The 57671-nt window shown below is 61.3% G+C and carries 29 protein-coding genes (2 of these 29 cut by a window edge); 21 read left to right on the forward strand and 8 right to left on the reverse strand.

Annotated elements, in window-relative coordinates:
• Positions 1-13397: the 3' portion of an autotransporter-associated beta strand repeat-containing protein gene (locus tag ACILSR_RS15475; RefSeq protein WP_395750690.1), read on the forward strand. It extends 4201 nt beyond the left edge of the window; only the last 13397 of its 17598 coding nucleotides appear in the window; the start codon falls outside the window, past its left edge; the stop codon is at positions 13395-13397.
• 509 nt (positions 13398-13906) lie between these two features.
• On the opposite strand, the gene hflC is transcribed toward ACILSR_RS15475, so the two are convergent.
• The 3 genes from hflC to ACILSR_RS15490 are packed head-to-tail and all read right to left on the reverse strand — an operon-like array spanning position 13907 to position 16957.
• Positions 13907-14959: a protease modulator HflC gene (hflC, locus tag ACILSR_RS15480; protein WP_395750691.1), complete on the reverse strand. Its 1053-nt coding sequence runs from the start codon at positions 14957-14959 to the stop codon at positions 13907-13909.
• Positions 14956-15951, reverse strand: coding sequence for an FtsH protease activity modulator HflK (gene hflK / locus ACILSR_RS15485; RefSeq protein WP_395750692.1), 996 nt, complete (start codon positions 15949-15951; stop codon positions 14956-14958). The genes hflC and hflK overlap by 4 nt, the downstream gene beginning before the upstream one ends.
• A gap of 37 nt (positions 15952-15988) precedes the next feature.
• The gene (locus ACILSR_RS15490; protein WP_395750693.1) at positions 15989-16957 is read right to left on the reverse strand and encodes an NAD-dependent epimerase/dehydratase family protein; all 969 of its coding nucleotides are present in this window, start codon (positions 16955-16957) and stop codon (positions 15989-15991) included.
• 56 nt (positions 16958-17013) lie between these two features.
• Here ACILSR_RS15490 and ACILSR_RS15495 point away from each other — a divergent pair, with 56 nt between their 5' ends.
• Positions 17014-17886 carry an NAD(P)-dependent oxidoreductase gene (locus ACILSR_RS15495; RefSeq protein WP_395750694.1) on the forward strand — a complete coding sequence of 291 codons (873 nt, stop codon included), beginning with the start codon at positions 17014-17016 and terminating at the stop codon, positions 17884-17886.
• Positions 17879-18712, forward strand: a complete 834-nt coding sequence (locus tag ACILSR_RS15500; protein ID WP_395750695.1) for an ATP-grasp domain-containing protein — start codon at positions 17879-17881, stop codon at positions 18710-18712. Before ACILSR_RS15495 ends, ACILSR_RS15500 begins: the two co-directional genes overlap by 8 nt.
• Positions 18713-18924: 212 nt before the next feature.
• On the opposite strand, the gene ACILSR_RS15505 is transcribed toward ACILSR_RS15500, so the two are convergent.
• On the reverse strand, positions 18925-19680 hold the full coding sequence (locus tag ACILSR_RS15505) for an SDR family NAD(P)-dependent oxidoreductase (RefSeq protein WP_395750696.1): 756 nt from the start codon (positions 19678-19680) through the stop codon (positions 18925-18927).
• Between the two features lie 145 nt (positions 19681-19825).
• Between ACILSR_RS15505 and ACILSR_RS15510 the strand changes: the two genes are divergently transcribed.
• The 5 genes from ACILSR_RS15510 to ACILSR_RS15530 all read left to right on the forward strand — a co-directional run bounded on the left by ACILSR_RS15510 (position 19826) and on the right by ACILSR_RS15530 (position 31497).
• Positions 19826-21190 (forward strand): DUF1501 domain-containing protein, encoded by a 1365-nt coding sequence (locus ACILSR_RS15510; RefSeq protein ID WP_395750697.1) that lies wholly within the window; start codon positions 19826-19828, stop codon positions 21188-21190.
• Between the two features lie 4 nt (positions 21191-21194).
• Positions 21195-23648, forward strand: a complete 2454-nt coding sequence (locus ACILSR_RS15515; protein ID WP_395750698.1) for a serine protease — start codon at positions 21195-21197, stop codon at positions 23646-23648.
• Positions 23649-23728: 80 nt separating this feature from the next.
• Positions 23729-25843 (forward strand): DUF1549 domain-containing protein, encoded by a 2115-nt coding sequence (locus ACILSR_RS15520; RefSeq protein WP_395750699.1) that lies wholly within the window; start codon positions 23729-23731, stop codon positions 25841-25843.
• Between the two features lie 3 nt (positions 25844-25846).
• Positions 25847-30109, forward strand: a complete 4263-nt coding sequence (locus tag ACILSR_RS15525; protein ID WP_395750700.1) for a hypothetical protein — start codon at positions 25847-25849, stop codon at positions 30107-30109.
• Between the two features lie 8 nt (positions 30110-30117).
• Positions 30118-31497, forward strand: coding sequence for a c-type cytochrome domain-containing protein (locus ACILSR_RS15530; protein ID WP_395750701.1), 1380 nt, complete (start codon positions 30118-30120; stop codon positions 31495-31497).
• On the opposite strand, the gene ACILSR_RS15535 is transcribed toward ACILSR_RS15530, so the two are convergent.
• Complete coding sequence (locus ACILSR_RS15535) at positions 31444-31806, reverse strand: hypothetical protein (RefSeq protein ID WP_395750702.1); 363 nt, start codon at positions 31804-31806, stop codon at positions 31444-31446. The genes ACILSR_RS15530 and ACILSR_RS15535 overlap by 54 nt on opposite strands.
• A gap of 181 nt (positions 31807-31987) precedes the next feature.
• Here ACILSR_RS15535 and ACILSR_RS15540 point away from each other — a divergent pair, with 181 nt between their 5' ends.
• Positions 31988-32629, forward strand: coding sequence for a DUF1080 domain-containing protein (locus tag ACILSR_RS15540; RefSeq protein WP_395750703.1), 642 nt, complete (start codon positions 31988-31990; stop codon positions 32627-32629).
• A 67-nt stretch (positions 32630-32696) separates the two neighbouring features.
• Positions 32697-33320 (forward strand): hypothetical protein, encoded by a 624-nt coding sequence (locus ACILSR_RS15545; protein WP_395750704.1) that lies wholly within the window; start codon positions 32697-32699, stop codon positions 33318-33320.
• A 23-nt stretch (positions 33321-33343) separates the two neighbouring features.
• Here the strand turns inward: ACILSR_RS15545 and ACILSR_RS15550 are convergent, their stop codons facing one another.
• From ACILSR_RS15550 to ACILSR_RS15560, 3 genes are all read right to left on the reverse strand, one after another.
• Complete coding sequence (locus ACILSR_RS15550) at positions 33344-35245, reverse strand: ABC-F family ATP-binding cassette domain-containing protein (protein ID WP_395750705.1); 1902 nt, start codon at positions 35243-35245, stop codon at positions 33344-33346.
• A gap of 371 nt (positions 35246-35616) precedes the next feature.
• Positions 35617-36933, reverse strand: coding sequence for a hypothetical protein (locus ACILSR_RS15555; RefSeq protein ID WP_395750706.1), 1317 nt, complete (start codon positions 36931-36933; stop codon positions 35617-35619).
• A 335-nt stretch (positions 36934-37268) separates the two neighbouring features.
• Positions 37269-38024, reverse strand: coding sequence for a glycerophosphodiester phosphodiesterase (locus ACILSR_RS15560; protein WP_395750707.1), 756 nt, complete (start codon positions 38022-38024; stop codon positions 37269-37271).
• 79 nt (positions 38025-38103) lie between these two features.
• On the opposite strand from ACILSR_RS15560, the gene ACILSR_RS15565 reads away from it, so the two are divergent.
• The 11 genes from ACILSR_RS15565 to ACILSR_RS15615 all read left to right on the forward strand — a co-directional run.
• Positions 38104-39489: an alkaline phosphatase family protein gene (locus tag ACILSR_RS15565; protein WP_395750708.1), complete on the forward strand. Its 1386-nt coding sequence runs from the start codon at positions 38104-38106 to the stop codon at positions 39487-39489.
• Between the two features lie 430 nt (positions 39490-39919).
• The gene (locus ACILSR_RS15570; RefSeq protein WP_395750709.1) at positions 39920-42070 is read left to right on the forward strand and encodes a hypothetical protein; all 2151 of its coding nucleotides are present in this window, start codon (positions 39920-39922) and stop codon (positions 42068-42070) included.
• Positions 42071-42642: 572 nt separating this feature from the next.
• Positions 42643-43479 (forward strand): IclR family transcriptional regulator, encoded by an 837-nt coding sequence (locus ACILSR_RS15575; protein ID WP_395750710.1) that lies wholly within the window; start codon positions 42643-42645, stop codon positions 43477-43479.
• The gene (locus tag ACILSR_RS15580) at positions 43476-45995 is read left to right on the forward strand and encodes a DUF1592 domain-containing protein (RefSeq protein ID WP_395750711.1); all 2520 of its coding nucleotides are present in this window, start codon (positions 43476-43478) and stop codon (positions 45993-45995) included. Before ACILSR_RS15575 ends, ACILSR_RS15580 begins: the two co-directional genes overlap by 4 nt.
• A 971-nt stretch (positions 45996-46966) precedes the next feature.
• Positions 46967-48265, forward strand: coding sequence for a DUF1552 domain-containing protein (locus ACILSR_RS15585; RefSeq protein ID WP_395750712.1), 1299 nt, complete (start codon positions 46967-46969; stop codon positions 48263-48265).
• A 61-nt stretch (positions 48266-48326) separates the two neighbouring features.
• On the forward strand, positions 48327-50213 hold the full coding sequence (locus ACILSR_RS15590; RefSeq protein WP_395750713.1) for a histidine kinase: 1887 nt from the start codon (positions 48327-48329) through the stop codon (positions 50211-50213).
• The gene (locus ACILSR_RS15595; RefSeq protein ID WP_395750714.1) at positions 50210-50842 is read left to right on the forward strand and encodes a response regulator; all 633 of its coding nucleotides are present in this window, start codon (positions 50210-50212) and stop codon (positions 50840-50842) included. Before ACILSR_RS15590 ends, ACILSR_RS15595 begins: the two co-directional genes overlap by 4 nt.
• A gap of 96 nt (positions 50843-50938) precedes the next feature.
• Entirely contained in the window at positions 50939-53305 is a 2367-nt protein-coding gene (locus ACILSR_RS15600; RefSeq protein WP_395750715.1) for a DUF1592 domain-containing protein, read from the forward strand.
• A 24-nt stretch (positions 53306-53329) separates the two neighbouring features.
• Positions 53330-54697 carry a DUF1552 domain-containing protein gene (locus ACILSR_RS15605; protein WP_395750716.1) on the forward strand — a complete coding sequence of 456 codons (1368 nt, stop codon included), beginning with the start codon at positions 53330-53332 and terminating at the stop codon, positions 54695-54697.
• A 4-nt stretch (positions 54698-54701) separates the two neighbouring features.
• Positions 54702-55964, forward strand: a complete 1263-nt coding sequence (locus tag ACILSR_RS15610; protein WP_395750717.1) for a hypothetical protein — start codon at positions 54702-54704, stop codon at positions 55962-55964.
• A 62-nt stretch (positions 55965-56026) separates the two neighbouring features.
• On the forward strand, positions 56027-57671 hold the 5' portion of the coding sequence (locus tag ACILSR_RS15615; protein ID WP_395750718.1) for a DUF1553 domain-containing protein. It continues 1298 nt past the right edge of the window; 1645 of the gene's 2943 nt are visible here — the first part of the coding sequence; the start codon lies at positions 56027-56029; its stop codon lies off the right edge, out of view.

A 57671-nucleotide genomic window follows, 5' to 3' on the forward strand; every position in this document is an offset into this window, starting at 1 on the left:
GAGCGAACACGGTCTCCTGGAACACTGCGCTGACCACCGGCGGCGGCGGCTTCGCGGCATCCTCTGACAAGCTGGTCGTCTCCATCGGCGGTCTGGCCACGCCCACAGCGTTGACCTGGAACAGCGGCGGATTCATGGGCACTGCGGCGACGACCACCGGGGCGCTGGTGCTGAACTCCATCACGGCGCTTGGGGAAGTGGAGTTCCGCAATGCCATCGATCTCGGCAGTGCGGTGCGCACCATTCTCGTGAATGACAACACCAGCACCTTCACTGATTTCGCCACCATCACCGGTGCCATTTCAGGCAGCGGCGGCATCAGCAAGACAGGCTCTGGTTTGCTGCAGCTCTTTGGAGCGAACATCTACACCGGAACGACGGCGGTGACGGCGGGGCAGCTTGTGGTGAACTCTCTGGGCAGCAGCACCAGTCCCGGGGCGAGCAGCGTGGGGGATTCATCCAACGCCAACACTCAGGGCAGCGCTCTGACGCTGGGCAATGCAGGAACGGGAGCGGGCATTCTCCAATACGTTGGTGCAGGAGAGACCAGCGACCGCATGATCCGCCTGAACACCACCACGGGCAGCACACAGATCCTCGCCGATGGGAGCGGCCCGCTCATTCTGACCAACGTTTTGAACGACATGGCAGCCGGGGCCAAGACTCTCTTTCTCCGCGGCGGCAGTGTGGAGGGAAACATGATCACCAGTGTGCTGGCAAATAATGGCGGCAACCTCGGCATCACTGCCGACCAGGGGGCCACCTGGATCCTCAGCGGCGACAACACCTACAGTGGCACCACCAACATCGTGGCGGGCGCGCTTGGAGCCGGAAGCGACACAGCCTTTGGCACAGGCACCATCGTCCTGCGCAACGGTGCGCTGTTTGCGTATGGCGCTCCACGGACGCTGACCAACACCGTGTCCGTCAACTCCACGACGACTGGGGGGACTTCCGCGTTCGTGGGAGACTATGACCTTACCATGACGGGTGTCTGGAATTACAGCAACACCACCACCGGCCACACCATCACCAATGGCATGACCGCCGGCTCCACCCTGACTCTGCAAAATGACATGGTGCTGAATGCGCTCACCGGCAATGTCAGCCTGGCCATCAACGGCACGGGCAACACCACCTTTAACGGAAACATCAGCACCACCACGGCCTTCAACGTCAGCATCAGCTACACGGGCGACGGCACCCTGACGCTGGGCGGTGTCAATCCCACCGCCGGCACCACCACGCTGAACAACAACAACGGAACCCTTCGTCTGGTGGGGGCTGGCAAACTGGCAACCGGTCCGCTGACCGTCAATGCGGGCACCTTGTCGATCGAGAGCCTGGACCAGTCGGTGGGGCTGCTGACCATGGGCAACGTGGCCAACACGAACGCCACCGTCAATGTGGCTTCGGGTCTGACGCTTTCCGTCACCGCCATCACCTTTGCTGGCACCACCACTCTGCCGTCCACCATCACAGGCGCAGGCACTCTGGATCTGGGCAGCGCCGGCATCACCGTGACGGTTGCGGACAACGCGACGCAGAGCGCGGACATGGTCTGGACGATCGCCCACCTCATCGGCAGCGGCACCTTTACCAAAACGGGGGCCGGTACTTTGGATCTCAGTGGGATCGCCAGCAACGACTTCAGCGGTTCTTATCAGGTCAATGCGGGATCGATCAGCGGATTGGATGCGCTGCCGAACAATCTCATTCTCAATGGAGGTGTCTATCAGGGATCAGGCACGTTCACGCGCGCGCTGGGCACGGGCAGCAATCAGGTGCAGTTTCTTTCGGGCGGCGGCGGCTTTGCTGCAGTGGGCGGAGATCTGACCGTGACCTTCACGGGCGCTCCGCCTCCGCTGGTGTGGGGCGGGACTCCCAGCTTCCTGCCGAGTGGAGCGACATTGCTCCTCGGCGCGACCGGTGCCACCGGCGTCACGGATTTCACGCACGACATTGATCTGAACAACGCGGCGCGCACGATCTCCGTGGTGGACAACACGGCGGTGACAACAGACTGGGCGGTGCTTTCGGGCGTGCTGAGCAATGGCGGCATCACCAAGACGGGCAACGGCACCCTGCTGCTCACCGGGGCCAGCAGCTTTACCGGGGCCATCACCCTTACGGCGGGCACGCTTCAGTTCAGCACCGTCAGCAGCAACGGCGGCGGCCCAAGCAATCTGGGCCAGGGGATCGACGGCATCTCTCTCGGCGGTGGCAGGCTGCAGTTCATCGGCAGCACCAGTCAGACCACCGACCGTGCGATGACCTTCACCAGCACCGGAATTCTCGATGCCTCCGGCACGGGCGGCGCAACCATCACCTACACGGGCGCCATCACCGCCGCAGGCAACAGCCTGAATCTCGAAGGCAGCGGCGAGGGATTCCTCAACGGCAAGGTCACCACGACCGGCACTTCGGCGGACCTCAACAAAAACGGCACCGGCACCTGGACGATCAATGTCGCGCCCACCATTGTCGATAATTTCGTCATCACCAGCGGCACCGTCATTCTGAACGCGGCTGACTCCTTCGACGGTGACGATCTCTTCATCCGCGAGGCCACTCTGAAGCTCGGCGTCAACGGTGCGCTGACCAATACCATGGATGACCTCAACATCTCCACGGAAACAGCCGGCGGCGGTGTCCTCGACATCAATGGCACCACCGGATCATCGTCCACGGACATCATTATTGGTACCAATCCTATCAATCAGGGAACGGTGGCAGCATTCTCCGGCAGCCTGGTGGACAGTGTGGGCGGTGGCTCCTTCTCTTCGGGCACGCTGACTCTGCGCAGCGGCCTGGTTTCCGCCAACCTGATCACCACAGGCGCGGTGACCTTGGGCAACGTCATCAGCAACGACGCCGGCGGGGTCAACACCACCAGCGGCATCATTTCGGGATCGCTGACGCTCAATACGGGCGGCAGCCTGAGCCTCATCAGCGGCACCATCACGGGAGACATCACCTTCGCCGCCGCGAACACCACCACGAAGACTTCGGCAAACACCGTGACCGTGTCTGGCAGCAACACCGTGACGGGCGGCGGCCTCACGACGATCTCCGCGGGCGTGCTCGTGCTGGACCACGGCACCCATGCGGGAGCCAAGATCAGCGATGGCGCGCTCACCATGAACGGCGGCACGCTGCAGATCCTCGGCAATGCCAGCACCGCGGTGACGGACCCCGTCGGGAACCTGACGCTGGGCACCACGAGTGATCCGGCGCCGGCGGTGGTGAAAATCGACACGGCAGGTGCGGCCACAACGCTGGGAGTGGGCACCATCACGCGTGCGGCAGGAGCCACGCTGCGATTCAATCCCTCCACTGCCAGCGGTCATCTCACGACCACCGCCACCAACACCGCGGGGACGATTCTTGGCGGCTGGGCCACCTATCAGCTCGGCACGGGTGCCGCACAGTTTGCCTCCGTCAGCGGCGGCGAGATCCTCGGCTTTTCCAGCACGGTCATGAACGATGTGACGGCCTGGAGCGCCGCCGCCGATATCACGGACAGCACCGGCTTCACCGGCACACTGGCGGGCAGCCTGAGCATCAACAGCCTGCGCTTTGACGCAGCGTCCGGAACTTCCGTCGTCACCATCGGTGCGAGCGATGTTCTCGATATCGCCAGCGGCGGCATCCTGATCACGAACAGCGTGGGTGCTGGCAATCCTTCGATCAGCGGGGGAGGGATCACCGCGGGCACTTTGAACGAGCTGATCGTCACCCAGGACGGTGCCGCGCCATTCACCCTGGGCTCCCGCATGGCCGCGTCTTTGGCGCTGACCAAGGCGGGAGCGGGCGTGATGGTTCTCGACCAGTCCAACAACACCGCGACCGGAACTGTGCGCATCATCGGTGGCACGCTGCGTCTGCAAGGTGGCGGCGCACTTGGCGACCGCGCGCCCGTCATCATGGAGGCCGCCCTCGGCACGCTGCTGGATGTGGTGGACTCAGAGACGATCGGCACGCTTTCTGGTGGCGATACCAACAATTTTCGCAACATGGGCGTCCAGATCGCAGCCGGCAAGACTTTGACCATCAACCAGCTCGCCTCCGGCACCTTCTATGGCGACATCAGCGCAGCCTCCGGTGCAGCAACGTTCAACAAGATGGGGGGCAGTCAGCTCACCATCACGGATGGACTCATCAACCTCGGCGCTGGCGGCGTGATCAACGTCCTTGCGGGACGTCTCGGCGTGGATGTGAACGGTTCAAACCAGTTTGTGCAGAGCGTGGCAGCGGGCACCACGGTGAACATCGGCACGGGTGCGAGTTTCTTCATTGATCACAACAGCGTCACCGTGGCGACGGGCGTCGCGGGAGGCCGCATCGGTGACGATGTGGTGTTCAATCTCAACAGCACCGGCAGCACCACGGACGGGCTGTTTTATCGCAATGACCAGAACCTTGGCGTGACGGAGGTCATCGGCGCGGTGAACTTCAATTCCGGCGTCAACTCCGTGCGTGTGGATTCCAGCACCACGTCCGCTAACACCAGCCAGAACATCATTCTTCAGGCAGGCTCCATCACGCGGAGTAATCAGGCCACGCTGGTGCTGCGTGGCATCGGCATTCAGGCCACGTCCGCTCCGCGTGCGCAGTTCCAGAACGCCTCCGTGATGGCAGGCTTTGGCGCTGGCACTGGCACCAGTCTGCCGGTCATTCCCTGGGCCATCGGTCCTTCCGCCGGTGGCGCGGCCGCCGCAGACAGCTTCCTCACCACGGCGGGCACCGCAAACGCTGGATGGCGCCCTATGAATCTCGCCACCGAATATGCCCAGGTCACCGATACGGCCTCGTGGGATGCGACTGCGAGCACGCAGAACGTGCTCGTGAGCGCCACCACCACGGCTGCTACCGGCACGACCATCCGCTCCCTTCTCATCTCCATGGGTGCTGGCGGGGCGGTGGATCTGACTGGCACGGGTGTGCTCGATGTGGACAGCGGCGGTTTCCTTTTCAGCGGCACCGGCACCTCCACCATTGGCGGCTTCACCGGCATCGAGGTCAGTCCCTTCACCAATGAGTATGTATTTCATGTCGTGGGCGGGGTGGCTACGGTGAGCTCCGCCCTGAGCACCACGACGGCAGCGCTGACAAAATCCGGCGCCGGCACTCTCATCCTTTCAGCGAACAACTCCGGCCTTGGCGACGTGGCGCTCAACGAAGGTGCATTGCAGATCTCCGACTTGGATAACATTGGCGGAAGCACCGGCCGCATTCTTTTTGCCGGCGGCACCCTGCGCCTGGATCCTTCCGCCTATTCCGGAGATGATCTTTCCACCCGTACCTTCGTTCTGCTTTCCGGCGGCGGCACCGTGGACACCAATGGCAACAACATCAGCTTCGACAACGCCATCGGTGTCGGCAGCACCGGCGGCTTCACCAAAGCCGGTGCGGGCGTGCTGACCCTGAATGCGCAGGTCGGTTACACCGGCAGCACCACTGTCAGCGGGGGCACCTTGCAGTATGGGATTCAGGATGCGCTGCCCGCGACCATGAACATCATCCTGGCTGGCGGCACGCTCGACTCGAACATCTTTGACGCCACGCTGGCGGGCCTCTCCATCACGGCAAACAGCACGCTGAATGGAAACATCACCGTGAACGGCGATGTGCAGGTGGACGGCGGCGGGTCGCGTACGCTGACGGTGAACAATGCGGGCGCCGCCACTTTCTCTGGGGGCGTGGTCTATCTCGTCAACAACGGCACATCCGCCCGCACCACCACCATCAATGGCACGGGCAATCTGCTCATCAGCAGCGATATCACCAATGGCACCGCCGCAGGCGCACTGACCTACAGCGGTGCTGGCACTCTGACTCTGAGCGGGAACAACAGCTACACCGGCCTTACCACGATGAACAACGCCGCCGGCACCCTGGTGTTCTCGGGTGCCAGCCAGATTTCCGGAACGGCGCTCACGGTGAATGCGGGCACCGTGCAGCTCAATCCCGCCTTTGATCAAACCATTGGCAATCTCATCATGGGCGGCGGTGCGGCCGGCTCCGCGTCCAATCTTCTGATCGGCGCGGGCAAGACACTCACCCTCACCGGCACCGTGACTTTCAGCTCCACCAACAATCCGCTCGTGGCCACCATCAACGGAGCCGGCCCGGGGGCCATCCTGGACTTCGGCGGCGTGGCACGCACCTTCATCATCGGCGACAGCACCAATGCCGAACCCGACATGATCATCGGTGCCAATGTCACGCTGCAAAACGACGGCGGTGGCGGCCTCATCAAGCAGGGCACCGGCACACTGCACATCGCCGGCATCAATCATCTCACCGGCCCCATCACCATCCAGGCCGGTTCTGTCACGGGCGATCTCGGCTCCGGAAATCTCCTGCTCAACAACGGTGTGTATGAGGGCAATGGCACCTTCACCCGTTCCCTCGGCGCAGGCGGTGGCCAGGTTCAGTGGGTGGCGGGTGCAAACGGTGGCTTCGCCGCGAGCGGCGGTGCGCTGACGGTGACCCTCGCCGGCGCGCCCGATCCTCTCGTGTGGGACAGCACCCCCTTCTTTGTCTCCGGCACAGGCACCCTGCTGTTTGGTTCCACCACGGCGGACAGCGTGGTCACGTTCACTCATAACCTTGACCTGAACAACACCGCTTCTCCCGTCACCCGCACCGTCACCGTCAATGACAACACGGATGTGACGACGGACAAGGCGGTTCTTTCCGGAGTGCTGGGCAGCAGCGGTGCCGCCGCCACGCTGAACAAAGCCGGCGCCGGCGTCCTGGAGCTGAGTGGGGCAAACACTTTCTCAGCACTCACGCTCACAGCAGGCACCCTGCAGTTCAGCACGGTTTCGAACAACGGTGGTGGCCCCAGCAACCTGGGCCAGGGAACCGATGGCATCACCCTCAGCGGAGGAATCCTCAGCTTCATTGGCGATGGTGCCGCCAGCAGCCAGTCCACCGATCGTGGCATCACCGTCACTGCATCCACCACCTTGAACGCTTCGGGCACCAACGGCGCCACCATCACCTACGCGGGCGCTATCACTGCCGGAGGAAATCAGGTGCAGCTTACGGGCGCGGCTGGCTCCTCGGGCTTCATCACCGGCGGCATCATCCAAAGCAGCACCTCTCCGGACGTGCTGGTGTCTTCGGGCCGCTGGACGATTTCCGGAACGCCGATCGTGGTGGGGGATGACTTCAAAATCAACGGCACCGGCACCGTGCTCGACCTCAATACAACCGGGGCCCTGAGCTACGTCAGCGGCACCAGCAATTTCATTTACATGGGCAATGGCAGCACCGTCAATTTCAATGCGGATGACATCTCCAGCGCCGCATTGGGACTCGAAGGCATCCTGGTCGGCTTTGAAACGACCGGCGCGGTGACAATATTAAACATCAAAAACTTCAACATCACCACCCCGCGCCTCGACGTGGGCCAGCCCGGGGCCGCGTTGGAAGGGAACATCATCGGTTCCGGCACCATCAATGTGACCGTGACCACCTCGGGAAGCGGCCTCAGCCTTTACCGAGGCTCCGTCTCGGCCAATCTCGCTGGCGTGGGCGCGCTCCTCAAAGGCGGCATGGGAGATGTGATCCTCAGCGGGGACAACAGCGGCCTCACGGGTGCGATGCTCCTCAGCGCGGGCAATTTGATCCTCGACTACACTTCCAGCAACACGGCCAAGCTCAATGCGGCGACTGCTTTGGACATGCGCGGCGGCACCCTGACCCTCAATGGCAGCGCCAGCGCCGCGACGAGTCAGACGGTCACCGGGTTCGTCCTCAGCAACAGCGGCTCCAACCAGATCTCGGTCACCGGCGGAGCAGGACAGGCTGCGGTTCTCAATCTCGGAGCCATTACCCGTGCGAACAATGCGCAGGACGGCACGGTCCGCTTTGTGCTGCCCTCCGGCACACAGAGCGCCACCAACGGCATCACCACCAGCACGCTCAATGGCACCAGCGGAATGCTTGGCCTCAGCGGGTTTGCAACAGTGACTGACAGCACCGGCACCTGGTTTGCCACCAATGCCACCAACCTCGCCGGTGGCAACATCGTCGCCCTGGCATCCACCCTCGAAAATGATGTCGCCACCTGGACGCTCGCAGATCACGTCACCGATGGCGCCACCGGCTTCACAGGCACGCTGGCTTTTGCCAATATCAGCAGCCTGCGCTTCAATGCGGCCGGTGGGTCGGACTTGAACCTCGCTTCAGGCGGCCTGCTCTACATCACCAGCGGCGGCATTCTCGTCACTGACAGCGTGACGGCGGGCACGCCCGGCATCTTTGGCGGCACGCTGGCCTCTGGCGTCACGGAGCTCATCGTCACGCAGGACAGTGCGCGGACCTTCGAAATCTCCTCGGATATCCGCATCAATCAGGCCCTCACAAAATCCGGAGCGGGCACTCTGCTTCTCAGCGGGCGGAATGTTTATACCGGTGCCACCGAAATCCAGAACGGCACCCTGCAGGTGAGCGGTGGCAATGCCATCGGCGACACCTCGCTCGTCACTTTGGCCGACGACCACTTCAACATGCTGCAACTTCTCGCGGACGAAACGATCGGCCGGCTGGCGGGTGGCTCGGCCACCGATGGTCTTGACGATCTGGCCACCGTCGATGTCGGCACCTACACGCTCACCTTCAATCAGAATGCCGCCAGCACCTACTCCGGGCTGTTCACCGGAACGGGGACGCTGGTGAAAAACGGCGCGCTGTTTGACCTCACCCTCAACAATGCCAGCACCGGCTTCAGCGGCACGCTGCGCATCAATGGCGGCGGTGTCATCATCTCCGGCATCGGTGAGATCGACGCCTCCGCCATTGAGATCAACAAAGGCGGCTACCTGCGGATCACGAACAGCGGCACCACCCGCTCCGGCACCCGCATTCCCGACGCCACCACGATCACTCTGAACTCTGCTGACGGCGGCATCGCCGGCAGCCTGCTTCCGCGTGGTTTGTATATCAACACCGACCAGGACACCACTCTGGACGAAACCGTGGGAGTGGTCACCCTGGCCTCCGGGGCCAGCTATGCCAGCCTCGAAGCGACCACGACCTCTGATGATTCGGACATCATCATGAACAACCTGCTGCGGACAAATCGTGCCACTCTGGATGTGCGCGGCACGAACCTGGGCTCCACCAGCAGCCAGAACAACCAGCTGCGCATAGGCAACTCCGCCAATCAGACGGCCTTCATCGCCACTCTCGTCGGCGGCGGTGGCGCGGCCACGACCAAGACCATCAGCATTGTCCCCTGGGCCATCGGCGAGACGGTCACCGGTGCGCTGGCAGCCACCACCATGGGCAACTCTCTCGTCACCTATGTCAGCGGCGCCGGATTCCGCCCGCTCGATTTCAGCACGGAGTATGACACCTTCGCCTCTGCCGCCGCGACGGCGAATGTTCGCGAATCTCTGGCGGCAGATCTGACCGGCCTCGCTGGCAAGACGATCAACTCGCTCGTCATCGACAACAACGCAACGCTGACCGACGTCAGCTTCACCGGCAACGGCGCCGGGCAGGCCCTGGTCAACACCAGCGGCGCCTTCCTGTTCACGCTGAACTCCACGGCTGCCGCCAACACTGCCTACAGCACCACGCTGGGAGGATTCGACAACGGCATCGCGGTCGGCAGCAGTGGCGAATACGTTTTCTTTGTGGTCAATCCCTCTTCGGCCATTACCACTGCCACGCTTTCGGCCATCGTCTCATCTTCGCTGACCTCGGCGGCGGATATCACAAAATCGGGTCGTGGCACCCTCGTTCTTACCGGCACCAACGCCGCTGGTGGCGGCGGCAAGACAACCACCATCAACGAAGGCACACTCGAGATTTCCGATCTCGACAACATCGGTGGCAATACCGGCGCGCTCGTTTTTGCGGGTGGCACACTTCGTCTGTCCTCCTCCTATTCTGGCGATGACATCTCCTCCCGCGGCATCACTTTCTTCACCGGCGGCGGCACCATCGACACGAATGGCATGGATCTCGCATTGGGTGCCAGCGTCGGCTCGGGAGCCGGCGGCCTGACAAAGACCGGTCTTGGCAATCTGACGCTCAATGCAGCAGCCACCTATACCGGAACCACCACCATCTCCGGCGGCACGCTGACGGTGGGGGCCGACAATGCCACGGGCATCGGTGGCGATCTCATCATTGGCGCAGGTGCCACGCTGAAGATCGGCACCTTCAGCATCTCGGCCGGCCTGGTCAGCACGACGGGCGCAGGCCCCTTCCTGCAGGGGACAGGCACCATCACCGCGAGCAGCGGCTTCGCTTTCGGAAACACGGCGGACATTGGCGTGGATGCGGTCCTCGCTGGGCCGGGAGGCCTGCTGAAAACACAAGGCAATATCCTGACGCTTTCCGGGCTGAATACATTCTCCGGACCCGTGGAAATCCAGGCCGGCACGCTGAGCTTTAACAGCATTGCCAATGTCGGTGGCGGGGCCAGTGCACTCGGCAGTGCGGCCACGGCGCAGGACGCCGTCATTCACATGGGCCTCACCACGGCGGCCACGGGACTGATTTACACAGGTGTCGGCAGCTCCAGTGACCGCACCATCGGTCTGCAGGGCACCACGGGAGCCGTCACGCTGGACGCTTCAGGCACGGGAGCATTGACGCTCGGCGTGGTGCGTTTTGAAACCGCGGGCAACAAAACGCTCACGCTGAAGGGCGTGTCAGATCCCGGCCTCGCCAATACTCTCGGGGTGCTCAGTGAAAACGGCCTCGGTGTGCTCACCCTGGTCAAGTCAGACACCGGCACCTGGGTCATCAGCGCCACCAGCAATTACTCGGGCGCCACCAGCATCAATGACGGTACTCTGCGCTTTACTGCGGATCAGACCCTCGGGGGTGCCCTGAACTTTGGCAGTGCCAGCTCCATCACCACCGCCGGCACGCTCGATCTCTCCGGCGCCAATGCCTCCTTCGGGGGAGCGCTGACGGTGCAGACCAACACCTCCGCGGAAACCAACCAGATCCTCATTGGCGCCGGGAAGACTCTCGCCATCAATGGCAACGTGGTCATCGGAACATCCGCAGCGGGTGTCACCAACACCCTGTTTACGGCCAGCGGCGATGGCTCCCTGGTGGTGACCAATCTCGCCTCCGCCGCCACCTTCCGCGTCGGCGGCTACACCGGCGGCACGGCCGGTGCGGGCAACATTGCCTCAGCCGATTTCAGCGGACTCGCCAGCCTGCAGGTCAGCCTCAACACCACCGATGGTGTCTTCCGTGTCAACAATATCTCGGGCGCCAATACCAACGGCATATTCTCCGTGGCCACACTCGCTCCGAACACCACCATCACTGCGGCCACACTCGCGGTGGGAGACGGCGGCCAGTACAACGGCAGCAGCGGCCAGGTCAACCAGCTCCTCCTCGGCACCGCCACCAACACCGTGAACGTCAACACCGTCAACATCGGCACCGGCTCGCGCGACCTGGGCTCTGTCACTTTCTTAAACTCCAACGGCACCGTCACCATTCGCGCTGCCGATGGCTCATCCGCCGCGGCCTTCAACATGGGCACCGGATCCAGCACCACCGCCGCGGCGCTTCCTGCCGGCAATCGGAACACCTTTGACGTCACCAGCCATGACGCCGACCTCCTCTTCAGCACCTTCAACATCGGCACGCAGAACGGCAGGACCGGACCGATGGAGAACCTCTTTGCCTTCGACACCGGCAAACTCATCACTGGAAATCTCACCATGGGTTCGAAGACCGCCGCCGGCAACAGCACCAACGTCGTGAATCTCGGCGGTGGCAGCGTCACCATCGGCTCCGGCACAGGCACTGCCGCCACTCTCGGCAGCAATGGAAACACCGGTGTGGTCAGCGCCAGCATCAACGTGACCGGCGGGACGGTCACCATTGGTGCGGGTGCAGGCCAGGCCCTGGTTCTGGGCAGCAGCAACACCAATGCCACGGGTTCGACCAGCACCGCCTTGAACGTTTCAGGTGGCAGTGTCACGCTCGCCACCGCGGGCTCCACCGCCGTCACCATGGCCAGCGCCAGTCTCGGCACGGCCACCGCGGCCATCAACATCTCCGGCGGCAGCCTCACCGTTCAGGGTGCCATTACGGGCGGCACGGGGGCCGGCACTCGAAACGCCTCCGTGAACCTCAGCGGCGGCACGCTGGACATGACCGGCAAAACCATCGGCGACGCCAGCAATCCCATCACCTTCAATGCACAGTCCGGCACCTTGAAAAACTTGGGAGAACTCAATGGCGGCGGCGCCTTTGACAAAACCTCCAACGGCACCCTTTACATGGATGGCGTGGAATCCTACACCGGCACCACCACCGTTTCCACCGGCACTCTGCAGTTCGTCAAAGAGACCGCGCTTTATAACAACTCTGCCTCGATGTGGACGGCCGCCAATCTCATCGTCAACAGTGGCGCCACTGCAGCTTTCAACGTCGGTGGTGCGGGCGAGTTCACCTCCGCGGATGTGGATGTGATCGAGTCTCTCGGGACCGACACGGGGGGATTCAAGAACGGTTCATCCATCGGCCTCGACACCACCAACGCCGTCGGCGGCAGCTTCACCTATGGCGGCGTCCTTGCCGATACCAACGGCGGGGTCAACAGGGTCAGCTTTGAAAAATTGGGTGCCAATACACTCGTCCTCTCGCAGACCAGCACCTACACCGGTACCACCACCGTCTCTGCCGGCACATTGCAGGTGGGCGATGGCTCCGGCGGTGCCCTTGCAGGCGCGGGCGCTGTCACCGTCAGCACCGGTGCCACCCTCTCCGGCTCGGGCAGCATCGCGGGTGCCACCACTGTCAGAACCGGAGCTTTTCTAGCCCCGGGTGCGGGCACACCTGCGACAAGCAATCAAACCCTCACCTTCACTTCTGCAGGCACCGCCGTGGACGTGCAAAATGGAGCACAGATCCAGCTGGGCCTCAGCTCCAGCACGCAGACGGATGCAGGCTTCGACGGCTCGACTTCCGCCCTGGCCTATCTCAACACGAATGGCGGCATCACAGGCGCTCCATACACCACTATCTGGTCGAAATCGGGCAGCTACGACAGCATCCGCCTCACGAACGGCACCTTCAATCTCGGCTCCACCGTGGGCGGCACCATCCTGCTTTCCGACAACACCTCCTCCATCGGCTATGGCAGCATCTTCAAGCTGCTCGACTGGAGCACCGTCGGCACTCCCGACTCGCTTGCAGGCACCGGCAGCTTCACTCTTGCAGATCTGAACCTCTCTGGTGTCGCGCTCGATCTCAATCTCTCCTGGGACACCAGCGCCTTCACCACTTATGGAGTCCTCGTCGTCGTGCCCGAGCCATCCCGCGCGCTGCTGCTGCTGATGGGCCTTGCACTTTGTGTCTTCCGCCGCCGTCGCCGCCACACAACGCTCAAATAGCTTGTCTGGGCGGGCTGTGTCTGGCGTCAAGGGCGTTTCAAAATCGACAGCCCCGCTCCGCCAAACCGACCGGCTTCGAGGACCGCAGGCACGTGCGATATCAGGCGACGTGTTTGCGCGTGATTGTTGACTTGTTCACAACAGATCGCGGCATGATACCACCAGCATTTGAAAAGAGGTCTTGGCGTCCTTTGAGCATCCTCAGCTTGCAGCCTTCACTCCACGCGGGACTTTGAGTGATCGCGCAGCGTTGAGAGATCATGATGATCACTCTCTTCCATGTCTTCCGCGCGGCGACGCTCTGGCAGGAGCGGGACCATCTTGGTCCCGGAACCCACCGCAAGGTCAGCCATTTTCATTCAGACCTGCAGCCTCAGCAGCAGGCTGAACGCCCAGACCCATTTTCAACTGCGCATTGTTTTAGTTTCAAACAGCAGGCGGTGCTCCCGTCTCTTCACTCGGGCGGCTGCGCTCGTCGGTTCACTGTGAGAATCGCTTCGAGAGCTGGTCTAACGTCCCACTTCCAGCAGTGTCGGCAGTTTGTTGAGCGGGGGGAATTCAAGGCCTGCTCCCGCCGCTGGTTTGGCCGCCTGCGGATTGCTTGACTTCAAAAAGCGGAACAGCTCGCTCTCGGTGGTGAAGATCATCGTGGTGTCCGAGGTGATCAGCTGCTTGTACATCTCCATCGTTTTCAAAAACTCAAACAGCTGCGCCGCCTCCGGCGTCTGATTGTAGGCCTTTGCATAGATCTCCGTGGCCGTCGCATCTGCCGCGCCTTCCAGCTCCTGCACCTTCCGGTATGCCTCGGACTCGATTGTTGCCAGGTCGCGCTCGCGTTCGCCATTGATCTTTGCCGCCTCACCTTCGCCTTCGGCCCGGTGCAGCTTCGCGATCTGCTCGCGCTCGGAAATCATGCGCTGATGAATCGACTGGCTCACCGAAGGATCGTAGTCGATGCGCTTGAAGCGCACATCCAGCAGGCGGATGCCATAGCCCTCGATTTTTGGGATGGCATTTTTCAGCACTTCCGCCTCCAGCTCCACCCGACCATAAGTGATGGGTGGCAGCACGCCGATGCGCAAATCAGCCGTGGAAGGCACGCTTCCGCTGCCGCCAATGTTGGCCACATCGCGCACGGCCTTGCGGTCCTTCGTGGTGCGCACGGCCTCGATGAACTCATGCTTCGCAATCACGATGCGAGTCTCGCTCGCCAGAATGTCATCCAGCCGGGAGAGTGCGCGGCGCTCGTCGGTTAGCTGGCGGAAATACAGCAGCGGATTGCTGATCTCCCAGCGGCCAAACACATCCACCACCACGATGACCTTGTCCTTGGTGGTCATGTTGGCGGAGGGGCCGTCCCATTCCAGCACCCTTTTGTCCATGCTGTTCACCGTCTGGATGAAAGGAAGCTTCCAGTGCAGGCCCGCTTTTTTGACGGGGTCTCCCACGGGCTTGCCAAACTGGGTGATGACCACCTGCTCAGTCTCGCTCACCGTGTACATGCTGGAACTCGCCAGGATGCCCAGCGCAAGAATAACAATCAAGACAAGGGAGGCTTTCATCGTGTGGCAGGGGCGGGTTGGGGTTCCACTTGGCGCAAATTCATCAGCGGCAGAAACGACGAGGCCTTGTCATCCAGAATGATCTTGCCCGGCACCTGGGAGAGCACCTCGCCCATCGTTTCCAGATAAAGTCGTTTCTTCGTCACCTCCGGCGCCTTCAGGTACTCGGTGAGCACGGCTTTGAAGCGCGCGGCATCCCCCTCGGCTTCGTTGATGCGTTTGGCGGCATAGCCCTCCGCTCCCTTGATCTTCTGTTCCGCTTCGCCGCGGGCCTTGGGGATGATCTGGTTGTAGTTCCCGCTCGCCGTGTTGATGGCGGACTCTTTTTCCTGCTTGGCGCGGTTCACATCGTTGAAGCTCGCCTGCACATCGGCGGGAGGGTTGATGTTGCCCAGCTGAATCTGGTCGATGTGCACTCCCATGTTCAGCGCTGTCACGAGTTCGCGCAGGCGTTCGGCGCATCGGGTCTCCATCTCCTGGCGGCCGATGGTCAGCACCTCGTCCACAGTGCGGTCTCCCACGACCTCGCGCATCACCGCCTGGGAGAGATCGCGCAAGGTCGGCTCCGGCTCGCGGAAGTTGAACACATACGCCACGGGATCGCCGATGTGGAACTGCACCACCCACTCCACCAGGGCTGTGTTCAGGTCTCCCGTGACCATTGTCTTCTCGCCCTCCTGCTCGTCATAGCGGGAAAACTGGTTGCGGTTGGTCGCGCCCGGAGTGCCAAAGCCAAACTCCAGCTTCTTCTGCTGCTGGATTTCCACCAGCGTCACACGGTCGATGCCCCATGGCAGCTTGAAATGCAGCCCGGGGCCCTCCGTGCCCAGGTACCCGCCGAAGCGCTGCACCACCGCCACCGAATCTGCAGACACCTGATACACGCCTGAGAAAATGCCGATGGCCAAAAAAAGGCCGGCCAGCACCGAGAGAATCAAGCGCGGATTGATGCGTATCTGCGGCGCATTCGGAAAGGGGCGTATGTCACTCATGGCCCGAGGCTACTGCATTCCCCCGCCACGGCAAAGCCTACTTCATTCCAAAGTCAGCCAGATATTGTTCGACGATGACCTTCAGCTCCGGCGGACGTGGCAGGCCAATCGCCTCCGCACGTGCGCCATCCACCTGCTGCGGCCAGTTGTCCACGATGCCCTGAATCCGCGCATCAAACGCATCCACAATTGGTCCCAGCGTGATGCCTTTCTCCGCCGCCACTTCCTGGATCACCTTCTCCGCGATGTTCGGCGTCACACGATGCGCCGGCAGCACATACGCACGGTCCTTGCCCAGCTTCTCCTCCGGCACCTCGCTCAAGAAGATGAATGATTCAATCACCGTCCGGTATCCCGTCATCGGATGCGGCTGATCCCGCCGGATCGGCAGCATGCACGCCTCACCACTCAGCGGCTCACGGAACATCCCGCTCGCCCAGCTCGATGCCGCCGCATTCGGCTTCCCCGGCCGCACGATCACCGTCGGCAGCCGCACACTCCGCCCGTCAAAGTGCCCTTTGCGCGTGTGGTCGTTCACCATCATCTCGCACATTGCCTTCGTCATCCCATACGTCGTCTGTGGCAGTTGCTTCGTCATATCAGACATCAGCTGCGACATGTCGATACCACCATAAACCGCCACGCTGCTAGCAAACACCACCCGCGGCCGTCCTTCCGCCGCACGCGCCGCCTCAAACACATTGCGCCCGCCCTCCAGGTTCACCCGCATCGCATCATCAAATCTCTCCTCGCACTCCCCGCTCACCATCGAGGCCAGGTGAAAAATGACGTCAAACTTCGCTCCCGTCGCCGCCAGCACCGTCGCCCGGTCACCAATGTCACCCTTCACATGCTTCACCCGCGCATCCGTCGGCTCACCGCGAAAAAACGCATCCAGCAGCACCATCTCCGTGATCGCCTTGCCGCACCACGTGCCGTGTTCCAAAAGTTTCTGCGCAAGTTGAGAGCCAAGGAAGCCGCCGCCGCCGGTGATGATGATTTTCATGGTTGAGTAGGGAAGGGTTTGCCATCAGGCACCGCCTGATGTGAGTTCGTCCGGACATGAGCAAGCCTCTCACAGGACACAAGATCGGATTCGTCGGACTCGGCAACATGGGCCGCGCCAATGCACGTCACCTCCATGAAGCCGGAGCCGACGTCGTCGTCTGGAATCGCAGCCCCGCCCCGGCAGAGGCCGCCGTCGCCCTCGGCATGCGCCGTGCCGCCACCCTCCCTGAGCTCGCCCGCGAGATCGGCCCCGGCATCATCTGCATCAATCTCACCATGACCGATGTCGTCGAGAGCATCGTCTTCGGCCCCGGCGGCCTCATCGAAGGCCTGCACCCAGACGCCCTCATCATCGACTTCGGCACCACCGGCGTCCCCGAGACCAAACAATGGGCCCAACGCGTCAATTGGGTCGATGCCCCCGTCTCCGGCGGCCAGGTCGGCGCCGAAGCCGCCACCCTCACCATCATGGCCGGCGGCAGCGACGCCAATTTCCAGCGCGCCCTTCCCATCTTCCAGGCCGTCGGCAAAAACATCACCCACCTCGGCCCCGTCGGCAGCGGCCAGGTCACCAAATTGGCCAATCAGCTCATCGTCGCCCAGACCATCGACGCCGTCGCCCAGGCCCTCCGCCTCGCCGAACTCTCCGGCGTCGATCCCGCCCTCGTCCGTAAAGCCCTCCTCGGCGGCTTCGCCGAAAGCCGCATCCTCGATCTCCATGGCGACCGCATGGTCCGCCGCGACTTCGCCCCCGGCGGCCGCGCCACCCTCCAGCTCAAAGACGTCCGCCTCATGTCCCAGCTCGCCGACTCCGTCGGCCTCGACTCCCCCACATTGAGAAACTCCCTCGCCCAGTGGGAAAAATTCGTCCACGAAAAACACCTCGGCGACCTCGATCACAGCGGCTTGTTCAAGCTGTATGAGTGAGTCAGTCAAAGACGACCACTCAGTAACGGTTCTCCTCGGCCCCCGCGCCACGGATGACTCCGTCGCCATCTGGCGCGTCTGCGTTGCCAATCATTGGTCTGTTCACCGCATCCAAGCCTGGCGCGTTCCCGATGAACTGCTCTCTTGTCAAAACAACATCATCATCTACGGCGAACCCTTGTTTGCCGAAGCCGTCGCAGACCAGCTAAACCTCGTCCTTCTGGAACCCGCCATCGACTGGCTCACCTCCGTTCCGTTCAAATATCTCTCACGTCAGATCGAGTTCATGACTCTCGGCAGCGCCCGTCTGTTGGACTCACCCGCCTTCGTGAAGCCTGCCGACGGAAAGATCTTCGATCCCAAAGTTTACGCCACCGGCCAGGACCTCCCATCGGAAGAACAGGTAGATCAAGACATCCCCGTCCTCCGTTCCGGCATCATGGATTTCCGCCTCGAAGTCCGCTGCTTCGTTTTGCATCGCAAGCTCATGACCATGAGTCCCTACTGGAGGGAAGGGGAGCTCGCTCGGTCCGCTGACGACCACTGGCCCTTCCTCCCTCACGAGGAAAATGAAGCTCGCTCCTTCGTAGAAAGCATCCTCTCAGACACCACCGTCCCACTGCCACCCGCCTGCACTTTGGATGTCGGCAAAACCAGCGACGGCACCTGGGCCATCATCGAAGCAAACCCCTGCTGGGGTGCCGGCCTCTACGGTTGCGCCCCTTCCCAAGTCCTGCAGACCATCCGATCTGCCATCGTGCCCAGATCAGAAGTTACCCAATCTCATCGGCCTTGGATCTCAAAACGCAGAAACACATCAGCGTAAAGCGACCTTCCAAGTTCGCATCGCGGGCCAACGGCCCGCAGGAGTCAGCCCAGGGCGCAGCGTAGCAAGCCCTGGGTTTGCACACACCGCGCTCTCCTGCCGAAGATCGCGCTCTGAAGGAGCGCAGGAGACCGTTCCAAGACTCTGCCCCCTCTGCCTCTCCGCTCCTCTGCGGCTAAGTCGAACGTCCCTGCGACCTACCTTTGCCCCCCTCAAGAATGCATCACCTGCCCCCCATCAATATTGATCGTCTGCCCGGTAATATTTTTCGCATGATCCGACGCTAAAAACGTCGCCATCGCCGCATACTCCTCCGGCATCTGCCAGCGGCCCAGGTGAGACACCTTCTTGATCTTCTCCGCCGCCCAGTCATCAAAGCTCTGCCGCTTCTCCTCCGGCAGCTTCTTCTGCCCCGCCGCCCAGATGCTCTGATTCAGCTCCGTCTTCACCATCCCCGGCGCCAGCGCATTCACGCGCACGTTGTGCGGTCCCAGATCCTTCGCCGCGCACTGCGTAAAGTTAATCAACGCCGCCTTCGATGCACTGTACGGCGGATCCGTCTGCGATCCCATCTGCCCCGCCACGGAAACGAGAAACAGCATCGATCCCCCACCGCGCTCGATCAGCCTCGGCGCAAATGCATGCGCCACATTCACCGCGCCGATGAGGTTCACCTCCAGTACGCGGGCCCAGTCCCCAGGCTCCAGATTCCAAAAGGGGAAACCGAATTTGCCGGAGCCGATGCCGACGCAGAAGACGATGTGATCCACCACTGCAAACTCCGTCGCAAAAGCTTTCACGGCTTCATAGCTGGTCACGTCTCCCGTCGTGATAAAATCTGCCGTTTTCTCCCGGTCAAAGCCGCGCACGTTGCAGCCTTCCGCGGCAAACCCATCTGCAATGGCACGACCGATGCCCCGGGCGGCCCCAAACACAGCGACCGACTGGCCGGCAAGATTCAAATTCATGCCGCACTATGAACACCGGTTTCGCATATGCCAAGGACACATCCGCGGCCTCCCCCGAGTTCTCGGGGTAGCGCAAGGAACAGCGGTCTCGCACAGTAACAGCTGACTGCACCTTTTCCGCACTGCCCGCCATCTCTCTCCCCTCATGAACGCCCCCTCCACGCCCGGCTGCTCCGGCTTTCGCCAGATGAACCTCCAGCGGCGCGAGGCCATGCGCATCGGCTTTTGCAGCGCGCTCGGCCTCAGCATGGCCGATCTCCTGAAACATGAGGCCCGCGCCACGGTGGATCCTGGCTTTTTTAAGGAAGGGAAGGCGAAGAGCATCATTCATCTGCACCTCCCCGGCGGCATGGCTCAGCAGGAATCCTGGGACCCCAAGCCCGAGGCCCCCACGGAGTACCGCGGCGGCTTCGGCGTGGTGAAAACCAAAACAGGGGAGGTCTTCAGCGAAAACTTCACCCGCCTTTCCAAGATCGCCGACAAGCTGACCATTGTGCGCTCAGTGGTGGGCAAGATTCCGGACCATCAGCAGGCGACATATCACCTCTACACCGGCTACACGCCGACGACGGTGATTGATTATCCGCAGATGGGCAGCGTGGTGTCTCACCTCTTCGGGGTGCGCAAAGAGATGCCGCCGTATGTGGCCATTCCCGCGATGCGCGGTTTTGAAGGCGGCACCGGATTTCTCAGCAGCAAGTACGGCCCCTTCCAGCTCAATGCCGATCCGGGCGCGAAAGGGGAATTCAAAGTGCGCGACTTCAGCATCCCCGACGGCGTCTCCATGCAGCAGTTCGAACGCCGTAAAGCCGCGCGCGACATCGTCGAAGGCCAGCTCCGCAAGCTGGACGCGGACATCGACAAGCTGAACACGATGGACGACTTCTACAAAAGCGCGTACTCGCTGCTGACCTCCGACTCTGCGCGCAAGGCTTTCTCCCTCGCCGACGAAAACGACGCCATGCGCGATCTCTACGGCCGCGGCTACGAGCTAAAACAACGCGCTCCCGCCGCTGTCGGCGAGCGCCTCCTTCTCGCACGCCGTCTCGTTGAATCCGGCGTCCGCTTCGTCAGTGTCAATTACGGCTCCTGGGACTCCCACGTGGACATCAAGGGCACCTGCACCGAATTCATGCCCGCGCTCGATCACGCCATCAGCGGCCTCATCACCGATCTCGATCAGCGCGGCATGCTCGACAGCACGCTGGTGATGGTCACCACCGAGTTCGGCCGCACCCCAAAGGTAAACATGAGCAATGGCCGCGACCACTGGGCCCGCGTCTACTCCATGCTCCTCGCCGGCGGTGGCATCACCCGCGGTCAGATCTACGGCGCCTCGGATGCCACCTCCGCCGAACCGGCGCGTGATGAAGTGAAGCTCGAGGATTTTCTGGCCACGGTGTACCATCAGCTAGGCATCGATTCGAATGAAGAGCTGATGGCGTTTGGCGGCACGCGCCCCATCGAGATCGTGAAGGATGGCAAGGTCGTGAAGGGGATCATCTCTTAAAGCCATGCGAACTTTTTCCCACATCCTGGGCCTGCTGTGTTTTGCAGCGCCTGCTGTCGTAAACGCGATGGTGCATCACATCGAGGCCGTCACTCCGCGTGCCGGCCAGCGCGGCACGACGGTGGAAGTCGTTATCGACGGAGCTTATCTCAAAGATCCGCGCGAAGTGCTTTTCTTCCGCCCGGGCATCAAGTGCCTCGAAGTGAAAGCGCTGCCCCCTTTGGAGCGCAAGGTCAGCCTGCACCATGGCGGCTATCGTGAAGACCAGGTGCTGTGCAGATTTGAGATCGCGCCGGACTGCCCGCTGGGGCTGCATCCGCTGAAGCTGCGCACGGCCACGGAGCTCACGACGCTCTCCACTTTTGCCGTCACGGCTTATCCTGTTTATCACGAACAGGAACAGAAGCAGGGCGCCAATGATGCCGCCTCCGCTGCCGAGGCGATCGCACTCGGCACGAGTGTGCATGGCCGCATCGATTCCGTGAGGCTCAGCGATGTGGATCTTTATCGCATCAGCGGCAAAGCAGGCCAGCATCTCTCGGTGGAGGTGGATTCCGTCTGGCTCACCGAGCGTCATTATGCGGAGTCTGAGTTTGACCTCATGGTGCGTCTGCTGGATGCAAACGGCAAAGAACTCGCCCGAAATGATGACAGCGCCCTGCATTTGCAGGACCCCATCGCCAGCATGGTGCTGCCGAAGGACGGTGAGTATCTCGTGGAGATCAAGCAACGCGTCTTTAAAGACGGGCCGCGCTGCTACTACCTCGCGCACATCGGCGACCATCCGCGCCCGCTCGTGGCTTATCCCGCAGGTGGCAAAGCGGGGACTTCCGTGCAGACGGCCCTGCTGGGCGATCCGGAAGGCGAGGTGAAGCAATCTGTTTCACTGCCAGCTATGGCGGGTGATTTTTCCCTCTACAACAAGATGCCTTCGCCGCTGCCCATGCGAGTGAGCGCTTATGACAATGTGCTCGAAGATCGTGCAGCAGAAGAAACTCACGTGAAGGCATTGCCCGCGGCACTCAACGGCATCATCGAAGCCGCGGGTGACAGCGATGCCTTCACGGTCTCCGCGAAAAAGGGGGAGCGCTGGCATGTGAAAGTCTTTGCCCGCTCGCTCGGCACACCGTTGGACCCGCGCATCAGCATTCAGCGTGTCGGTGCTGAAAACGCCGAAGTGAATGCAGACGATGCCACGCTGGAAGACCGCGGGCTTTATGCCATGAGCCGTGCCATTCAGCGCAAGGAAATGATGGATCCCGCCATTGTCTGGGAGCCGAAGGAAGATGGGGAATACGCCATCAGCATCACGGATATGCGCGGTCTTGGTGATCCGACTTCCGTATACCGCATCGAGGTCGATGCCGTGCTCGATGAGATCGACACTTTTCTTCAGGCCAGGGTCATCGACATGGTGGAGTGCCCGCGACTCACCGGCATCACCGTGCCGCAGGGCGGCCAATGGACGGTGAACGTGAATCTCGCTGATGGGCCCGGCAATACTTACAAGGGCGAGCTCGACCTCGTGGCGCACGGTTTGCCAAAAGGTGTGAGAATGATCGCCCCTCGAATGCGCGCAGGGCAGCGGCAGACTCCGGTGCAGTTTGTGGCGGAGGCAGGCGTGAAACCGCAGTGCGCTTTGATAACTCTGGAATGCAAGGCGGTGGACGGCAGGCCGCTCGTCAGCCGCTCGCAGCAGTCGTTTCCGTTTCTCGGCCACTCTGGTGGGCGTGCGTGGCATTCGTTTGTGGTGGACCACTACGCGCTTGCCGTGATGGAGCCGCCGCCTTTCGCAATCGAAGTCGCGCAGCCGCAGATTCCGCTGTCACAGAATGGCGAGCTGACGCTTGCGGTGAAGGTCGTGCGCCAGCCGGGGTTCAAGGAAGATGTGGAATATCAGTTCGACTGGGTGCCCAACGGCGTGGAAGGCGAGCCTACCATCACGCTGCCCGCGGATAAGAGTGAAGGCACGCTGCGTCTCAGTGCCAGCACGGCAGCTGCTCCTGGTACTTATCAGCTTGCCATCACCGCTTCAACCGTGGGCGGTGAGTATTACCTCGGCACGGGGCGCACACGCACCTCGACGAAATTTTTCGATCTCACCATCGCGCAGCCTTACATCGCGCTGAAGAGCAATCCCACCGCAGTACGGCGTGGTGAGAAGGCGCAGGTGGTGTGGGACATCGAGCACAAGAAACCCTTCGAAGGCGAGGCCGAAGCGGTGCTGCTGGGGCTGCCGAAAGGTGTGAGCGTGGTCAATGCGCCGAAGTTTAAACCTGGGGACAAACAGCTCATCTTTGAAATCGCCGCGACGAACGATGCGCTGCTCGGCCAGTATAAGGAACTGAGCTGTGAGATCACAGTCAGCGAGCGCGGCCAGCAGATCCGCCAGCGCATGGGCAAAGGCATTCTACGCGTCGATCCCGCCATCGCTCAAACCTCAAGCACATCCCGCTAATGCTCCGCTCGTTCATTGCTTCCGCTGTGTTTGCAGCTTCTGTATTCGCTGAGGAGGTGCCCAGCTTCCGCCGCGATGTCATGCCCATCCTTTTCCGCTCCGGCTGCAACCAGGGCACCTGCCACGGCTCCGCGCGCGGAAAGGATGGCTTCATGCTCTCGCTCTTTGGCTATGATGCGAAGGGGGACTACTACCGCATCACGCAGGAGATGGTGGGACGCCGTGTCAATCTTGCCGTGCCCGAGCAAAGCCTGCTGCTGCTCAAGGCCATCGGCAAGGTGCCGCATACCGGTGGCGAACTTTTCAAGCCGGATACCCCGTACTACCAGACCCTGTTGAAATGGATTGCCGCGGGTGCTCCAGATGATGCCGAGTCCGTGCCGCAGCCGGTGGAGATCACACTCGACCCCGAGCGCATCGTCTTTGAAGGCGTCAAAGGCACTCAGAAGATCACCGTCACCGCCCGTTACTCCGACGGTTCCAAGCGAAACGTCACCGATCTCGCCCTCTTCGCCTCCAACAATCCCTCCACCGCCAAGATCGACAAAAACGGCGTCGTGTCCGCCAGCGGACGTGGTGACACGCACGTGTTTGCGCGTTTTAACCGCTTCACCATCGGCTCCGAAGTCATCGTCCTCCCTCAGGACAAAAACTACCAATGGACGAATCCCGTCGCGAACAACTACATCGACGAAATCATCCACGACCGACTGCAAAAGCTGCGCCTCCTCCCCTCGGAAATCTGCGATGACGAAACCTTCCTCCGCCGTGTCTTCCTGGATCTAAGCGGCGCGCTGCCGACCCCGAAGGAGTATCGCGAATTCATGGCGGACACGTCCAAGGACAAGCGCACCGTGCTCATCGATCGCCTTTTGAAAAGCGACGGCTTTACCGATCTCTGGACGGATCTCTGGGCCGAAATGCTGCGCGTGAAAGGCGGCGGCTATGCTCCCACTGCCACCGACATCAAAGCCGCGGACGTCTATTACGAATGGATCCACGACCAGATCGCGCAAAACCGCCCCCTGAACGAATTCGTCGCCGATCAGATCACCGGCACCGGGAGCAACATCAACAGCGGCCCCGCCAATCTCTACACCATGCTCGTGCATGACGTGAAAGTGACGCCGAAAAATCTCGCCGCCGACTTTTCGCAGCTTTTCACCGGCGTGCGCATTCAGTGCGCAGAGTGTCACAATCACCCCTTCGACCGCTGGACGATGGACGACTATTACGGCTGGGTGAGCTTCTTCACCGGCATCCAGCGCAAGCTGGGCGTGGAGCCGCGCGAGTTCTATGTCTTCAACGATCTCTCCGCCGCACCGGCCAAGCACCTCGTGGATGAGCGCCCCATGCTGCCAACGGTGCTTGGCGGTGAGAGCAGTGTGCCGAAGGGCAAGGATCCGCGTCAAGCGCTGGCGGCATGGCTCACTTCTCCGAAGAATGAACTCTTCACCCGCAATCTTGCCAACCGCATTTGGGCACACTTCATGGGCCGTGGGTTGGTGGAGCCGCTCGATGACATGCGCGTGAGCAATCCTCCCACCAACGGCCCGCTGCTGGAAGCCCTGGCGCAGCATCTTGGCGATAACAAATTCAATTTGCGCAGCTTCATTCGCGACATCGTCACCTCCCGTACTTACCAGCTTTCCGCGCAGCCCAACAAAACGAATGCGGATGACACCCGCCAGTTCTCCCGAGCCCAGCTTCGCCGCCTGCGGGCCGATGTGCTGCTGGATGCCATCGTCGGGGCGACCGATGGTGAACGCGGCTTCGTCTATTTCCCCAAGGGCACCAAGGCCGTTCAGCATTACCCACGCACTCCTGGCGACACCACGAATGCGAATACAGGCGATCCGTTCTTTGAAACCTTCGGCCGTGCGGGTCGCGCCAGTGTGTGCGTTTGCGATACCAAACTGGAGCCGACGCTTTCGCAGACACTGCACATGGTCGCGGGGGACACGGTGCAGAACCAGGTCGGGGCCGGTCAGGTGATCGAAAAACGTCTCAAGGCCGGCACGCCGCCTGAAATGATCATCGAAGATCTTTACCTCCGCGCTCTTTGCCGAAAGCCGAAGCCTGAGGAACTTAAGGCCCTGCTGGAGCTCGTCGGTAGCGACACCAAGGACCGCAAGCCCTACCAGGATATTTTCTGGAGCCTGCTCAATTCCACGGAGTTCATCTTCAATCACTGATTCATGCGCTGTTTATTCCCAAAGACCGTGGTCGGTGCGTGGCTTTGCATTGGCGGAGTGCTGCACGCGCAGGATTTCAAGGCGCTCGATGCCGCGCTGCTTGATCCCGCGACGTTCGCCCAAAGCGTCGCGGGCAAGGAATCGCCTCATACCACCGGACCACAGGCCGTGGTATGGACGCAGAAGAGCCGCCCGGACTTTCGCGGCATCAAATTCGGCGAAGGCCGCGAGACCGGCCTGCGCCATCTGCGCATCGGCTTCGTCAAGCCCGTAGCCGTCGGCAGCGTGCTGGTAAGCGGTGGCGGCACTCTCAGCGTGCTGAAAGCTTCCGCCCCTTATCCGGGTGATCTCAGTGATGATGCACAGTGGGTGCCGGCAGACCGGCTGGTGACTGGAGCCGCGTCTCGCACAGAAGTGGCGGCGGGCGATTATGCGCTCTGGCTGCTGCCGCCGGGTACTGACACGCGCGCCCTGCGTTTCAGTCACGCGCCTGCAGCGGGAGATCGCGAGATGGCGGGTGTGCTTGGCGGTGTATGGGTGCTTCCCGGGCGTCTCGGCAACGTCGCACCCCAGGCGCTGGTGCAGTCACGGGCGCGCGATGATGTCTCTGCAAGGCTCGTGGATGAGTCTGGCAACAAAACCTGGCAGGCTTGGGACAATGGAGAGCAGGGGGCCGCGCTGCCGGTCTCGGCAGAGCATCCTGAAGTCGTGACGCTGACTTGGCCCGCGGCCGTGCAACTTCAGGGGCTCTGCCTGCTGTGGGCGGGCTTCGGGGGCATTGAGATCGATGCTTTCACCGGCGGCGAAGGTATCAGTCTTCAGGATGCCCCGGCATCAAGCTGGCAGCGTGTCGCGACAAAGAGTGGCATTGATCCGCTCTATCCCCTGCCGCTTGGACCGCATTGGGTTCCGTTTGAAAAGCCTGTGCAAACTCGCGCGCTGCGGCTGCGCATCATCGCGGGCACCAAGTCCACTCACCCGCATCTCGACAGCAAGGTGAAGGATGGCCGGCGCGTCTGGCTCGGTGAAGTGATGGCACTGGCTCCGCTCAAAGCAGATGCCGCGCTCGCGAGTCTGTTGCTGCCGAAGGCCACCGAGGAGCCGCCTCCGATCCCGGTGAAATTCACGCTGCCGGAAGCGGGACTGGTCACGCTTGTCATTGAGGACGCGCAGCATCATCGCGTGCGCAATCTGGTGAGCGAGACCCCGTTTCCTGCGGGTGAAAACATCGCCTGGTGGGACGGCAGCGACGATCTCCTGCGCGACCCCGAAGCTGCAAAGTACGGCGTGTACAATATTCCCACCCGCCCCGTCGCTCCGGGCACCTACACCGTCCGTGGTCTCTGGCGCAAGTCCGTGGAACTCCACTACGAATTCAGCATCTACAATGCCGGCAAGCCCGCCTGGACCACCGCCGACAACACCGGCTGCTGGCTCACCACCCACACTCCGCCCACCAGCATGGCCGCCATACCGGCTTCCAAAACCGCAGATGGCAACCCCCTCGTCATCATGGGCGCCCATGTCGCTGAAGGCGGGCACGGCTTGCAGTGGCTGCATGAGGACGGCACCAAGATCGGTGGCCAGCACTGGGTCGGCGGTACTTGGACTGGCGCTCCAACCCTTGCAGTCGATCTCGGCTCCAATGCCATCGCGGATCACGCCTGTTACGTCGGCTCCGTGTGGGACGGCGAGCTGCGTCTCACCGCCAAGTCACGCGCACTCGAAGACAAGCCCGTCTTCAAAGCTCAGCTCGGTGAAGATCCCCGACTGAAGGAGCATGATCCCAAAACACCCGCCGAACTCGCAGGCTTCGATGGTGGACTCAAAGTCTACGTCCTCGCTGGCATCGCCGCGCGCGATGGCGTGATCGTGTGCTCCATGATCCGGCAAAATGAGCTTCTCTTCATCGATGCCAAAGCCGGCAAAATCCTCCGGCGTGAAAAGATCGGAAACCCTCGCGGCCTCGCCTACGACACCAGCGGCCAACTCCTCGTTCTCAGCGGCACAAAACTCCTCCGCTTGGATCTCTCCAACTCGAAAGCAGAGACTCTCATCTCTTCCGGTCTGGAAGACCCACGCCACATCACCATTGCCACCAACGGCAGTCTATTCATCACTGATCGCGGCTCCTCCCATCAGGTAAAAATCTTCTCGCCCGAAGGCAAACTCATTCGCACCATCGGCACCGCCGGTTCCCCCGCTCTTGGAAAGTACAATCCAAAGCACATGAACAACCCCAACGGCCTCGCCCTCGATTCGCAGGGCAGGGTATGGGTCGCTGAAGCGGACAACTACCCCCGTCGCGTTTCGGTTTGGTCAGACAAAGGCACTATCGAGCGCACCTTCTATGGCCCCACCGAGTACGGCGGTGGCGGCGTGCTCGATCCGCAGGATGCCACCAAGTTCTTCTACAAAGGCATGGAGTTCGCGCTCGATTGGAAGTCCGGCACCGATTCACTTCAGCGCGTCTTCGCCCGCCCCGATCCCCTCATGGAGGCCCACGGCGGCCACTTCTCCCCCGACTATCCCTTGTACGCGAATGGGAGGCGCTACTTCACCAGCTGCTACACCCACAATCCCACCGGCGGTGACAACGCCGCCTTCCTCTGGCGCGATGACGGCGAGTCCGCCAAGCTTGTCGCTGGCATCGGCGATGCCCATCATTTCCAAATCCTCCGCACCCCCGAGTTCCGTTCCCTGTGGCCCGAAGGTACGAAACCCGACGAAGAAAATCCTGCGCCGGAAAAACACGCCGCCTTTGTCTGGTTCGACAAAAACAACGACGCCCGCCCGCAGCCCGATGAAGTCAAGATGACCAAAGAAGTCCTGCGTGGCATCACCGTGATGGACGGCCTCTCCTTTATAGCCGCCCGCTACGGCGACAAAACAGCACGCTTCACTCCGACCAGCTTCACTTCCAGTGGCGTTCCGGCCTATGCTCCGCAGCCCGAGCTGCTCGGCCCCGCAGGCGGCACACCACCCTCCAGCGGCGGCAACCAGGCGCTTCTTGCGGACAATTGCTGGCTCATCACCACCAATGCCGCCGCACCCTTCTCCCCGCATGGCATCGGCGGCATCTTCAAAGGCGAGCCCCGTTGGAGCTATCCCAGCGCCTGGCCCGGCCTTCACGCCAGCCACGAGGCCGCCATTCCAGATCGTCCCGGCATGGTCGTCGGCCACACCCGTCTCCTCGGCGGCTTCGTGCAGGGCAGGGCAGGGCCTATGTTCTGCGTCAATGGCAACATGGGGAACATGTACCTCTTCACTGCAGACGGTTTGTTTGTGGCCACCCTCTTCCACGACATCCGCCTCCGCCCCAACTGGGCCGCACCCGTTGCCACCCGCAACATGGACGTGACCGACGTCTCCCTGCACGACGAAAACTTCTGGCCCAGCATCACCCAGAACATCGACGGCAAAATCTTCCTCGTCGATGGCGGCCGCACCAGTCTTGTGCGTGTGGATGGTCTCGACTCCCTCCAGCGGCTCCCGGAGCAAACCCTTGAAGTTACCCCCGCCGATCTCGATAAATCACGCGCATGGTTCGCCCGCGCCGAAGCCGCACGTCAGCAGGCTCGTGGAAGCGGCACCCTCTGTGTCGTCATGCGTGCGCAGCCGCCCATCGTCGATGGCAAGCTGGATGACTGGCCCGCCACCACCGACTGGGCCTCCATTGATCGTCGCGGCATCAAGGCCAACTTCAACAGCAACTCCCGCCCTTACGAAGTCAGTGCGGCCGTCAGCATCCATGGCGGCAAGCTCTACGCCGCCTGGCGCACCACCGAAAAGGATCTGCTCAGCAACAGCGGTGAAACACCCAATGCCCTCTTCAAAACCGGCGGCTGTCTCGATCTCATGCTGCAGGCAGACACCGACCAGCGTCTCCTCGTCACCCTCGTCAAAGGCAAGCCGCGCGCCATGCTCTATCGCCTCAAAGTCCCCGGAACCATGCAGCCCGTCGCCTTTGGCAGTCCGTGGCGCAGCATCCACATTGATGTCGTTGAAGACGTGACCGACCGGGTTGCTTTCGCGACCGACAGCGTCGGCAATTTCGAAATCAGCGTGCCTTTGGAAACGCTTCATTGGCACCCCAAACCCGGAGACACAGCCCGCGCCGACCTCGGCGTCCTCCGTGGCTCCAACGGCCAGACCACCCAGCGCATCTACTGGTCCAACAAAGCCACCGCCATCACGGCCGATGTCCCAAGCGAGGCCGAGCTAACCCCACAGCTCTGGGGCCGCTGGAAAATCATTCAAGAATAAGCCTTCCCATGCCATTGAACCGCTCCATTGCCCTTTCGATCGTGCTGCTCGGCACCGCCGCCTCCGCCGCCGAGGCCGTCATCACCTACGAGGAGCATATCAAGCCCATCTTCCGCGAGCACTGCCTCAAATGCCACGGTGATGACGAACAGAAGGCCGACCTCAATCTCGCCAATTTCACCGCGGTGCTCAAAGGCGGCAGCGGCGACAAAGCCGTCGTCGCAGGGCGCGCCAGCCAGAGCCTGCTCTTCACCGCCATCACCGCCGAAGACGATGCGGAGCGCATGCCGCCGAAAAAGGCAGCGATTCCGGCCCCGCAGATTGAGCTTATCCGCCAGTGGATTCAGGGTGGTCTGCGTGAGTCCTCTGGCAGCAAGTCACTCGTTGCCGAAAGAGACACAAGTTTTCAGCCCATCTCCGATACCAGGCAGGACGGCCCGCCCCCCATGCCCGAGTCCCTTCCCGCTTTCACGCCTCCATCCTTGAGGCGTCCGCTGCCAGTCATCGCCATGGCCGCCAGTCCGCGTGCCCCTCTCATCGCCGTCGCTGGTCATGAGCACGTGCGTTTGCTCGATGCAACCACCCAGCAATCCCTCGGCGCGCTCGCCTTTCCGGAGGGCCAGCCTAATGTCATTCGCTTCAGCGCCGACGGCCGCGTCCTCATGGTGGCCGGTGGCAAGCCGGTTCAATCCGGCAGCGTCGTCCTCTTTGACGTGAAGACCGGCAAACGCCTCACCACCATCGGCGATGAAACGGACGCCGTCCTTGCCGCTGACCTCAGCCCGGACCAGCAGCTCGTGGCCCTCGGCGGGTCCGGCAAGGTCATCAAAATCTATGGCACTTCCGATGGCAAACTCCGCCACAAGCTCACCAAGCACACCGACTGGATCACCGCCCTCGCCTTCAGTCCCGACGGCAAAAAGCTCGCCAGTTCAGACCGCGCTGGCGGCATTCACCTTTGGGACGCCGCGGGCGGCGGCATCCTTCTCTCCCTCTCCGAGCACAAGGCCGCCGTGCGTGCAATTGCATGGCGCAGTGACGGCAAAATGCTTGCTAGCGGAGGTGAGGATGGCCTCCTCATCTGGTGGGACGCGAAGGACGGCTGGCCGGCCATCACCAAAACAAACGCTCATCCCCCGGCGCGTCCGCAGGGCATGTATGGCAAGATTCCCAACGGGGTCCTCTCCCTTGCGTTCGGTCCCACCGGCGAGCTGCTCAGCGCCGGGCGCGACAATCACGTGCGCCTCTGGAGCACCAGCGGCGGTTCTGTCCGGGATTTCCCGTCTGAAGCGGTGCTTCCGCTTCAGACCAGCATCAGCTTTGACGGTAAAAGCTTATTTTCCGGAGGTGCGGACGGTGTCGTACGAGCTCTGGCGAGTGGTCACTAGATTCGTTTTCGTGGTCTGCACAGTGTAGGTGCCATGGTCCCAGCTGTTGCCCACATTGGTAGGCTCATCTTCCCACGTGAAGTTTTCGCCGTAGTTGATCGTCGGCTGCGGCCAGACGCTGTAGCCGTTGCCGTAGCCACCGCCATGCCCGCCAAAGCTCGGGGCATTGTTAAAGTTCGTGCCGTAATACGTGCCGCCCAGTGCCGTGCGAGGATAGCCATGACCATTCCAGCTCCAGTCCTGACCGCAGGAAGTAAGGGACAGAGCGGAGATAACCGACAGAAGGAGCAGGGAGTGAACGGATTTCATGGGCAGATGATTTGGTGTCTGAATTATGGAGAATTGGCCAAGCCGCAAAAAAAAGCAATCCTATAAATCCAACTCCGGCTATCCCTGATGTCCCTGTCCTTCTGCCCAGGGACTTCGGCCCTCCCATTTTCCCGCCGAAATCTGGAATCTTCCCGGCCCCATCCGCGTTTCACTTTCCCCCATGAAACTCACTCTTTTCGCCCTTTTCGCCACCGCCGCTCTCTCCCTCGCCGCAGATCATCCCGACACCACTGGCTGGAAAGACCTCCTTGCGCCTGACCTTTCGAACACCGTCGCCCCCGGCAAATGGGAGCTTAAAGATGGCATCCTCGTCGCCAGGGACCACGACACCCTGTGGACCAAGGACTCCTACGGCGACTTCATTCTCGATCTCGAATTCAAGGTGGAGAAGGAGTCCAACAGCGGCGTCTTCCTCCGCTCCGGCAATATCAAAGACGTGCTCTCCGCCCTGGAAATCCAGGTCCATGACAGCGCCGACGGCAGCAAATACGGCATGGTCGCCGCCATCTATGACGCCATGCCCCCGAGCAAGAGCATGGCCAAGCCCGTCGGCGAGTGGAACCACTTCACCATCACCTGCAAAGGCCCCATGGTCAGCGTCGTCTTCAATGGCGAGGAAGTCATCAACGCCAACCTCGACAACTGGCCCGAAGTCGGCAAAAACCCCGACGGCACCCCCAACAAGTTCAAGAAAGCCCTCAAAGACTTCGCCCGCTCCGGCCCCATCGGCTTCCAAGGCCTCCACGGCAAAGCCCAGGCCCCGGTGTACTACCGGAATCTGAAGATCAAGGTGCTCGAGTAGATTCCTCTTGTTGTCCTGAGACCAAGCATTGCAATTATCGATGCTTGGCCTTAGGTCGATTCAAAAGATGGATCTGAAGGCTTATGAAACGGTAGTACGAGGCTGGTCCACAGCAGGTGCTGTGGATTGGGATCTTGTATCTTCAATGCTGGCTGACTCTCTGTGCAATACCATCAGGCACTTCTCTTTAGCGGCCCCAAATAAAGAAATCTACGGCATTGTCATTGAGAGGACCCAAAGTTGGAACGCCTGCGTACATCTGAACACGGAAGAAGGTCTCATCAAGGGGCCCTCAATATTTCGGCCCGGAACACGCGGATACGAACACATGACAGACGAAGAGATCCGCGAATCGTTAGGTCGATGGTATTATGAGGCTTGGGAGTTTCAATTGTACGAATACGTGGCACTTCCTGAAATCAGAGGGCTGAACCGACTGCACTACGATTTGTTTGAGAAGCTTTTCAGCGAGCAATGTGACCGCGCTGAGCCGGCGAAAGAGCCTGAACTGACTGACTTGTTCCTTCAGTCTGTGGCTAGGGCAACGGCGCTTTTAGAACAAAGCAAGGAGTTGCAGCAGCTGTCTAAAACGCCGGATTTTCGTCTCCGGCTTTTTGACGGTGGCCGTCACGAGTGGGAAACAGACGAAATCATGACAGGGGCACGTGCATCCATAGGAGCGGGCAGTTGAGGAAGCTTTGAAACGCAAGTGTCTCACCCCCCGCACGCCGCCTTGATCTCCTCCAGCTCCGCCCACCGCGCAAACTTCCCCTCCAGCTCATGCTTCTTCGCATCGAGCTTCGCGATGTAGTCATTCGTCCCCGCCCCCAGCTTCACAAACGTCTCCGGATTGCTCAGCTCCGCCTCCATCGCCGCGATCTCTCCCTCCAGCGTCGCCATCGCCGCCTCCACTTCCGCCAGCTCACGCTGCTCCTTCTGCGACATCTTCTTCGGCTTCGCGTTTCCGCCCGGCGCCGCAGGCTTCTCCTTCTTCACCGGCGCCTGCACCATCGCCAGCTCCGCCGCAGCCTTCGCCGCACGCTTCTCCTGGTAGTAGCTGTAGTTCCCCGCGCATTCATGGATGCGCCCCTGACCCTCAAACGCGATCAGCCGGTCGCACACACGGTCCAGGAAATACCGGTCATGGCTCACCACCAGCACGCATCCCTTGAAGGATAGGATCGCCTCCTCCAGCACCCGCATCGTCTGCAGGTCCAGATCATTCGTCGGCTCATCCAAAATCAAAAAGTTCCCGCCACGTCGCAGGATCTTCGCCAGCAGCACACGGCTCTGCTCGCCACCGCTCAGCTCCTTCACCCGCATCGTCGCGCGCTCATCGCTGAAAAGAAACCGCCGCAGGTACGTCCGCACATGCAGCTTCTCCGGGCCAAACTGCACAAAGTCAGAGTTCGGCCCTGCCACCTCCTCCATCACGCTCTTCTCCGGGTCCAGCAGCAGCCGCTGCTGATCCACATAGTTAAACACCGTCCGCTTGCCGATCGTGACCTTCCCCTCGTTCGGCTCCTGCTCGCCCATCAGCATCCGCAGCAGCGTCGTCTTGCCCAGCCCGTTGCGGCCGATGATTCCCGTGCACGTCCCTGCTTCAAAGCTCAGGTTCAGATGGCTGAAAAGCCACCGGTCGTTGATGTGCGCGCCGATCTCCACCGCATCGATGATCGTGTTCGCCAGCGGCGCCGCCGGTGGAATAATGAGATCCATCACCAGCTCCTCCTCCGGCGCATCCATCGCCGCCACACGCGCATACTCATCCAGTCGCGATCTCTGCTTCGTCCGCCGCGCGCTCACACCCGCCCGCACAAACTCCAGTTCATGTCGCAGAAAGCTCTGCCTCCTGCGCTCGGAGTTCGCCTCCACCGATTCACGGATCGCCTTGCTCTCCAAAAAGTCACTGTAGTTCCCCGGATGACTGTAGATCCGGCTGTCATCAATCTCGATGATCCGCGTCGCCACCCGGTCCAAAAAGTACCGGTCATGTGTCACAAACAGCACCGCGCCCGCGAAATCCCGCAGGAAAATCTCCAGCCACTCGATCGACTCCGCATCCAGATGGTTCGTCGGCTCGTCCAGCAGCAGCAGGTCCGGCTGCGCCACCAGCGCACGCGCCAGCGCCACACGCCTCTTCTCACCACCCGAGAGCCCTTTCACCACACGGTCCGCCGCGGGCACCCCCAGCTCATTCATCGCCGTGCTGATCCGCGTCTCCACACCCCAGCCATCATGCAGCTGGATCTGGTGCAGCAGCTCCGCCTCCTGGTCTCCCTTGTAGTCCCCGTTTTCATACCGCGCCACCATCTCCAGCAGCGCCGCAGCCCCCGAGCGCACGTTGTCCATCACGCTCGCCTCCTCATCCAGCGTAAACTCCTGCGCCAGGTGGCTCACGATAATGCCATTCCTCCGCGAGATCGTCCCGCTGTCCGGCTTCTCCGTCCCCGCGAGGATGCGCATCAGGCTCGTCTTCCCGGAGCCGTTGCGCCCCACCAGCCCCAGCTTCTCCCCTTCATGGATGCTCATCGTCGCATCAATAAATACCTGCTGCAGCCCAAATTGCAGGCGCAGGTCTTTGGCGGAAACAACGGCAGGAGTGATCGGAGACATAAAGGGGGCCGCTGAGATAGCACGATCTGCCCGCGCTGCGACAGATTACCGCTCCTTATTGAGGATTGCATCATAGACTGGCTTCTTTGTCTTGAAGGCCAACGGCCTTCCGTCATTCAGCCCAGGGGTGCCGAGCCTTGGCGAGTGCTCCCCTGGGTTCTGGCAGACAATCCGGGAAGCGAACCCATCGTCTTCTTCACTCGCCCCGTTTTCCAGAAGCGTCTCCCAGCCATTCCGCAACGGAGAACCTGGATCTCCGCCACACGCACCACGCTCCGGCTCCGGACTGCACAGGCACTTCATTTGCGTCAGTTTATGGCATACGTCTCAATAAATGGACTTTCTGACCGGCTCCGCAGGACGTGACGGCTTTACTTTTTGTCGGAGGCCGACGCGGCTTCCGTCTCGAACAGCTTTTTCCACTCCGGCATTTTCATCTCCACATCCGGCAGTTTTTGTTTCAGGTCTCGCACGAATGTCTTCGCCGTTTCCATCTGCGCCTTCAGCTTGCGCAGGCTCTCCGATTTCTCTGCCTCGTTTTCGAGGCCCTTGGAAACCACCTCGGTGATAAACTTGAAGTCAAACACCACGGGTTCCAGGCTTGCCGGGTTGTCACGCAGGCGCTTGGCGCGCTCCTGCACCTTTTCCGCCAGCCATTCATAGCCGCTGCCTTTCATCGCTTTCGCAAAGGACTCCTCCGCAGCCGCATATTCATGCGTGGCGATCTGCCGTTCGCCCGTCAGATAGATCGTCAGAGGATTGTCCGGCCACGCCCGGTTCGCCGCCACCAGACTTCGATCTGCATCAGCCCAGCGCTTTTCGCGCAGAAAATAGCACGCCACCAGCAGATGCAGACAGCACTTTTCTGACGGATCCAGATTCAGCTTCTGCTCGGTGGAAAGTTTGTCCGTCAGTTCTAGCTCACCCATCGCAAGCTGACCATATCCCTGTGTCATGTAGGCGACTCCGCGTAGCAGATGATACCAGACCTTCTTTTCCGGCGTGTCACTCAAGGTCTCTGGAATCGCTTCGATCTCATAGAACGCCAGATCAAAATCCATTTGAATCGCCATCACAAAGACCAGGAGAAGCCGCAGTTCCAGGGGTGGGGACTCCGCAAACTTCCGCAACTCACGTCCGATGCTCGTCCAGTCAAGCTCACCCGAAGCCAGCCTCTGCGGGCCGACATACGATTCAATAAACTTGGCAGCCTCTCCCGCACCATCCTGCACTCGTTGAGGCAGATGCTTCAGATTGCCCGCCGCTGCCTGGTCCGCTGCCAGCGCCAGCCCATGAAAGGAAATCTTCAAACTCGCGGATTCGACTCCATAATACGCCTTCGCCTTCCATCCCGCCAGTTTCTCACTGCGCGCCACTTTCTCCTGCGTCAGCGCGGCCCACTGCCCCACCTTTCGCGCCTCGGTTTCACACTCCACCAGCAGAGCATCATCCACGATGTTCTCCGGGTTCTGTGCTGGATGCGCATGCATCTTCCGCAGCAGATCCAGCGCCACCGTCGCACTCTTAGCCGCTCCTTCCGCCGCCGCTTTGTCGAGAGTCTTCACACTGTCCTCGGCAGCTTTCGCCGCCGCATGGATCTCCGCCCTCAGCTGCGTGGCCGTCTTCTCTGGCTCCTTATGGCAGGCGGCGATCGCGGTCGCAGTGATCAAAGCAATGAGGAAACGCATAGGCCGATCATGCGGGAAAGAATTCTTATGTCGATTCCAAAAGCGGCGGTGAATTCTCAAACCTTCTTCCCCCACTCCCATCCAATTTAAAATTCTCAGTTTTCAGTTCCCAGTTTTCAATCTCACCGCCATCACCGCAGCCCCACCTCAAAATCATTCCATTGCTAAAAAACAGCGCCGCCTTTCTCTCATGCAGGCACTTCACCAATCCCCTCCGGGTTCCGTGTGTTCCGTAGGCCATCAAATCCGGAATCTCTGCGGCGTTCCAGTCTCTGCGGTGCAAATTTCCGGCCATTAAGTTCAGGCGCACCGCGGTGCAAAAATCACCACCCCCCTCACTTCCCCAGCGCTTCTCTCACCATCACCGGATCATCCGTCGTGATGCCATCCACTCCCAGCGCGGCAAAACGTTTCACATCCGCCGCCTTGTTCACCGTCCACACATACAGCCCGAAGCCCGCATCCCGCACCTGCTTCACCATCGCCGCGTCCCAGGGGAAATCGGATGTGCCGAGGTCCAGCCCGTCCAGCTTATCCGCCTTCGTATCCGCGATCAGCTGCGCCAGATCCGTCGGCTTCTTCTCCTTCGTCTTCCCGGACGCCAGACGATAGACTTTGATCCACGGCATCGCCTTCTTCGACTCCGCCGCCGCCCCGCGATTGAACGCAATGATCGCCAGCTGTGAGGCCCTCTCCTTCATCGGTTCCAAAATTCGCTTTAGCTCCGGCACAATCTCCGCCCCGCATTTGATCTCAATAAAAAAGCGCTGCTTTCCCGTCGGCATCGTCGCCAGCGCCTGCTCCAGCGTCGGCAGCTTTTCATTCGCCCACTCCTTGCCCTTCCACGATCCCGCATCAAGCGCCGTCAGCTCCGCCTGCTTCGCAGTCGCCACATCCATCTTCACACCTGTCGTCCGCTTCGTGTCCTTGTCATGAATCACAATCGTCTTCCCATCCGCAGTGAGATACACATCCAGCTCGCACGCATCCGTCTGGTTCTTCCAGCCAAGCTCAAAAGCTGCCAGCGTGTTCTCCGGCGCACGCGCGGAAAAACCGCGATGCGCGACGATTTCAACAGCGTGGGCGGACATGGCGGTAAATAGGAAAAGTGCGGCAAGCTTCATGAGGGAGAAAGCAAACGACACAAGCATCCGTAACCCTTCGCCCCAAATGAAATTTTGTTTCCTGCTCGTCATCAGCTTCATCATCGTCCGCACGCTGACTTCCTGCTCCAAGTCACCGTCCGCCGATCCCAAAGACCAGCACGTCATCCTCATCAGTCTCGATGGCTTCCCCGCATGGCTCTGGAATGACGAATCCCTGCAGATCCCCAATCTGCGCAAGCTCGCCGCCGAAGGTGCATGCACCAAGGCCATGACGGTCAGCAATCCCTCCATCACCTGGATCAATCACACCACCCTCGTCACCGGCGTCGAGCCCCGCAAGCACGGCGTCCTCTTCAATGGCCTCCTCGTCCGCCAGGGCGACAACAAGCCCCCAAAGATCGAGCAATGGGTAGACAAAACCAAGCTCGTCTTCGCACCCACCATCTACGATATCGCCCATGACGCCGGCCTCACCACCGCCGAGTCCGACTGGGTCGCCGTCACCAAGGCCAAGACCATCGACTGGAGTTTCGCCGAACTCCCCGAAGCCGAAGGCAAAGTCGAAAAAGAAATGATCGCCGCCGGCGAGATCAAGCCTCAGGACATCGCCTGGATGCAGCTCGGCCCCCAGCGCAAAAGCGTCACCTTCCTCGACAACATGTGGACCAAGGCCGCCATCCACATCTTCAAGACTCACAAGCCCAACCTCCTCCTCTATCACACCCTCAACACCGACTCCACCCACCACACCTACGGCCCCGGCTCCATGGCCAGCCACACCGCTCTCGCTTACGCAGACCGCCTTGTCGGCGATCTCGTCAAAGCCGTCGAAGACAGCGGCCTCCGCGATCAGACCACCTTCATCATCGCCACCGATCACGGCTTCAAAAAGGTCACCAAGATTATCCTCCCTAACGTCGAGCTGAAAAAAGCCGGACTTGCCCAGGGCCTCGGCCCCACGATCAATACCTGCGACGCCTACTCCATGACCCAGGGCGGCATGGCCTTCGTCTACATCACCAATCCCGCCCGCAAAGCCGAGCTGCTGCCAAAACTCAAAGAAATGTTCTCAAAGGTAGAAGGCGTCGATCGCGTCATCGACGGCAAAGACGGCCACACCCTCGGCATGCCTACACCCGAAGAAAACCAGGGCATGGGAGATCTCGTCCTCTACCCCAAACCCGGCTACGCCTTCAAAAACGACGCCGGCGGAGACGCCACCGTTACCCCCTCCGTCAACTACGCCGGCACCCACGGCTACCCCAACACCGATCCCGAGCTCGACGGCATCTTCATCGCCAGCGGCCGCGGCATCAAAAAAGGCGTCGTCCTCGACCGCATGGCCAATCTCGACGTCGCCCCCACCATCGCCAAACTCATGGCCCTCAAGCTCCCCAACGCCGACGGTCGCGCCCTCGACGAAATCCTGATCTCCGCCGACAAGAAATAATTCCCTGCGCAACCAGCCTTGTTCCTGTGGAACAAGGGAACGCTCCGCTTAACCCCCCAACCACTTATCAATGTAGTACTGGTCCGGACGGCGCTCAGCAACTCAGAGATCAAAGCTCGCGCAAAAGAACAACTGTCGAATGGGCACATCAGATCCGTCGATATCCAGCAGCTCACATCAAGCATGGGCTCCCGGAGGGAGCCGAGAAATTAGCCGGTGGTGAAGCGAGGCTTGCCGAGCGAGAACCACCGGACCACGCCCATGACATGATCCTCTCATCAGAGTCGCATGCCGGAGGTATGCGAGAAGTGTTCTTTTTTCCCCGCGGGATCTCAGTACTGGGAGCACCGATATCCTATCGGCACCGCTGCCCGTAAGTCAGGTTCGACATCCGCCACGCCCTTCTGCTAGGATAGATATTTATTCATTTATGAGACTCATCCCCATCATTCTTGGCTGCCTCTCCCTCCTGGCACAAGCCAGCGCCCAGACCGTGGACGGCTACACTTTCTTCCTCGATGGCAAGCCTGAGGACCCCTACTGGCTGCAGGTGGACAGTGCCGCTCTTTCGGCCGGAGATGTGATCTACATCCGTGAGATCCCGCTCTGCCTCGACGGGCCCGGCACCTACCGGTTCGAAGTGAAGAACGGCCTCATCCGCCGCATTTTCGACGACGGCCGTTCCGTGGTCGTGGCCTGTGAAGTGAATGGGAAATACGATGAATCGCTTCCGGAGGAGAAGCGCTACAATGGCCACCCGAAGATCATCAATCCTCTGTCTGGCATGAATGACGCTGCCTTGAAAGCGCTGCGAGGCGTGTCGATCGATGTCTGGTCGGATGATGTGGCCAAACAAGTGGAAAAACTCGATTTGGAGCACGTGTGCATCCGGCTGCAAGCCTGGTCCCTTCATGAGTGCCTCCCCCCGCTGCCAAAGGGAGTGCGCACCCTCATTCTTCACTCCGGCGGAGGCTGGGGCTGTGAGGACATGAGCGGCTTTCGCCGCCTGCAAAAATTGCGGCTTCTGGAGCTCAGAAACACCATGCCAGGAAAGTTCGACTTCGACGTGCTCAAAGGCATGCCTTTGGAGTATCTGAGCCTGCCATGGGTTGACGAGCCTTCACATCTGGAGGTGCTGGCCACCTTCGACAAATTGAAGACCCTTTCCGCCAACAACTGCTCCTTTCTCGGCGATGGCCGCTGGATCGCGCAATTGACGAACCTTCGGACCCTGTACGCCAGCCATGCTCAACCCCTCCCTGATAAGGAGCCTGTGGCGCTGGATCTCGCGGCATTGGCCGGTCTTCAGAAACTGCGCGAAATTCACGCGCAAAGCACTCCCGTAAAGTCCCTGCCTTCCACACCCATGCCGGCGCTGGCCCGCGTTTCTTTGCTGCTCAGCAATGCCCCCACGGAGGCCATGGACGCACTGGCCCGGGCCAATCCCCAGGCCGTGATCAGCCGCAGCATGAACGCACAGCTTTCCGCTCAACTCGCCAAGGCAGACCGTATCCTCGTCCGCACCGGCGGCGTTTGCCACCGCAGGGCCGATAATGAAAAAGTGATCGTTGAAAGCCGCGATGCCGCCCTCATCGCGGAGCTCGCGCAGCATTTTACCATCAGTGAAGACGCCAGCGGCGGACATTGCATGTGCTGCGGAAACCCCACCTTTGAATTTTATCAGGGGGACAAGCAGGTGGCCATGGTGGCCTTCCACCACGGCCAGTCCATCCGTTGGGCGGACGGCACCTGGCCCGGAGATGGCATTCTCACCGAGCAGAGCTCCGCCTATCTGGTGGAGTGGCTCGCCAAAAACAACTTCACCGCACCGCAGGAAGAGCTCTTCGAGGGCAGGAAGCGCGCCGCCGCGCAGCGTCGCAGAGACAGCCGCATCAGCAGCCTCCTTCCCGCAGCGGTCAGTGAGAGTCTTTCAAAGGCGGAGTCGCTCGATCAGGCCGCGGAGGCATTTGAAAAGAATGTGCCAGATGTGAAAGCGCGCGCCTCTTTGTATTTGCGTCTACTCGGCTGCGAGGACAGCACCTGGGCGCTCACCACCGGCATGGACGGAATGCTGCAGGAGACCCTCCTGCCTGCCATACCTCAGGACACTCTGAAGGCAGTCATCCTCGCAGTGCCCATTCCTTCTGAGGAAAGCATGGGCGCCGCACGCTGGGTCTTCGGCCAGGCCCATGCGGATCTCATCCAGCAGGACGCCGCAGCGTTCACAAAGCTCGCCCGCTTTGCCCTCACGCATCCTCGTCAGAGCAATCGCTGGCGCACCCTCGCCGTGCTGCGTGAAGCGGGCACGCCTGAGGCCGTCACATTGCTGCGCCAGGTCATGCGCGAAGGCACACAGCCGCGCGAATTGGAAAAAGATCAAACTTTCGAGCCCGGTGGTCAGATGAGCTTTTATCCCAACAACATCAGCCTGCCTGATGAAACGCCAGACACCGCAGCCGCAGCCCTCTGCCTCGCCCTCCTGGCAGACGCCGAAACAAAGGCCGACGTGGAGAAAATACGAACGTCTCTTCCCGAAGCCGCCCGCAAGGAATGGGAAGAAGCGATCAAACGCAAAAAGTGACGCCCTTGAATGGCACTCGGTTATCCGAGGTATCGGTCCTTTTCCAACGGGCAATGCCTCGTGGCCTGCAGCTTTAAGCGTATCGGCAGACAGGCGTTATCTTGTGCCACTCCGCTCCGCCATACACCAGCCCTGAAGGGCCGCGTACTCAGCCCAGGGTATGCCAGCTTATCCTCCGAAGCTCGCAGACCGAAGGTGGAAGCCTCAGCGAGGCGACCTTGGGTAAACATCATCCAACCGGGAAGCAACCCAGCACTGCGCCGCATCTCACGCTCACCAGCAGCGTCTGCAACGAGCACCTCCACGGATTAGCGCCGCGATGAGGCATCGCCTCTAAATCCGATAACGGTCCTTTACCGAACCCGCGAGACAACCGCTCCCACGCTCCTCCCAGGTGCATTTTAGATACATCCTTGTGCGCGTTTGAACGGCCACACCCTGACAGATTCAAACACCCCCACCTGTAACCTCCCCCGTCATCCCCGCACCCTATCTCCATTCATCCCGTCCGCCCGCAAGAAACACCCCCGCCACCTCGTTTCTACCCCTGCAAGCACTTCAGCATATAGAAAATGCCAGCCACCCGCCCGCTCCCCCGCCAGCCCCGGACCAAGCCCAAACCCAAGGCCCCCGTCCACGACTCCGGCTTCAGCACACCCAGCCTCGACCGCGCCCTGGCCGTGCTCCACTGCCTCAGCAGCCATCCCCAGGGCCTCACCCTCTCGGAAATCGCCGAGTCCCTCAAACTATCCGTCAATTTCGTCTATCGCGTCACCCAGTCCCTCGTCTCCCACGGCTACCTCGTGCGCGATGCCGAAAAGCGCTTCAGCGTCGGCTCCGCCATGCTCAAACTCTGCCAGCCCGTCATCGATGACGTGCCCCTCACCGAAGCCGCACTCCCGGCCATGCGCTGGCTCAGCGATCAAACCGGCGAAGCCGCCCACCTCGGCATCCTCAGCGGCTCCGAAGGCATCGTGCTCGAGCGCGTAATTGGTCGCGCCATGATCAAATTCTACGTCGAGCGCGGCACCCGCTTCCCCCTTCATACCAGCGGCCCCGGCAAAGCAATGCTCGCCTTCACGCCGGAAGCCGAGCGCGACGAAATCATTTCCGGCATGAAGTTCGAGCGCTTCCAACCCTGGACCATTGCAAATCGCAAAGATTTCCTCCAGTGCCTCGATCACGTCCGCAACAACGGCTTCGCCACAGACGTCGGCGAACACCTCGAAGGCCACCACTGCCTCGCCGCCCCCATCTTCGATGCTGAAGGAAACGCCATGGCCTCCCTCTGGATCACCGGCCCCAGCCAGCGTCTGAGCGAAGAGCGCATGATCAAACTCGCCGCAGTGGTAAAAAAAGCCGGCGCCGTGGCCACCGCAGCCCTGCGTGGAGGCGCCCTCGCAGCATGAAGCACAAGCACATCATCTCCATCTTTTGCCTCAGTACTCTTCCCATCCTGGCGCACGCGCAAAGCGCACCGCCGCAGATCGAGAAAAGTTGCCTCGAATGCCACGACAAGGACAGCACCAGAGGCAGCCTCGATCTCACGGCCCTCCCCTTTGATCTCACCACTCCCGCCACCCGCGAACGCTGGATCCGCATCTACGATCGCGTCGAAAAAGGCGAGATGCCCCCGAAGCCAGAAGACCTGCCTCAACCAGACCGCACGGCACTTGTCAAATCCCTCTCTGCATCCATCACCGCCGCCGATCACGCCGACATCCTCGCCCACGGTCGCGGCCCCCTCCGCCGCCTGAACCGCGACGAGTACGAACAAAACCTGCGCGACATCCTCCAGCTCCCCGACCTCGACATCCGCGACATCCTCCCCGAAGACCGCGAAGGTCACCGCTTCAACAAAACCACCGACATGCTCGACATGTCCCGCGTACAGCTCGTCGCCTACCTCGACGCCGCAGAGGCCGCGCTGCACACGGCCATGACCACCGAGTCAGCACCACCGCCGATGATCAAATACCGCGCCGTCGGCACCGATCTCTTCCCCGGCACCGGCACCTTCGGCAATCGCGAGGCCATGTTCTTCGCCCAGGACAACAAGGCCATGGAGTTCCGGAGGAAAAACGACAAAGGCAAAGACGAATCCACCGAACACGACTTTGCCAAAGATAACACCATCGAAATGGCCCTCTTCCGCGCCGCCAGCTGGCCCTACATCGGCACTCCCAGGCACTTCACCGCCAAGCGCACCGGCAACTACAAGGTGTGCTTCTCCGCCCGAGCCGTTCTGCAGCAGCCCGGCTTCATTATCACTCCGGCCACGCAACCCCTGCCCATGACCTTCCGCACCCGCAAGCCCGCAGGCGCAGACATCATCAACGAAGTCCACGACTCAGGAGGCATCATCGACATCCAGCCCGGAAAACGCGTTTACGAAACCACGGTGCGTCTCCGCACAGGCGAGGCCATTGAGTACAGCCTTCTCGGCCTCCCCATGCCGCTGGCCATGAATCCCAACGGCTCTGGCCCCTCCTACCGCTATCCACCCTTTCCCGAAGGCGGCCAGCCCGGCATCGCCGTCCAGTGGCTCGAAATCGAAGGCCCCATCGAATCTCAAACCTGGCCCCCACCCTCCCACCGAGTCCTCTTTGATGACCTCGGCATCGAGCCCAAACCCAAGGACCCTCAGCAGGACGCCAAGCGCCTGCTCCGCCGCTTCGTCAAACTCGCCGCGCGCGAGCCCGTGCCCGAGGAAGATCTGAAACTCTTTGACGCCCTCATCCAGGCCCAGCTCGCCAAAAACGTCTCATTCGCCGAGGCCATGCTCGCGGGTTACAAGGCCTTCCTCGCCTCCGGCGACTTCATCTACGTCCGCGAACCCATGAAGGCAGACGACCACTTCGCCATCGCCTCCCGCCTCTCCCATTTCCTCACCAACTCACGTCCTGATGCACAGCTCATGGACCTCGCGCAAAACAAAAAGCTGCGCGATCCCCAGGTTCTCCGTGCCGAAACCGAACGCCTCATCGCCAGCACCGGCTTTGACCGCTTCGTCAAAAACTTCACCGACTGCTGGCTCAATCTCCGCCACATCCGCCGCGACGATCCCGACATCCGCCTCTTCCCCGAATACCGCTTCGACGAATACCTCGTCGAAAGCATGGAGCGCGAGACCCGCACCTTCTTCACGTCGATGATTCGCGACAACCTGCCCGCCAGCGTGCTGGTAAAATCAGACTTCATCTTCGCCAACGACCGCCTCGCCACCCACTACCAGCTTCCACCACTCACCGGCTCCGCCATGCGCAAAGTCACTCTGCCCAAAGACAGTCCGCATGGCGGCCTGCTCACACAGGCGGCCATTCTCAAAGTCAGCGCCAATGGCACCACCACCTCGCCCGTCGTGCGCGGAGCCTGGGTCATGGAACGCCTCATCGGTCAGCCACCTCCCCCACCCCCGGCCAGCGTCCCCGCCGTCGAGCCCGACATCCGCGGTGCCAAAACCATCCGCGATCTACTCGCCCTCCACACCAAATCCAAATCCTGCGCCGCCTGCCATGCGCGCTTTGATCCCGTCGGCCTCGCTCTGGAAAACTTCGACATCCTCGGCGGCTGGCGCACCCACTATCGCGGCCTCGAAGAAGGCCAGCGCATCACCGGCATCGACCGCGCCGGCCACAGCTTCAGCTACACCATCGCCACCCCCGTGGACACCACCGGCAAACTCCTCGACGGCCGCACCTTCACCAACATCAACGACCTCAAAACCCTCATCGCCGCCGACCCCCGCCAGCTCGCCCGCAACCTCCTCCATCAGTTCACCATCTACGCCACCGGCACCCCCGTCCGCTTCTCCGACCGCCCCCAAATCGAATCCCTCCTCACCTCCTGTGCCAAAGACGGCTATCGCGTGCGCGATCTGCTGCACGCCCTTGTGCAAAGCCCCATCTTCCTCGGACAGCAATGAACACAAATCATTAACCTGTTTGTGACCTGTGAAAATCGACGCTGAACGAGCACCTCCATATTATCCAGACGATCAACCCTTGGTCGCCTTCCGCCTCTCCTATGATGAGATGGTGCTTCGCTTTGGACCCTCACATCGCGTAATGGATGAGAACGATAATGAACCTGGACCATGCGAGTACTGGTCATTCATTTTTTCATGCGGGATCTCCATCTTAATCGCCTGTCAGTTGGCAGCACCAAATGGACCCACCGGAAGCGTTTATGCTTCCTGCCGTGACATCGGCCACATCCTCGAACACCTGCCTATAAACGACTGCATTTTTTGGCGTCTCGATATAGCCGAACCTGAGATCTACAGCCAACGCGGTGGAACCTCTTCTGCCACGTGCCAATGGGGTGCCAAACAGAGTACATAATTAAAGCATGAACTTCTCTTGCTTCCCTAGTTCCCTCTCCAGCCGCCGCTGCTCCTACCCACTCGACGCGATCACAACGGCGCGCTTCCGTCCGGCACCATCCTTCGCCAATACACTCCGCCGTAAACCAGCCCCAACGGGGCTGTGTAATAAAGCCCAGGGGTGCCGAGCTTTAGCGAGTGCTCCCCTGGGTATGCCAATAAGCGACCGTGAAGCAAACCCACCACTCCGCCACACCCAACAGGTACCAGCAGCGTCTGCAAGACGCCCCGCCACTCCTCTGCCCACACGTTCACTTCGCAAGCTGACACCATCCCTCGCCACTCCGCTCCGCATCACACCAGCCCCAAAGGGGCTGCGGAGTTCAGCCCAGGGTCAGCCGAGCCTAAGCGAGGCGACCCTGGGTTATGCACCATCAATCCGGGAAGCAAACCCACCACTCCGCCGCACCCAGCATTCACCAGCAGCGTCTGCAAAACGCCCCGCCACACAACTGCGCGCACGCTAACCACCTGTCATTCGATTGTCCCACATCTCTTTTTCTGATCGTCCCATGAACGCCCCTTACATCGCCAAATCTCTTTCTCGTCGCCGCTTCTTGCGCAACGCGGGAGTGACCCTTGCATTGCCAATGTTGGAATGTCTGCGGCCAGTCTTCGGCAGGGCCGCAGAGGTAAAAGCACCGCAGCGTCTGCTCATCATCTCAAACAACCTCGGCTTCCTTCCGAAGCCATTCTTTCCCAAGAACTCCGGACGCGACTACGAACTCTCTCCGACTCTTTCAGGTCTCAGCGACGTCCGCAACGAGTTCACCCTCTTCAGCGGCCTCTCTCACCCCGACGTCAACGGCGGCCACAGCGCCGAAAACTGCTTCCTCACCGCCGCACGCGGCCCCACCAAAAGCGGGTTCCGCAATCAAATCTCCCTCGATCAATACATCGCCGAAAAGCTCGGCCAGCAGACCCGCTATCCAACACTGAACCTCGGGGTCAACATCGACAAGGCCAACCGCAGCCTCTCCTGGACCCGCGACGGCGTCCTCCTTCCCGCAGAAGACAGCGCCCCCGCCCTCTTCCGCCGTATGTTCGTGCAGGGCGATCCCGCCGCCGTGAAAAAACAACTCCAGCAGCTCGACGAACGCGGCAGCATCCTCGACACCCTCATGGATCAAACCAAGCGCCTCAGCCGCGACCTCGGCAGCACCGACCGCGAACGCCTGGATCAATACCTCACCTCCGTCCGCGAAGTCGAAGAACGCCTCCTCACCGCCCGCGAATGGGAGCTCAAACCCAAACCCGTCGCCACCCAGCCCGAGCCCCAGGACATCCAGGACAAAAAACTCATCTTCGAAAAATTCGATCTCATGCTCTCCATGGCACAGCTCGCCTTCGAGTCCGACTCCACCCGCATCGTCACCCTGATGGTCGACGCCTTTGCCACCCCCGCCTTCCATCTCCCCGGAGCCGACAACACCACCGAAGGCTACCATGGCCTAAGCCATCACGGTCAGTCCGAAGAAAAAGTACGCCAGCTTGCCGAAGCCGATCGCGAACAAATGCGCCTCTACAAAAAACTCATCCAAACCCTCGCCTCAAAAAAAGAAGACGAAGCCCGCCTCCTCGACCGCACCATGGTCCTCTTTGGCAGCAACATGGGAGACGCCAACACCCACGATAACACCAACCTCCCCATCCTCCTCGCCGGCGGTGGTTTCAAACACGGCCAGCACCTCGCCGTCAAACGCGACAACAACCTCCCCCTCAGCAACCTCTTCGTCTCCCTCCTCCAACGCCTCGGCGTCGAGTCCGACAAATTCGGCTCCAGCACCGGCACCGTGACAGGCTTGACCTAACAGCCCTGTCCCGCTTTCGCGTGGGTTGCACTCGTCACATTGTCAGGAATGGTTCCCCGCTTTGAAACCAGCCCTGCTCATCCTCGCGTCCATCTCATGGACGTGGTTGAATCCACAGCTCTCCAGCCTGGACCATCGAGAGCATGAACTGCATGCGAAGCTATCGAAGCTTCCCGCCCTGCCCGCACCCCAGCCTCAAGAGCACGCCGGATTCCACAGCGGCCTCGCCCCCCATGCCGATTCCGTCCGCTGGGTCCAGATCGACCTAGGCGCCGAGTACCCCATCGATGCCATTGTTGTCATCCCCGCCATGCTTGGCGTCGCCGAGTCCTACGGCTTCCCCAAACGCTTCCGCATCGATGCCTCCAACGACCCTCTTTTTGCGGAATCCGACACACAACTCGATCAAACCGGCGCCGATTCTGCACCCTCGCTTGCCCCATGGCACGTGGCAACGAAAGGCATCAAAGCGCAGCACATCCGCTTCACCGCCACCCAGCTCGCCGCCCAACCCCACCAAACTAACCGCTTCATCTTCTGCCTCGGCGAACTCCTCGTCTTCAGCGGCGGCCGCAATGTCGCCCTCCATGCCCAGGTCCTCGCCCCCAACTCCGTCGAAACCCTCCCCACATGGTCCCCTCGTCATCTCGTCGATGGCGCTTACTCCCTCGGCCTCCCAGTGCATCCGGATGAAATCAATGGCAACGGCTGGCACAGCGGCATCTCCACCACCGCCGAAACCACCAAATGGGTTCAGGTGGATCTCGGCGCACCAAAGTCCATCGACGAGATCCGCCTCATCCCCGCCCACCCCCGCGACTATCCCGAACGCTCCGGCTTCGGCTTTCCCCGCCGCTTCAAAGTAGAAGCGGATGGCAAAGTGATCTTCGACACCACCACTGCCGACTTCCCCAATCCCGCCGACACCCCCGTTGCCTTCCCGTGCCCCGGCCTGCGCGCTCAGACCATCCGCGTCACCGCCACGCATCTCTGGGAACGCAGCGGCGACTTCGTCTTCGCACTCGCGGAACTGCAGGCTTTTGACCACGGTCGCAACATCGCGCTCAACTCCGCCGTCACGAGCTCTGACGACACCATCACCGCATCCTGGACCCCAGCGGGCCTTATCGACGCACGCAGCAGCACCGGCGCGCTTTTGGATGAATCCACCTGGCTCGCAGCTCTCTCCCAGCGCCGCCAGCTCACCGACGAACTCACCGCCTTGGCAGCTCAGCGCACCCAGGCGCTTGCCATCGCATACCAGCGCACCGCATGGCTTGGTGGCGGCGTCTTGGGCCTCGCAATCCTCTCCGCCTGGCTCGCATGGCTGCGTTCCCGCCGCTCCCGTCAGCAGGAGATGGAATCTCTGCGCCACCGCATCTCCCGCGATCTCCACGATGAAATCGGCAGCCACCTCGGCAGCATCCGTCTCATGTCCGAGATGGCTTTGCGCGATGGCCCAGCCTCCGATTCCCTTCAGGAAATCCACCGTCTTGCCGGTGAAGCCGCCGAGTCCATGCGCGGCATCATCTGGCTCGTTCGTGAGGGCGATCTTCCTCCGCTTGCCAGCCTTGTCGCCGCCATGCGTCAAAGTGCCTCCTCCTTGCTCAAAGACATTCACTGGCAGCTCGATGCACCCGACAGCACCGACTCCGCCACTGCTTCGCTCGAATTCCACCGCCAGGTCTTCCTCCTCTTTCGCGAGGCCGTGCACAACATCGCCCGACATGCGAATGCCGCACAGGTGCGCATCCAGGCGCATTGGAAGGCAAAACACTTCCATCTCCGCATCGAGGACGACGGCTGTGGCTTCGATGCCGCAGCCGTCACCGCTGGAAACGGCCTCGCCAATCTCCACCACCGAGCCACCGTTCTAGGCGGCAGCCTGCACATCACCAGCACTCCAGGCACCGGCACCTGCATCACCCTGGAGGCCGCTTTCTCATGAGCACCCTTTGGATTGTCGAAGACCACGCTGCCTTTCGGCGCACTCTCGTGCGTCTCCTTTCCACCGAATCCGACCTGCAGTGCCCCCGCGATTTCGACTCCTGTGAAAAGCTCCTCGCCGCGCTCTCAGGATCAAATGCCCCCGATTTGATCCTCCTCGATGTCGGACTGCCCGGCATGAGCGGCCTCGATGGCATCCGCCTCATCAAAGAGCGCGCACCCAAGACCCTCGTCGTCATCCTCACCGTCTTCGAAGACGACGACAAAGTCTTCCAGGCCATCTGCGCCGGTGCCGCCGGTTATTTGCTCAAGACCAGTGGCGGAGCCGACATCACCCAAGCCGTGCGCGATGCCCTCGCTGGCGGCTCCCCCATGAATCCCCGCATCGCCCGCCGCGTGCTGGACATGTTTTCCAAGCTCGCTCCCAAGCAGCGCGACTACGGCCTCAGCGAACGTGAAAAAGAGATCCTGCAGCTCATGACCACCGGTCTCATCAAAAAGGAAATCGCTGACAGATTGAGCCTCAGCGTGCACACCGTGGACACCTACCTGCGCCGCATCTACGAAAAGCTGGAGGTAAACACCCGCACTGGCGCTGTGGCCAAGGCGCTCAAGGAAGGGTTGGTCTGAAAAACAGGCTGCGTATGTCGTATGATTGGACGAGCGTCCCTCCTTTCCGAATTTGTCCGCACCATGTTAAAGCCCCGATTTCTCCTCCCACTTTGCATGTTTTCGTGGGCAGCTTCCGGTCATGCAGCGGATGTGCTGGAGCCCTACTTCAAAGAGCATTGCCTGCGCTGTCATGGCGAGAAGAAGCAGAAGGGTGATTTACGGCTGGACTCGCTGGCGCGGGATTTCACCGGCGGGTCGGTGACGGAGCGCTGGTTTGAAGTGGTCAGCCGCATTGGCTCCGGCGAGATGCCGCCGGAAGACGAGCCACAGCCGACAGCAGAGGCCTCGGGGCAGGTGATGGAGTGGCTCTCCGCGCGGATCAAAGAAGGGGAATCTGCCCGTATGGCCAGACGCGCCCCGGTGGCCCACTACCGGCTCAGCCGGGAGGAGTATTCCAACACCGTGGCGGATTTCCTGGGCGTGCAGTATGACACCCGCGCGCCCGGGGCCTTTTCCGAGGACCCGCAGTGGCAGGGTTTTGAAAGGCTGGGCAGCGAGCTGTCGCTTTCGCCTTCTCATGTGGAAAAGTACCTGAAAGCGGCCGCAGAGATCATTGATCTGGCCTTTCCGGACAAAAAGCCGTTTCAGGTGAAGTCGCGTGTGGATGCGCTCTACATGGACTGGCAGAACGCAGCAAAGCGCAAGGAGCTGGACGCCGTCGGCATCACGCCGAGAATCCGCACGCTCTTCTGGCCGGGGCACACTCTGTCCAATGTGCGGCCGGACGGCGGCTACCGGCAGGCCGCAGGGCGTTACCGCGGGCGCATTCAATTGAGCGGACTGACGCCTGCCGGAGGGCGTACCCCGCACGTCACCCTGTATTCCAAGGAGCTGGACCGCATGATTTTCGAGGCCGATGTGCTTGCGCCTGAGGACAAGCCCGCCGTGCTGGAGTTCGAGGTCTTCCTGCCTGCCGGCAAGTGGGATGTGGCCATCAGCAATGCAGTGCCCGGCCCGTCGAACCTTCCCCACGCAGGCCGGCCGGGCGGTGCCGTTTTCACCACGCTGAAGGACCCGAAATCGCGCGAGCCCTGGCAGCGCAAAGTGTCCGATGACGAGGGCAATCCACTCTACCCGCTGCTCATTGTGGACTGGATCGACTGGGAGGGACCGCTGGAAAGTCCCGAAGATCTGCAAAAGCGCGAAGGCCTTTTTCCAGCGGACAACGCCGATCCGAAGGCGGTGCTGGCCTGCCTCACACGCTTTGCCGAAGGGGCGTGGCGCAGGCCGGTGACGCCGGAGGAAGTGCGGCCCTACATGGGCATCGTGGAGCATGAGCTGGCAGCCAAGACACCATTGCGCGCTGCTTATAAGACAGCGCTGCTCGGGGTGCTGGCGTCGAAAAATTTTACTTACCTCACCGAGGGATCTCCGGGTGAGAAACGGATGCTGCTCAATGACTGGGAGCTGGCCTCGCGCCTTTCGTATTTTCTCTGGAGCTCCGCGCCGGATGCGAAGCTGCGTGCGGCCGCAGCCAGCGGGGCATTGCGCACGGGCGAAGGAATGCGCACGGAGGTGCAGCGCATGCTGGCCGATGCCAAAACGGCGCGCCTTGCAGAGTCCTTCCCACGCCAGTGGCTGCAGTTGAAACGAGTCGGGGAGTTCCCGCCGGATGAAAAGCTCTATCCTGACTACGAAGCCTGGCTGGAGCACAGCATGGTGCAGGAGAGCACCTGCTATTTTGCCGAAATGTTCCGTCAAAATCTGCCGCTGCGCGAGTTCATCGACTCGGACTGGACCATGCTGAACCCTCGTCTGGCCCTGCACTACGGCATTCCTGCACCCGGCAGCGCCGATTTTCAGCGTGTTGCGCTGAAGCCTGAGCAGCACCGCGGCGGGCTGCTCACTCAGGCGGCGATTCTCAGCCTCACCTCAGACGGCACACGGCATCGCCCGGTGCATCGTGGCATCTGGGTGTCGCAGGCCATTCTGGGCAAAACCCCGCCACCACCGCCGCCGAATGTCAGCGCCATTCAGCCGAACCCGGTGAATGAACCCAAGGCCACGATCCGGCAGAAGCTCGACGCGCACAAAGCCAACCCCAACTGCGCCGCCTGCCATGCGAAGATCGACCCCCTCGGGCTCGCCTTTGACAACTACGATGCCATCGGCCGCTGGCGCACCGAGGAGGTCGTGCTGACAGGGAAGGGAAACAATCCGCCCGTGGATGCCAGCGGCACCCTGCCGGATGGCCGCCATTATGCCGACTCAGCCGAATTCAAAAAGCTGCTCGCCGCCAGGCCGGAACCGTTTGCCCATGCCTTTGTAAGCAAGCTGGCCGTGTACGGCCTGCGCCGTGCCGTGACACTGGATGATGAAGCCGCGATCAAGGGCATCGTCGAGAAATGCAAGGGCGGTGACTACCGCCTGCGCGATGTCCTCGAGGCCTTTGTTTTGTCAGATCTTTTCCGCAAGCGGTAACCCTTTTCCACTTCCTTCACCCTTATGCACTTCCTTTCACAATCCTGGCTCATCGGCCGCCGCCATTTCCTGCGCGGGCTGGGCGTCTCCATCGGGCTGCCCTTGCTGGACTGCATGCGGCCTCTGCGTGCGGCTGCGGCACCCAAGGCCAGGCGCAGCGTCTTCGTGTATCTGCCGAACGGTGTGAACACGCTCGACTTCCAGATTTTGGATGCTGGCAAGGGCTACCGCATCAGCCGGGGGCTGAAGCCGCTGGAACGTCATCGCGACAATATCACCCCCATCTCGGGCCTGCATCATCCGCATGGGCTGGGGCATCATCATGGCTGCCAGAGCATCTGGCTTACCGGGGCGGAGATCGGCCAGGGGAAGCGCAACAGCATCAGCCTGGATCAGATGATCGCCGCTCAGCTCGCGCCGCATACGCGTTTTGCCTCGCTGGAGATCAGCGACACCGGACGCTCGCTGGCCTACAACAGCGACGGCATCAACCTCCCTGCGGAGATCAAGCCGCGTGATGTCTTCCGCCGGTTGTTTGAAGCGCCGGAAGGAGGCGTGGAAAAGGAGCGCGAGGGGCTGCGCCGTCGCGGCAGTGTGCTGGATGTGGTGCTGGACGAAGCGCGTGCCCTGGACAAAAAAATCGGCAGCGAAGACCGCGGCAGGCTGGATCAGTACCTCAGCTCGGTGCGTGAGGTGGAGGTGCGCACAGAACGCGCCGACCGCTGGCTCGATGTGCCGCGCCCGCTGGTGCCGGAGGCCATCCGCAAGAACCTCACCCGCGATGTTCCGCAGACCAAGCCCGGGGATTATTACCGCACCTTTTATGACCTGATGCTGCTGGCTTTTCAGACCGACACCACGCGCGTCATTACCTTCAGCACCGGCGAGGAAGGGAAGGGGCTGCCGATTCCCGAACTCGGCATCAACCAGACGCGGCACTCGCTTTCGCATCACAATGGCGACCCCGAGCAGATGGACCGCCTGACGCAGAGCGATGCCTTCAACATCGAGCAGTTCGCCTACTTCCTCGACCGTCTCGCCGCGACGAAGGATGGTGACACGCCGCTGCTGGACCTCACCGTCTCGCTCTACGGCAGCGGCATGGCCTACGGTCACAGCCACGGGAATGCGAACCTGCCCACGGTGGTGGCCGGCGGGCGTGCACTCGGTTTGAAGCATGGCACGCATGTGGATTTCAATGCGGGCCACTTCAACGGCTACGATCTCGACGAAAAAGGTGTGCTGAAGACCACTCATTACGAGCTGTGCTCGCGGCCCGTGAATGACAACGGGCGGCTGAGCAACCTGCTGCTGACGCTCGCGCAAAAGATGGAGGTGGAGACCGCTGCCTTTGCCGACAGCCTCGGCACGCTCTCTCAAATCGAAGCCTGAAGCCATGCGCGTCCTGACACTCATTGCCGCATGCAGCGGACTCATTGCCACGGTCTGCGCCTGGGAGGCTTCTGATCCGCGCATCGCGCTCGACAGCGCCTTTCCAGACGCCAAGTCAGGCAGGCCTTTTGCGGGCGAGCTGATCCTGGTGGAGCACGTGACGCGGCGCGGCATCCTGCGGCTGGACCGGGACGGCACCATCAACAAGTACTTCTGGGATCTGCCGCATCACTTCCAGATGCTGCCCTATGCAGCCATCTACCTGCACGGTGCGTCGGCAAGTTTCGAGGACCTTCCTCTGGGCACGCATCTGCACGGCATTTTCTACCTCGGACCCGAGGGGGACTTTCAGGTGAAGCCGCCAGAAACCGGCTATGACGCCAGCAAGATGGCCTACCCTGATCTGCGCTCGATTGTGTCGCAGTATTCTCGCGTGCTCACCTTGGAGGATGATTTCAGCTACCATCAAAAACGCGGCGAGGGCTGGAAGATCACCGCCCTGGGTCAGGAGAATAGCAACATTACGGTGGAGCGTGTCTCCCTGGCCGATGGCCTTGCGGTGAAAGACGCGAAGGATGGCATCAAGTCCACGCAGGTGCTGCATCTGGACCGCGGCACGCGCATCTGGAAAGGCCGTGAGATCGCCGCGCTGGAAGACCTCGCCGTCGGCCAGGTCGTGCAGCTCAATCTCACCTGGGCCACGCTTTACGCCTCCATGAAGGAAGAGGGCCTGTGCCGCGACATTTGGATTGATCCCGCCAGCCGTGAAGCCGCCATCAATCAGCAGCGCCAGATCTACATCGCGCAGCAGAAGCGGCTGGGTTTTCCCGGCATCATCCTCAAGACCGAGTCGCTTCCCGGCCAGGGCTCCAGCGGGTACATCACCGTGGCCCTGCCAGCAGGCATCGAGGCCGAGCTCATGGACGCCTTGAAGCCGAAGACTGGACTCGATCTCTGGCCCGTGGAGCCCAGCCTGCGCAACTGGGGCAGCTATGGCAGCGGCGGCATCGAAGAAGTGACGCGCATTGAAAATCCGCCTGCCGGTCACAGCGGTGTGCAGATCAGGCTGCGGTTCTATGAAATGCTCGAAGGCTTTCGAGCAGGACGCACGGTGCGCATGATGGTGCGCGTGCCGAACGTCAAAGGCCGTCCCAGCGAGGACTACCCGCGCGAACTTTCGCTGTATCCCAACGACACGCGTATTTTTCACGTGGGTCCCACGCCAGTGGCCGGGCGGGAGAAGGAGCCTGAAGCGCCCAAGCAATGAGAGGGCGCTGTCCCGCGCTCGCGTGGCATGAAAAGCCTCCCCGTGCATCGTATATCCTGCACATGCGTTTCCTTGCCCTTATTGTCATCTCAGCGACCGTTCCGGCCAGCGCGGTCGATTTCGTGCGCGAGGTGCGGCCCATCTTTGAAAAGCACTGCTATGAATGTCATGGCAGCAAAAAGCAGAAGAACGAATACCGGCTCGACATCAGGTCTGTGGCATTGACCGGTGGCGAGGAGCATGCCCCGAACATCATTCCCGGCAAAAGCGCGGACAGCCCTCTTTTCCACTTCATCAGCGGCAGGGATGAGAAGATCGCCATGCCGCCGAAATCCAAACTCAGCAGCGCGGAGATCGATCTGCTCAAGCGCTGGATCGACGAAGGCGCGGTGTGGCCCGAGGGCGTGGATGTGGCTCAGGTGGAGAACCGGCTGGACTGGTGGAGCTTCAAGCCCTTGGTAAAGAGCGCTTCTCACGGAGGCATCGACGACTTCATTAGCGCGAAACTCGCCGAGCACGGTTTTAAACCAGCACCGCAGGCCGATGTGCGCACGCTCATCCGCCGCCTTTACTTCGACCTCACCGGCCTGCCGCCTTCCCCCGAGGAGGTGAAGCGGTATGAAACGCTTCCTTATGAAAAGCTGGTGGACGATCTCCTGGCATCGCCGCGCTATGGCGAGCGCTGGGCGCGCCACTGGCTCGATCTGGTGCACTACGGCGAAACCCATGGCTACGACAAGGACAAGCCGCGCATGAATGCCTGGCCTTACCGCGACTACGTCATTCGTGCGCTGAACAGCGACAAGCCCTACGCCCGCTTCATCGAGGAGCAGATCGCCGGAGATGCGCTCTATCCCGGCACCACCGACGGCATCACCGCGCTCGGGTTCATCTCCGCCGGGCCTTGGGATCTCATCGGCCATGCGGAGGTGCCGGAAACGAAACTGGATGGCAAAATCGCGCGCCATCTGGACCGGGATGACATGGTGCAAAACACCCTCGGCACCTTTTGCTCGCTCACTGTTGGCTGCGCACAGTGCCATAATCACAAGTTCGACCCCATCACGCAGGAGGACTATTACTCCCTCCAGGCGGTCTTTGCCGCCATCGACCGTACGGACGTGAATTATTATCCCGATGATGACTCCATGCGTCGTTTCGTGGATCTGGACCGCAGGAGGCAGAAAATCGTGGCAGACATCAAGGCGCTGGAAGAGCCGCTCAAAACGAAGGCGGGAGATGCTTACACCGCGCTCTCCAAGCGCATCGATGGCGCTTCTGACAAAGCCTCCAGCGCCAATCCCAATGCGAAGCCGGACTTCGGCTACCACAGCGCCATCGTGAAGGAGCAGAACACCGTGAAGTGGGTGCAGGTGGACCTGGGCGGCAGCACCAACATTCAGCGCGTCGTCTTGAAACCCTGTTACGACGACTTCGGCGGCATTGGTGCCGGTTTCGGCTTTCCCGTCCGCTTCAAGGTCGAGGCCAGTGATGACCCTGAGTTCAAAACCGGAGTGACGCTCATCTGGCGCAGGCATGACGCCACCTTCATGAACGACTTTAAAAACCCCGGGCTCACCCCCTTTGAAACCGGCACGGCGGAGGACGACGGTGCCCGGGGCAGATACGTGCGCGTCACGGCCGTGAAGCTGGCCGAGCGCAAAGACGACTACATCCTGGCACTTTCGGAAATGGAGGTCTATGCCG

It is taken from the genome of Prosthecobacter sp. (genome assembly GCF_044222565.1).
GTDB lineage: Bacteria > Verrucomicrobiota > Verrucomicrobiia > Verrucomicrobiales > Verrucomicrobiaceae > Prosthecobacter.

Excerpts from the sequence above, each read along its gene's own strand:
- hflC (WP_395750691.1), bottom strand. The coding sequence starts at position 14,959 with ATGAAAGCCTCCCTTGTCTTGATTGTTATTCTTGCGCTGGGCATCCTG.
- hflK (WP_395750692.1), bottom strand. The coding sequence starts at position 15,951 with ATGAGTGACATACGCCCCTTTCCGAATGCGCCGCAGATACGCATCAAT.
- ACILSR_RS15490 (WP_395750693.1), bottom strand. The coding sequence starts at position 16,957 with ATGAAAATCATCATCACCGGCGGCGGCGGCTTCCTTGGCTCTCAACTT.
- ACILSR_RS15495 (WP_395750694.1), top strand. The coding sequence starts at position 17,014 with ATGAGCAAGCCTCTCACAGGACACAAGATCGGATTCGTCGGACTCGGC.
- ACILSR_RS15500 (WP_395750695.1), top strand. The coding sequence starts at position 17,879 with ATGAGTGAGTCAGTCAAAGACGACCACTCAGTAACGGTTCTCCTCGGC.
- ACILSR_RS15505 (WP_395750696.1), bottom strand. The coding sequence starts at position 19,680 with ATGAATTTGAATCTTGCCGGCCAGTCGGTCGCTGTGTTTGGGGCCGCC.
- ACILSR_RS15510 (WP_395750697.1), top strand. The coding sequence starts at position 19,826 with ATGAACGCCCCCTCCACGCCCGGCTGCTCCGGCTTTCGCCAGATGAAC.
- ACILSR_RS15515 (WP_395750698.1), top strand. The coding sequence starts at position 21,195 with ATGCGAACTTTTTCCCACATCCTGGGCCTGCTGTGTTTTGCAGCGCCT.
- ACILSR_RS15520 (WP_395750699.1), top strand. The coding sequence starts at position 23,729 with ATGCCCATCCTTTTCCGCTCCGGCTGCAACCAGGGCACCTGCCACGGC.
- ACILSR_RS15525 (WP_395750700.1), top strand. The coding sequence starts at position 25,847 with ATGCGCTGTTTATTCCCAAAGACCGTGGTCGGTGCGTGGCTTTGCATT.
- ACILSR_RS15530 (WP_395750701.1), top strand. The coding sequence starts at position 30,118 with ATGCCATTGAACCGCTCCATTGCCCTTTCGATCGTGCTGCTCGGCACC.
- ACILSR_RS15535 (WP_395750702.1), bottom strand. The coding sequence starts at position 31,806 with ATGAAATCCGTTCACTCCCTGCTCCTTCTGTCGGTTATCTCCGCTCTG.
- ACILSR_RS15540 (WP_395750703.1), top strand. The coding sequence starts at position 31,988 with ATGAAACTCACTCTTTTCGCCCTTTTCGCCACCGCCGCTCTCTCCCTC.
- ACILSR_RS15545 (WP_395750704.1), top strand. The coding sequence starts at position 32,697 with ATGGATCTGAAGGCTTATGAAACGGTAGTACGAGGCTGGTCCACAGCA.
- ACILSR_RS15550 (WP_395750705.1), bottom strand. The coding sequence starts at position 35,245 with ATGTCTCCGATCACTCCTGCCGTTGTTTCCGCCAAAGACCTGCGCCTG.
- ACILSR_RS15555 (WP_395750706.1), bottom strand. The coding sequence starts at position 36,933 with ATGCGTTTCCTCATTGCTTTGATCACTGCGACCGCGATCGCCGCCTGC.
- ACILSR_RS15560 (WP_395750707.1), bottom strand. The coding sequence starts at position 38,024 with ATGTCCGCCCACGCTGTTGAAATCGTCGCGCATCGCGGTTTTTCCGCG.
- ACILSR_RS15565 (WP_395750708.1), top strand. The coding sequence starts at position 38,104 with ATGAAATTTTGTTTCCTGCTCGTCATCAGCTTCATCATCGTCCGCACG.
- ACILSR_RS15570 (WP_395750709.1), top strand. The coding sequence starts at position 39,920 with ATGAGACTCATCCCCATCATTCTTGGCTGCCTCTCCCTCCTGGCACAA.
- ACILSR_RS15575 (WP_395750710.1), top strand. The coding sequence starts at position 42,643 with ATGCCAGCCACCCGCCCGCTCCCCCGCCAGCCCCGGACCAAGCCCAAA.
- ACILSR_RS15580 (WP_395750711.1), top strand. The coding sequence starts at position 43,476 with ATGAAGCACAAGCACATCATCTCCATCTTTTGCCTCAGTACTCTTCCC.
- ACILSR_RS15585 (WP_395750712.1), top strand. The coding sequence starts at position 46,967 with ATGAACGCCCCTTACATCGCCAAATCTCTTTCTCGTCGCCGCTTCTTG.
- ACILSR_RS15595 (WP_395750714.1), top strand. The coding sequence starts at position 50,210 with ATGAGCACCCTTTGGATTGTCGAAGACCACGCTGCCTTTCGGCGCACT.
- ACILSR_RS15600 (WP_395750715.1), top strand. The coding sequence starts at position 50,939 with ATGTTTTCGTGGGCAGCTTCCGGTCATGCAGCGGATGTGCTGGAGCCC.
- ACILSR_RS15605 (WP_395750716.1), top strand. The coding sequence starts at position 53,330 with ATGCACTTCCTTTCACAATCCTGGCTCATCGGCCGCCGCCATTTCCTG.
- ACILSR_RS15610 (WP_395750717.1), top strand. The coding sequence starts at position 54,702 with ATGCGCGTCCTGACACTCATTGCCGCATGCAGCGGACTCATTGCCACG.